This is a genomic window from Agrobacterium sp. CFBP 3001 (assembly GCF_027871605.1).
GTDB lineage: Bacteria > Pseudomonadota > Alphaproteobacteria > Rhizobiales > Rhizobiaceae > Agrobacterium > Agrobacterium leguminum.
Map to the genome: position 1 here is coordinate 168,660 of NZ_JAQAHD010000006.1, position 55,869 is coordinate 224,528.

At 60.9% G+C, this 55,869-nt stretch carries 57 protein-coding genes (2 of these 57 running past the window's edge); 32 read left to right on the forward strand and 25 right to left on the reverse strand.

Annotated elements, in window-relative coordinates:
- Both PH605_RS10690 and PH605_RS10695 read right to left on the reverse strand, forming a co-directional pair.
- On the reverse strand, nt 1-870 hold the 5' portion of the coding sequence (locus PH605_RS10690; protein ID WP_142844932.1) for a hypothetical protein. The gene continues 360 nt to the left of window position 1, outside the view; 870 of the gene's 1,230 nt are visible here — the first part of the coding sequence; its start codon is at nt 868-870; its stop codon lies off the left edge, out of view.
- A gap of 273 nt (nt 871-1,143) precedes the next feature.
- Complete coding sequence (locus PH605_RS10695) at nt 1,144-1,740, reverse strand: DUF1134 domain-containing protein (protein ID WP_003522931.1); 597 nt, start codon at nt 1,738-1,740, stop codon at nt 1,144-1,146.
- Nucleotides 1,741-1,991: 251 nt separating this feature from the next.
- Here PH605_RS10695 and chpT point away from each other — a divergent pair, with 251 nt between their 5' ends.
- The 3 genes from chpT to PH605_RS10710 all read left to right on the forward strand — a co-directional run bounded on the left by chpT (nt 1,992) and on the right by PH605_RS10710 (nt 4,438).
- Nucleotides 1,992-2,639, forward strand: a complete 648-nt coding sequence (gene chpT, locus PH605_RS10700) for a histidine phosphotransferase ChpT (protein ID WP_003522930.1) — start codon at nt 1,992-1,994, stop codon at nt 2,637-2,639.
- Nucleotides 2,640-2,724: 85 nt separating this feature from the next.
- Nucleotides 2,725-3,252, forward strand: coding sequence for a GNAT family N-acetyltransferase (locus PH605_RS10705; RefSeq protein WP_142844931.1), 528 nt, complete (start codon nt 2,725-2,727; stop codon nt 3,250-3,252).
- 139 nt (nt 3,253-3,391) lie between these two features.
- A complete protein-coding gene (locus PH605_RS10710) occupies nt 3,392-4,438 on the forward strand; it encodes an alpha/beta hydrolase family protein (protein ID WP_161987852.1) in 1,047 nt (348 codons plus the stop codon).
- Here the strand turns inward: PH605_RS10710 and PH605_RS10715 are convergent.
- Nucleotides 4,435-4,965, reverse strand: coding sequence for a GNAT family N-acetyltransferase (locus tag PH605_RS10715; protein WP_142844930.1), 531 nt, complete (start codon nt 4,963-4,965; stop codon nt 4,435-4,437). The two genes, PH605_RS10710 and PH605_RS10715, sit on opposite strands and share 4 nt — an antisense overlap.
- Before the next feature lie 235 nt (nt 4,966-5,200).
- Nucleotides 5,201-5,905, reverse strand: a complete 705-nt coding sequence (gene ctrA / locus PH605_RS10720) for a response regulator transcription factor CtrA (protein WP_003522926.1) — start codon at nt 5,903-5,905, stop codon at nt 5,201-5,203.
- 480 nt (nt 5,906-6,385) lie between these two features.
- On the opposite strand from ctrA, the gene PH605_RS10725 reads away from it, so the two are divergent.
- Entirely contained in the window at nt 6,386-6,736 is a 351-nt protein-coding gene (locus tag PH605_RS10725) for a flagellar export protein FliJ (RefSeq protein ID WP_080824430.1), read from the forward strand.
- Between the two features lie 287 nt (nt 6,737-7,023).
- On the forward strand, nt 7,024-7,227 hold the full coding sequence (locus PH605_RS10730) for a DUF1059 domain-containing protein (RefSeq protein WP_003522925.1): 204 nt from the start codon (nt 7,024-7,026) through the stop codon (nt 7,225-7,227).
- Nucleotides 7,228-7,348: 121 nt separating this feature from the next.
- Here the strand turns inward: PH605_RS10730 and PH605_RS10735 are convergent, their stop codons facing one another.
- The 4 genes from PH605_RS10735 to cysQ form a co-directional block, all read right to left on the reverse strand.
- Entirely contained in the window at nt 7,349-7,630 is a 282-nt protein-coding gene (locus tag PH605_RS10735; RefSeq protein WP_003522924.1) for a GNAT family N-acetyltransferase, read from the reverse strand.
- A 224-nt stretch (nt 7,631-7,854) separates the two neighbouring features.
- Nucleotides 7,855-8,130 (reverse strand): CtrA inhibitor SciP, encoded by a 276-nt coding sequence (gene sciP, locus PH605_RS10740; RefSeq protein WP_003491799.1) that lies wholly within the window; start codon nt 8,128-8,130, stop codon nt 7,855-7,857.
- Between the two features lie 191 nt (nt 8,131-8,321).
- Entirely contained in the window at nt 8,322-9,362 is a 1,041-nt protein-coding gene (locus PH605_RS10745; RefSeq protein ID WP_142844929.1) for a DUF2793 domain-containing protein, read from the reverse strand.
- 371 nt (nt 9,363-9,733) lie between these two features.
- On the reverse strand, nt 9,734-10,522 hold the full coding sequence (gene cysQ, locus PH605_RS10750) for a 3'(2'),5'-bisphosphate nucleotidase CysQ (protein ID WP_080856717.1): 789 nt from the start codon (nt 10,520-10,522) through the stop codon (nt 9,734-9,736).
- Between the two features lie 334 nt (nt 10,523-10,856).
- Between cysQ and PH605_RS10755 the strand changes: the two genes are divergently transcribed.
- From PH605_RS10755 to PH605_RS10780, 6 genes are all read left to right on the forward strand, one after another.
- Nucleotides 10,857-11,759 carry a branched-chain amino acid ABC transporter permease gene (locus tag PH605_RS10755; RefSeq protein ID WP_004430050.1) on the forward strand — a complete coding sequence of 301 codons (903 nt, stop codon included), beginning with the start codon at nt 10,857-10,859 and terminating at the stop codon, nt 11,757-11,759.
- Between the two features lie 49 nt (nt 11,760-11,808).
- Nucleotides 11,809-13,161, forward strand: coding sequence for a high-affinity branched-chain amino acid ABC transporter permease LivM (gene livM, locus PH605_RS10760; RefSeq protein WP_371259707.1), 1,353 nt, complete (start codon nt 11,809-11,811; stop codon nt 13,159-13,161).
- The gene (locus PH605_RS10765) at nt 13,161-14,039 is read left to right on the forward strand and encodes an ABC transporter ATP-binding protein (protein WP_003522919.1); all 879 of its coding nucleotides are present in this window, start codon (nt 13,161-13,163) and stop codon (nt 14,037-14,039) included. The genes livM and PH605_RS10765 overlap by 1 nt, the downstream gene beginning before the upstream one ends.
- Nucleotides 14,039-14,767 carry an ABC transporter ATP-binding protein gene (locus PH605_RS10770; RefSeq protein ID WP_065656761.1) on the forward strand — a complete coding sequence of 243 codons (729 nt, stop codon included), beginning with the start codon at nt 14,039-14,041 and terminating at the stop codon, nt 14,765-14,767. Before PH605_RS10765 ends, PH605_RS10770 begins: the two co-directional genes overlap by 1 nt.
- 182 nt (nt 14,768-14,949) lie before the next feature.
- Entirely contained in the window at nt 14,950-15,303 is a 354-nt protein-coding gene (locus tag PH605_RS10775; RefSeq protein ID WP_003522917.1) for a DUF6867 family protein, read from the forward strand.
- Between the two features lie 119 nt (nt 15,304-15,422).
- Nucleotides 15,423-16,541 carry a branched-chain amino acid ABC transporter substrate-binding protein gene (locus tag PH605_RS10780; protein ID WP_004430064.1) on the forward strand — a complete coding sequence of 373 codons (1,119 nt, stop codon included), beginning with the start codon at nt 15,423-15,425 and terminating at the stop codon, nt 16,539-16,541.
- 135 nt (nt 16,542-16,676) lie between these two features.
- On the opposite strand, the gene PH605_RS10785 is transcribed toward PH605_RS10780, so the two are convergent.
- The 5 genes from PH605_RS10785 to PH605_RS10805 all read right to left on the reverse strand — a co-directional run bounded on the left by PH605_RS10785 (nt 16,677) and on the right by PH605_RS10805 (nt 23,799).
- Nucleotides 16,677-17,201, reverse strand: coding sequence for an AAA family ATPase (locus PH605_RS10785; RefSeq protein WP_142844928.1), 525 nt, complete (start codon nt 17,199-17,201; stop codon nt 16,677-16,679).
- A gap of 282 nt (nt 17,202-17,483) precedes the next feature.
- Entirely contained in the window at nt 17,484-18,413 is a 930-nt protein-coding gene (locus tag PH605_RS10790; protein WP_065656763.1) for a response regulator, read from the reverse strand.
- Nucleotides 18,410-21,805, reverse strand: a complete 3,396-nt coding sequence (locus PH605_RS10795; RefSeq protein ID WP_142844927.1) for a hybrid sensor histidine kinase/response regulator — start codon at nt 21,803-21,805, stop codon at nt 18,410-18,412. The genes PH605_RS10790 and PH605_RS10795 overlap by 4 nt, the downstream gene beginning before the upstream one ends.
- Nucleotides 21,806-21,836: 31 nt before the next feature.
- A complete protein-coding gene (locus PH605_RS10800; RefSeq protein WP_142844926.1) occupies nt 21,837-22,607 on the reverse strand; it encodes an SDR family oxidoreductase in 771 nt (256 codons plus the stop codon).
- Between the two features lie 157 nt (nt 22,608-22,764).
- Entirely contained in the window at nt 22,765-23,799 is a 1,035-nt protein-coding gene (locus tag PH605_RS10805; RefSeq protein WP_065656766.1) for a glutamine synthetase beta-grasp domain-containing protein, read from the reverse strand.
- Nucleotides 23,800-24,279: 480 nt separating this feature from the next.
- Here PH605_RS10805 and PH605_RS10810 point away from each other — a divergent pair, with 480 nt between their 5' ends.
- The 15 genes from PH605_RS10810 to ureC all read left to right on the forward strand — a co-directional run bounded on the left by PH605_RS10810 (nt 24,280) and on the right by ureC (nt 37,270).
- The gene (locus PH605_RS10810; protein ID WP_161987851.1) at nt 24,280-24,486 is read left to right on the forward strand and encodes a DUF2735 domain-containing protein; all 207 of its coding nucleotides are present in this window, start codon (nt 24,280-24,282) and stop codon (nt 24,484-24,486) included.
- A 339-nt stretch (nt 24,487-24,825) separates the two neighbouring features.
- Complete coding sequence (urtA, locus tag PH605_RS10815; protein ID WP_142844924.1) at nt 24,826-26,115, forward strand: urea ABC transporter substrate-binding protein; 1,290 nt, start codon at nt 24,826-24,828, stop codon at nt 26,113-26,115.
- Nucleotides 26,116-26,408: 293 nt separating this feature from the next.
- Nucleotides 26,409-28,022: an urea ABC transporter permease subunit UrtB gene (urtB, locus tag PH605_RS10820; RefSeq protein WP_142844923.1), complete on the forward strand. Its 1,614-nt coding sequence runs from the start codon at nt 26,409-26,411 to the stop codon at nt 28,020-28,022.
- Nucleotides 28,019-29,194: an urea ABC transporter permease subunit UrtC gene (gene urtC, locus PH605_RS10825; protein WP_142844922.1), complete on the forward strand. Its 1,176-nt coding sequence runs from the start codon at nt 28,019-28,021 to the stop codon at nt 29,192-29,194. The genes urtB and urtC overlap by 4 nt, the downstream gene beginning before the upstream one ends.
- Before the next feature lie 7 nt (nt 29,195-29,201).
- Complete coding sequence (urtD, locus tag PH605_RS10830) at nt 29,202-29,963, forward strand: urea ABC transporter ATP-binding protein UrtD (RefSeq protein ID WP_080856710.1); 762 nt, start codon at nt 29,202-29,204, stop codon at nt 29,961-29,963.
- Nucleotides 29,964-30,159: 196 nt separating this feature from the next.
- A complete protein-coding gene (gene urtE, locus PH605_RS10835) occupies nt 30,160-30,855 on the forward strand; it encodes an urea ABC transporter ATP-binding subunit UrtE (protein ID WP_142844920.1) in 696 nt (231 codons plus the stop codon).
- Between the two features lie 255 nt (nt 30,856-31,110).
- On the forward strand, nt 31,111-32,364 hold the full coding sequence (locus PH605_RS10840) for an alpha/beta hydrolase family esterase (protein WP_142779661.1): 1,254 nt from the start codon (nt 31,111-31,113) through the stop codon (nt 32,362-32,364).
- Nucleotides 32,271-33,122, forward strand: a complete 852-nt coding sequence (locus PH605_RS10845; protein ID WP_161987850.1) for an urease accessory protein UreD — start codon at nt 32,271-32,273, stop codon at nt 33,120-33,122. Before PH605_RS10840 ends, PH605_RS10845 begins: the two co-directional genes overlap by 94 nt.
- Before the next feature lie 105 nt (nt 33,123-33,227).
- On the forward strand, nt 33,228-33,530 hold the full coding sequence (locus tag PH605_RS10850) for an urease subunit gamma (protein WP_003520609.1): 303 nt from the start codon (nt 33,228-33,230) through the stop codon (nt 33,528-33,530).
- An 11-nt stretch (nt 33,531-33,541) separates the two neighbouring features.
- Nucleotides 33,542-33,799 (forward strand): DUF1272 domain-containing protein, encoded by a 258-nt coding sequence (locus PH605_RS10855; protein ID WP_078051690.1) that lies wholly within the window; start codon nt 33,542-33,544, stop codon nt 33,797-33,799.
- 18 nt (nt 33,800-33,817) lie between these two features.
- Entirely contained in the window at nt 33,818-34,123 is a 306-nt protein-coding gene (locus tag PH605_RS10860; RefSeq protein ID WP_020808767.1) for an urease subunit beta, read from the forward strand.
- Between the two features lies 1 nt (nt 34,124).
- Nucleotides 34,125-34,481, forward strand: coding sequence for a GFA family protein (locus PH605_RS10865; RefSeq protein WP_065655122.1), 357 nt, complete (start codon nt 34,125-34,127; stop codon nt 34,479-34,481).
- A 9-nt stretch (nt 34,482-34,490) separates the two neighbouring features.
- Nucleotides 34,491-34,907: a lysozyme inhibitor LprI family protein gene (locus PH605_RS10870; protein WP_065655136.1), complete on the forward strand. Its 417-nt coding sequence runs from the start codon at nt 34,491-34,493 to the stop codon at nt 34,905-34,907.
- Between the two features lie 4 nt (nt 34,908-34,911).
- Entirely contained in the window at nt 34,912-35,556 is a 645-nt protein-coding gene (locus PH605_RS10875; protein WP_142844919.1) for a Urease operon accessory protein, read from the forward strand.
- Nucleotides 35,557-35,560: 4 nt separating this feature from the next.
- Complete coding sequence (gene ureC, locus PH605_RS10880; protein ID WP_142844918.1) at nt 35,561-37,270, forward strand: urease subunit alpha; 1,710 nt, start codon at nt 35,561-35,563, stop codon at nt 37,268-37,270.
- 18 nt (nt 37,271-37,288) lie between these two features.
- On the opposite strand, the gene PH605_RS10885 is transcribed toward ureC, so the two are convergent.
- Nucleotides 37,289-37,615, reverse strand: a complete 327-nt coding sequence (locus PH605_RS10885; RefSeq protein WP_078051692.1) for a hypothetical protein — start codon at nt 37,613-37,615, stop codon at nt 37,289-37,291.
- Entirely contained in the window at nt 37,612-38,115 is a 504-nt protein-coding gene (locus tag PH605_RS10890; protein WP_142844917.1) for a hypothetical protein, read from the reverse strand. The genes PH605_RS10885 and PH605_RS10890 overlap by 4 nt, the downstream gene beginning before the upstream one ends.
- A 223-nt stretch (nt 38,116-38,338) precedes the next feature.
- Between PH605_RS10890 and PH605_RS10895 the strand changes: the two genes are divergently transcribed.
- The 5 genes from PH605_RS10895 (at nt 38,339) to aidB (ending at nt 41,920) form a co-directional block, all read left to right on the forward strand.
- Complete coding sequence (locus tag PH605_RS10895) at nt 38,339-38,875, forward strand: peroxiredoxin (RefSeq protein WP_003520599.1); 537 nt, start codon at nt 38,339-38,341, stop codon at nt 38,873-38,875.
- Nucleotides 38,876-39,230: 355 nt separating this feature from the next.
- Nucleotides 39,231-39,716 (forward strand): urease accessory protein UreE, encoded by a 486-nt coding sequence (gene ureE, locus PH605_RS10900; protein ID WP_003520598.1) that lies wholly within the window; start codon nt 39,231-39,233, stop codon nt 39,714-39,716.
- 3 nt (nt 39,717-39,719) lie between these two features.
- Nucleotides 39,720-40,391 (forward strand): urease accessory protein UreF, encoded by a 672-nt coding sequence (locus tag PH605_RS10905; RefSeq protein ID WP_161987848.1) that lies wholly within the window; start codon nt 39,720-39,722, stop codon nt 40,389-40,391.
- An 89-nt stretch (nt 40,392-40,480) separates the two neighbouring features.
- Nucleotides 40,481-41,092, forward strand: coding sequence for an urease accessory protein UreG (ureG, locus tag PH605_RS10910; protein WP_003520595.1), 612 nt, complete (start codon nt 40,481-40,483; stop codon nt 41,090-41,092).
- 3 nt (nt 41,093-41,095) lie between these two features.
- Nucleotides 41,096-41,920 carry an AidB family quorum-quenching N-acyl homoserine lactonase gene (gene aidB / locus PH605_RS10915; protein WP_142844916.1) on the forward strand — a complete coding sequence of 275 codons (825 nt, stop codon included), beginning with the start codon at nt 41,096-41,098 and terminating at the stop codon, nt 41,918-41,920.
- 72 nt (nt 41,921-41,992) lie between these two features.
- On the opposite strand, the gene PH605_RS10920 is transcribed toward aidB, so the two are convergent.
- The 10 genes from PH605_RS10920 to PH605_RS10965 form a co-directional block, all read right to left on the reverse strand.
- Nucleotides 41,993-42,682, reverse strand: a complete 690-nt coding sequence (locus PH605_RS10920) for a Crp/Fnr family transcriptional regulator (protein ID WP_078051694.1) — start codon at nt 42,680-42,682, stop codon at nt 41,993-41,995.
- Between the two features lie 468 nt (nt 42,683-43,150).
- A complete protein-coding gene (locus PH605_RS10925; RefSeq protein ID WP_065655114.1) occupies nt 43,151-46,471 on the reverse strand; it encodes an efflux RND transporter permease subunit in 3,321 nt (1,106 codons plus the stop codon).
- Nucleotides 46,472-46,484: 13 nt separating this feature from the next.
- Complete coding sequence (locus PH605_RS10930) at nt 46,485-47,678, reverse strand: efflux RND transporter periplasmic adaptor subunit (protein WP_003520590.1); 1,194 nt, start codon at nt 47,676-47,678, stop codon at nt 46,485-46,487.
- Between the two features lie 556 nt (nt 47,679-48,234).
- Nucleotides 48,235-49,227 carry an ABC transporter substrate-binding protein gene (locus PH605_RS10935; protein WP_020813653.1) on the reverse strand — a complete coding sequence of 331 codons (993 nt, stop codon included), beginning with the start codon at nt 49,225-49,227 and terminating at the stop codon, nt 48,235-48,237.
- A 20-nt stretch (nt 49,228-49,247) separates the two neighbouring features.
- Entirely contained in the window at nt 49,248-50,120 is an 873-nt protein-coding gene (locus PH605_RS10940; RefSeq protein ID WP_142844914.1) for an ABC transporter permease, read from the reverse strand.
- Nucleotides 50,117-50,992 carry an ABC transporter permease gene (locus tag PH605_RS10945; protein WP_078051698.1) on the reverse strand — a complete coding sequence of 292 codons (876 nt, stop codon included), beginning with the start codon at nt 50,990-50,992 and terminating at the stop codon, nt 50,117-50,119. The genes PH605_RS10940 and PH605_RS10945 overlap by 4 nt, the downstream gene beginning before the upstream one ends.
- A 234-nt stretch (nt 50,993-51,226) precedes the next feature.
- A complete protein-coding gene (locus PH605_RS10950) occupies nt 51,227-52,021 on the reverse strand; it encodes an ABC transporter ATP-binding protein (RefSeq protein WP_142844913.1) in 795 nt (264 codons plus the stop codon).
- Nucleotides 52,018-52,461 (reverse strand): NUDIX hydrolase, encoded by a 444-nt coding sequence (locus PH605_RS10955; protein ID WP_161987847.1) that lies wholly within the window; start codon nt 52,459-52,461, stop codon nt 52,018-52,020. Before PH605_RS10955 ends, PH605_RS10950 begins: the two co-directional genes overlap by 4 nt.
- Nucleotides 52,458-53,915, reverse strand: a complete 1,458-nt coding sequence (hydA, locus tag PH605_RS10960) for a dihydropyrimidinase (RefSeq protein ID WP_142844912.1) — start codon at nt 53,913-53,915, stop codon at nt 52,458-52,460. The genes PH605_RS10955 and hydA overlap by 4 nt, the downstream gene beginning before the upstream one ends.
- Complete coding sequence (locus tag PH605_RS10965) at nt 53,912-55,159, reverse strand: Zn-dependent hydrolase (RefSeq protein ID WP_142844911.1); 1,248 nt, start codon at nt 55,157-55,159, stop codon at nt 53,912-53,914. The genes hydA and PH605_RS10965 overlap by 4 nt, the downstream gene beginning before the upstream one ends.
- Before the next feature lie 259 nt (nt 55,160-55,418).
- Here PH605_RS10965 and rutR point away from each other — a divergent pair, with 259 nt between their 5' ends.
- Nucleotides 55,419-55,869, forward strand: the 5' portion of a protein-coding gene (gene rutR / locus PH605_RS10970) for an HTH-type transcriptional regulator RutR (protein WP_003520582.1). Its footprint extends 191 nt past the window's final position; only the first 451 of its 642 coding nucleotides appear in the window; it begins with the start codon at nt 55,419-55,421; the stop codon falls past the right edge of the window.

Sequence of the window (55,869 nt, forward strand, 5' to 3'; positions counted from 1 at the left end):
GGCGGCTGGGGCAGGGGCCGCGGGTTGCGAAGGGCTAACCGTTTTTTCGACCGGCACGGCAGGGTTCGGCAGGCGAATGATCATGTCGTTGGCGCGGCCGCCGGTTGCGGCAAGCTGTTCCTTGAGGCGGGCGACTTCCTGGTTGCGCAGCGTCAGCATCGTGTCGAGATCGGCATTTTTCGCCATGAGCGTAGCGACCTGTTCCTCCAGCCGGGTGACCTTGCGGCTTTCGCGCGCAACCGCCGTCATCGCTTCCTTGTTGCGGGCGGCCACATCCTGCAATTCGCGGGTGGCGGTCTCGCCTTCCTTGCGGAAACGCGTGGCGCTCTGCTTGGCCTGCTCGGCTTCCAGATCGCGGGTGGCGGCGAGGATTTTCGAATCATCCAGCTCGCGCGTCAGGTTGGTGAGGCGGGCGGTGAGATCGGACATCTGGCTGGCGCGCTCGTTGGCGGCCTGCTCCTGCTGTGCGAGGTTCGCCTGTATGATGCCGGCGTGTTCTTCGGCGGCATCAAGCGCTGCGCGCAATTCGCCGATTTCCAGCGTCAGCTCTTCGATTTTCAGGGAGAAGCTGCGATTCTGCTCGCCAAGGCGATAGGCATCGCTGGAAGCGGCTTCGTTGGCGAGGCGCAGCGAGGTGTTCTTTTCCCGTTCGGTATCCAGTTCCTGGCGGACCTTGGCGTTTTCGGCGGCGTAGAGCGCACGCGCCATGTCCTTCTGGGCGCGCACTTCCTGCGGGCTGATGGGCATCGTCGCGCGTATGCGGTTTTCCGTATAGGCGACGATGCGGCGGTGGATCGCGGGTGCGATCAACAGGGCCAGCAGGGTTGCGGTGAGAAAACCCAATCCGAAGAGAATGGCATATTCGATCACGCGGGACAGTCTCCGAAACTCAGATGCGCGCGCATTCGGAAAGAGGGGCGCGAAAGCACGTTACGCTATTATTGCAACCGTGGGGAGGGGGCTCCCGGCAATTGCACAGGCGGTGTCGGCGCCACTTGTTTCTTCTCCCCGAGGGGGAGAAGTCCGCGGCAGCGGGATGAGGGGGCAAGGGTGGTGAGATACGGCAACGTTGCCCCCTCATCCGACCCTTCGGGCCACCTTCTCCCCGGCGGGGAGAAGAAAGATGCCGCACGTCCCGTCTTATCAGAAGGGGTTCCAGGTCGGCTGCTGGGTGAGCTTCAGGTAACCGACATTGATGCCGAGGCGCGCGCCGATGCCGGTGCGGATGGGGGCAAGCGTTACGTCGCTGCTCTTCAGATAGGTCATGCCGACGCCGGCGACGATGAAGGCGGAGCCGCTCACACCACCGTAACGGCGGTAAAGCGCATCGACGGAGGGCAGGTTGTAGACCAGCATCATGGCGCGGGTGCCCTGGCCGCCATAATCGAGGCCGAGGGAGGGGCCCTGCCAGAAGACGGGGTGCTGGCCGGCATTCTTGGTGTAAAGCGTGCCTTCGCCATAGGTGAGGCCCGCGACGAAGGCGCCGGAGCCTTCCTGGCCCAGAATGTAACCGTTCGGAAGGCCGTATTGCTGGAAGGCGCGCTCCACCACCTTGGCAAGGCCGCCGGTGGTTTCACCGAAGAATCCGTGGCCTGCATCCACGACTTCCTGGAAAGAATATTGATCGCTGTTCTGGGCCGCGGCCGGTGCGACCCATATCAGCAGGCTCGCAAGGAGCGCGACAATCTTTCCCAGTCCGAGGCGTGCAATGGTGCGGGTTTTCGTAAGGCGCATCGTCATGTCCGTCCGTCTGTTTCGTTAGCGCATCGGTTCGAAAATCCGAATCGGTTTTCGAAAGGGCCGATGCCCAGAGTCAAAGTTCTACAGCATGTTTCGCGCATCCTTGCGGATACACGGGGCTCCAGTGTGGCCTGTTAAGGCATTTGGCATTTTGAAACCATCCTATTAACAATCGGTTTACCAAATATGGTGTCATTATGGCTTAACAATTTCCACACCGTCCGCGCCTCCCTTGCGCAGGAGAGAATTTTATGACCAGCAAACTCAATATCACGCTGTCCGGTCCCGATCTGGCGGCTCTTCTGTGCAGCCGTGTGTGCCATGATGTGATTTCTCCTGTCGGCGCCATCAATAACGGCCTCGAACTCCTGGACGAGGGCGGCACGGATGACGACGCGCTCGATCTCATCCGCACGTCAGCCCTTAACGCATCCGTGCGGCTGAAGTTCGCCCGCCTTGCTTTCGGCGCTTCCGGCTCCGCCGGCGCGTCCATCGACACCGGCGAGGCCGAAAAAGCCGCCCAGGATTTCGCCGCTGCTGAAAAGAAGGCGGAGGTGAGCTGGAACGGCCCGCGCGCCATCGTTGCGAAGAATCGTGTCAAACTTCTGCTCAATCTCTTCCTCGTGGCTTATGGCGCCATTCCGCGCGGCGGCAATGTGGATGTGCTGCTGGAAAGCCCCGACGGCGACGCCAGGTTCGAAATCACCGTCAAGGGCCGGATGATGCGCGTGCCGGCCAAGTTCGTGGAAATTTACGAGGGCAGGCTGGAAGAGGCGGTGGACGCCCATTCCGTTCAGCCCTATTACACGCTGCTTCTGGCCGAGGAGGCCAATATGGCGGTGGAATACAAGGTGCATGACGACCGCATCGTGTTTACCGCCAAGACGGTTGCCGAGTGACCGTTCAATCGCCGATCTGAATTTGCGAAAGGGCCGGGGCTGCGTCTGCCGACGCGCCGGCCTTTTTCGTTTGGGGAGCATGTTCATGACACGTCTGACAACCGCTCGCCTTGTCCTGCGGCCGCATGCCATCGCGGATGAAGCGCTCTATCGCGCCTTCTGGGGCGCGGATGTTCCGCAGATCGAAGGGGTCGTATCGATTGCGCCGCTGGACCCGGAACTCGCCTTCGCCCGGCTTTTGCGTTTTCTGGGCCATTGGTCCGCGTTCGGCTTCGGCCCCTTTGTGGTGGAAGAGCTTGCCACGGGGCGCATCGTGGGCGAGGTGGGCTTTGCCCATATGCGCCGTGGTAACGGTGAGGATTTCGACGGCGTGCCCGAGGCGATGTGGAAAATCGACGGGGCGCTGGTGGGCAAGGGTGTCGCGACAGAGGCGGTGGAGGCGGCGCTGCGATGGTTCGATGGTCGCGGGATTTCCCAGCGGACCGTCTGCATGATCAATCCGCTCAACAGCCCGTCGCTGGCCATAGCCGCCCGATTCGGTTTCCGGCCATTTCGCGATACGACGTTCCGCGACAGTCCCGTTCGGCTTTTCGAGCGGATCGCGGATATCTAGAGCATTTCTGAACGCGGCTTTCTCAAGCACACGGTGTTGCTGTCTCCAATCGCGTTTCAGGACGACCTGAAACCTGTTCGAGGTCTCGGCGGGCGGCGGATTGAACCAGGAGTTGGTCATGTCAACTCCGGAGCATCCCATGCGCTATCTTCTTGCGGCGGTCATCGTCATTTTTTCCACTATCCAGTCCTCAGCGGCGGAAAGCGGCATCGGTTTTAAACAGATCGAATTGCCGGATGAGGCCGGTTCGAGAACGCTAGCCGTTTCATTGTGGTACCCGGCCGCACCGTCGGGCAAAAGCGAGATCGTCGGCGAAAATGCCGCCTTTTACGGCCTTGAGGTTCAACCGGGCGCTTCCCTTCCTGACGGTTCACGTCCTCTCATATTGCTGTCGCACGGTTTCGGCGGAAGCTGGCGCAATCTGAACTGGATTGCCGGTGAGCTTGTTCGGGAAGGTTATGTCGTGGCCGCCCCGGATCACGGCGGCGAATCGTTCACCGAAGAAAATGCGACCGAGATCGTTCCATTGTGGGAACGGCCGCGCGACATAAGCAGAACGCTGACCGCATTGCTCGGCAATGACCGATTCGCCGGCAGGATCGACACGACGCGCATCGCCGTAATCGGCCATTCCCTCGGCGGCTGGACCGCAATGGAGCTGGTTGGCGCGCGATACAGCGCCGATCTTGCGCTGAAGGATTGCAGCGGGGAGAAGCGCCCGCCGCAATGCAAGGCTCCGCGGCTGCTCGCCAAAGTCGGGGTAGTCGGTGACGGCAGGGCCGATCCGCGTCTTTCGATGGATTTGAAGGATACCCGCATCCGCGCTGTCATCGCGTTGGATCTCGGGCCGGCCGCCGGTTTCCTGCCGGAGACGCTGCAAGCCGTCGGCGTGCCGGTTCTCATTCTGGCCGCGGGTGTGGAAACACCGGAGATCGCCGCCATCAAGGCCGATTCCGACTATATCGCCCGGCATCTGCCAAAGGCGACGACCGTTTATCGGGAGATACCGGATGCCAGCCATTTCAGCTTCATGCAGATTTGCAGGCCGAACGGCGAAAAGATCGCGGAGGAGCTTTCACCGGGCGAAGGTTTCGTCTGCCGGGATGGCGGCGGTAGGGACCGCGCGGCCATCCATGCGCAGATCGCGCAGGCAATCCTCGGCTTTCTGAAAGCGGAGATGCGCTAGGTCGGGTTTTCCGGAAGCCTCGTGGCCGGATGGTGCCGATAAACGAGGTCTTCGGGATCGGAACGGGGTGCCGCCGGGTCGAGCCTGCCGCCGATTCGTTCGGCGACGGCCGCGGATTTGCGGTTCTGCGGCGAGACGTAGCTGACAAGCGTGGGCAGGTTCAGGGTCTTGAAGGCCCAGTCGCGCAGCGCCGAGGCGGCTTCCGCCGCATAACCGCGCCCTTCATGGCCTTCGTAAAGCAGCCAGCCCAGTTCCTTTTCCGGAAACAGCGGACCGTGATTGATGCCGACCTGGCCGACGCATTGTCCCGTTTCGCCAAGCTCGATCATCAGTGCGCCATGGCCGAAAAAGTACCAGTTAGCCTGATCGTGGCAGAACACGCCCCATGTCGAGGGCAGGTCGTAGGGACCGCCGACACCGATGGAGCGCAGTGACGTCATGAAATCCCGATAGGCGGGGAAATCCGTGATCGCCAACGGGCGCAGCGTCAGGCGTTCGGTTCTGAGAGTGGGGATGAGGTGGTTCATCTGCCGTTGTCCCTTGGCGGTGCGTGGCCAGGTTTTCTCCCCTCATTCCTGTGCCTGTCACAGGAATCCAGTCGACGCGCGTCTGCGCGGCGGGAGAGTCCTTTCAGCCCAAGGACTTGGGCTGGCTGGATTCCTGTGACAAGCACAGGAATGAGGGAGAATAAATCTTCAAATCGCAACAAAAAACCCGCCGTTTCCAGCGGGTCTTTTAAAAACTGTCCTGTTCCGGAATGGATCAGGCGGTTTCGAGGAATTCCGTCGCGCCATCCGGCTCGCGCAGAACATAGCCGCGGCCCCAGACGGTTTCGATGTAGTTTGCGCCGCCGGCGGCGTTTGCGAGCTTCTTGCGCAGCTTGCAGATGAAGACGTCGATGATCTTCAGTTCCGGCTCGTCCATGCCGCCATAGAGGTGGTTCAGGAACATTTCCTTGGTCAGCGTCGTGCCCTTGCGCAGCGAAAGCAACTCGAGCATCTGATATTCCTTGCCGGTCAGGTGAACGCGCTGGCCGCCCACTTCAACCGTCTTGGCATCGAGATTGACGATCAGCTCGCCGGTGGCGATGACCGACTGTGCATGGCCCTTGGAACGGCGGACGATAGCGTGAATGCGGGCAACAAGCTCGTCCTTGTGGAACGGCTTGGTCATGTAATCGTCTGCGCCGAAGCCCAGGCCGCGAACCTTGTCCTCGATGCCGGCCATGCCGGACAGGATGAGGATCGGCGTCTTGACCTTGGAGAGGCGAAGCGTTCTCAGAACCTCGTAACCCGACATGTCGGGCAGGTTGAGGTCGAGAAGAATAATGTCGTAATCATAGAGCTTGCCGAGGTCCACGCCTTCCTCACCGAGGTCGGTCGTGTAGACGTTAAAGCTCTCCGACTTGAGCATCAGTTCAATGCTCTGCGCTGTCGCGCTGTCGTCTTCAATAAGTAGAACCCGCATAATTATCCCCTTTGCCGCCCGCGAACCGGTAAATCATTGCCTCGCGCGATGCGGATCCAGACGTTGCCTGATTTGCAGGCTGCCACCAAATGGTTAACAAATTCTAATTGCCTTTGGCAAGGTGTATCGAATTTATTAAGCAAAGTAGGCATTTCGCTGTTTTTGCACGTGAATCCACCATCGCCAAAATTGAAGCTTAACGTGAGGAAATCCCGTTAAGTGATTCAATCGACTCTTACATCGTCGGGTCCATTTTTTTGGACCTGGCATTTACCGACCCTTAAATGATCGTCGTTATCATTAACGATGCCCGTAAACGAAAGGTTAACGACGGCGGTTTTTTATTAACGTCGGGTAACTTTTGGGAATCATTCCGGGACAGGGGGCAACCCTTGCGGAAAAACGGGCGGGTTAAACGGGCCGATCAGGGTGGCATAGTGCCTTTTTGATCCGGGTCTCGCTATCCATGGAGTATTGCGTATGAAGTCGCGTGACAGCCTGGTTCGCCTGAAGGAATTTCAGGTCAATGAAAAACGCCGGCAGCTTAGCCAGCTGCAGCAGATGATGTCCGAGTTCGAGCGGATGGCAAAGGAACTGGTGCATCAGATATCTCTGGAAGAAAGCAAGTCGGGCATTACCGATCCGACGCATTTCGCCTATCCGACCTTCGCCAAGGCCGCGCGCCAGCGGGCGGATAATCTTCAGGTCTCGATCCGTGAGCTGAAGGCCCAGCAGGAAGCGGCCGAAGCTTCGCTGGAAGAAGTGCAGGCCGAATATGAAAAGGCCGCCGCACTGGAAAACCGCGACGGAGCCATCCGCGCCCGCGCCTGACCTATAGGCGCAGGAAATTACGAAGATCGTCCTCATTGACGGCTGCCGGTGGATCAGGAGGCGGCTTTCAATGACGGGACGCCATGCATTTTTTCGAAAGGCCGCTCCTTCAGGGCGGCCTTTTGTTTTGCCGCGTCGCCGGTGTTTCCCGCCGGGACGGTCAGGCCTGATTTCGATTGTCCGGACGTGGGGAAAGGCGTATTTTACGGAGGTTCCGACCGTGAGCCGGAGGCTTTTACGCGCACGCGCCCCGTGCGGGTGCGGGCGGCACTTGCAGGGAGGAAAAAATGGCCCGCCAATATATCGATTGCCGCGAATTCCCCAGTGACAGCAGATGCACCGTCGCCATCTCCGCCGATTCTCCGGAGGAACTTATGGAAGCGGCCGTGCAACACGCCGTGGCCGTGCACGGCGCAAAGGATACGCTTGAATTCCGTGAAGAAGTCCGCCGGAGCATGCATGCCGGGACGCCGCCATTGAAGGTGGCGTGAAAAACCGGATTGACCTGTTTTACGATTTGGAACGGTTGCATGTTTCTTCTCCCCGGCGGGGAGAAGAAACATGCCGCGACGCTTGCGATTATTCTGCCCTCAGACAGAAGATAAAGCGCCCTTACCCCTGAATTACATCCGCCCATTCGGCATGGCGTAATGTCTGGGCCTTGAAGAACGGGCAGAGCGGAATGATTTTCCAGCCGCCCTTGCGGGCTTCATCGATCGCATGCGCGGCGAGCGCCTGGCCGACGCCTTTGCCGCGCAGCGCATCGGGCACGCCGGTATGATCGATGATGATGAGGGAAGGGGAGGTGCGCGAATAGGTCATCTCCGCCTTGTGGCCGTCGATGGTCGCCGAATATTCGCCGTGCGATCCGGTTTCGGTTGTCTTGATGTCCATGATGAGCGCCTTCCGCATTGCTGTTGGTTGTCGCCACTGTAACGGCTTGCATCCGAATTGAAACAGCGGGATAGCGAACGCAGCGGACACAAACCGGCGACAATCGCCGGTTTTGTGGGGCAGTTCTCAGGGGGGATCCGAAATCGAACCGAAAACCCCGTCGATAATCCGGCGGGGCGTTCTGGAAACTCGGTCTGGGCGCGTTTTTGCGCCGGCGCACTGTTTTAGTGGCGATATTGCTGAATGCGCGTGGTGCGCAGGCCGGCAAGGCCGTGATCGGCAATCGAGGACTGCCAGGACAGGAATTCTTCGACGGTGAGCGTATAACGCTCGCAGGCTTCCTCGAGGCTCAACAGTCCACCGCGTACCGCTGCAACCACCTCCGCCTTTCTGCGAATGACCCAGCGACGGGTATTGGCAGGCGGAAGATCCGCAATCGTCAGAGGGCTGCCATCGGGGCCGATGACATATTTAACTCGTGGGCGTATCATTTCGGTCATTGGACACTCTATACAAACTCAAGACCATATGACGGGAACTCTATCCCGGTACCTTTAAAAATTGCCTAAGCAGCTCGTGACAATTTATTAAGAATTTGAACGGTTTCGCCTGATTTGTTCGAGTCGCCTTATTTTGCCGGGAAAAAATTTTTCCAAAAATCGCAATTTTTCTCTCTCCCCGGTTGTTTCCGTCAGAGTGCCGCAAGCGAAAGGCACGTTTTCCCGCTGCCCTGGGTAAATTCCGCCGTTCCCTCATGCTGCAGCCGCAGGCGGTCGCCGGCATCGAGGGAAAGGATGGAGGTTGCCGACTGCGATGTGCCTGATGTCGATGCATTGCCGGCGATGCCGAAGCTGGCCGCCGCGCCATTGATGAAAAGCGTCACCCGGTGGCCGGAAGAGGAGACCACGGCTAGCATCAGGGCCGCCAGATAAGGGCCCTTTGCCGGCACCACGAGTTCACGCCCACCGCCGCTCACCGCATCGCCGAGCGCAAAGCCGCCCTCGGCGATGGAGAGCAGGGAAAAACCTGCCGCCGCGCCATTGGCGGGTTTCGTCGTGCCCGCCGGCAGGCCGGCAACGGCGAGCGGGCGGTTCGGCATCGAGACCCGGCCGTCGCCGCTGCACAGAAGTGCGGTGTGCCATGAGGCGCCATCCTTGCTGGTCTTGATCGAAAACCCGTCAGTGCCGGCAAGGCCCATTTCCGCCCGGCCGCTCCAGCCGGACTGGAACAGCAGCGAGGCGGTATCGCCCTTGCCCGCCTTGTTGATCGTCATGCGGTGGCTGCCGCCTTCTTCGGTGTGGGTGAAGAGGCTGGCGGGGGAGGTGAGCGCCAGCCGATTGGTGGCGTCGGCCTCCGTGCCGATGCCCAGCCTTTCCAGCCGACCGGCGGCCGGCAGCGGCATGTCGCGCCAGTTGCCGTCGCGCAGGATGCGATATCTGCTCTCGGCCGCAAACCACGCCGTCCAGCCCGGCTGCGGCGCGATCGAGAGCCAGGCGCCATCCTGCCGGAAAGCGAGCCTGCCGCCCTTGCCGGCCCAGTCGCCCGCAGCATCGGCGGAGAGGAGGAAACAATCCCCTTCCTCAGCGTTATCGGGCGGTGTGGTGATGATGGCCTTGATGACCAGTTGCACGATCGCATCCAGCCTTTGCAGGGCTTCGTTATGGGTGACGTGTTTCTGTGCCTGCGAGGGGAGGATATAGGGAAGCCGAAGTCTCGCCGTCTGTTCCGTCATGATGTGCCTTCCGCGCTGCAGTGTTTCGTTGCGGGGCATTGTGTGGCGGTGGCGTGGGGTGGGGATGAGTGGGGAAGAAATTTGTCTGCGTTGATCGGTATGAGGATGTTTTTAGGGGCTTCGGCGTATGCTGTTTACCCCCCTCTGTCCTGCCGGACATCTCCCCCTCAAGGGGGGAGATCGACTCGTGGATAGGTCTCGCCTATCACGACGTTTGCGAATGAAGCGGTGGTAGCGCCTCCTGCCGATCTCCCCCCTTGAGGGGGAGATGCCCGGCAGGGCAGAGGGGGGTGAGGCGGCATACGCCGAAGCTCACCAAGGCAGAAATCCGATCCACCCGTTGCAGTAGCCGCAGAAGACGGAAAGCGGCGTTACCCCGCGCGTTCCACCGCCATCGCCCCTTCGGCAATGAAATCCGGATTGGCCAGCGCATCCTCGCCATCGCCCCTCACCGCATATGCAAGCGGCCTGCCCTCGCAATCGAGCGTCCTGCCGCCCGCAGCGCGCAGCACGGCGTCGCCGGCGGCCGTGTCCCACATCATGGTGCGGCTGAAGCGGGGGTAGATATCGGCGGCGCCCTCTGCCAGCATGCAGAATTTCAGGGAAGAGCCGACGGAGATGCAGTCCTTCAGCCCGTGTTCCGCCACGAAGGCTTCCGTTTTCGCCGTGCAATGCGAGCGGCTGATCAGCGCCACGGGGGAAGCGCCGCGCTGGCGCGCGCGGATGGGGTGGCGCGACAGGATGGCGCCTTCGCCGGAAATGGCGAGCTTTTCGGCGGCATTGTCCTCGCCCGTCCAAGCCTGTCCGCGGCAGGGGGCGTAAACCACGCCGGCCACCGGAACGCCGTTGCGGATGAGCGCGATGTTGACGGTGAAATCGTCCTTGCCCGAAATGAATTCCTTGGTGCCATCCAGCGGGTCGACGAGGAAGAATTCCGCACCGGTTTCCGGCAGGATGCCGCTCGATACCGCCTCTTCGGCAACCACGGGGATGTCGGGAAAATGGGCGGCCAGCGCCGCAAGAATGATCGCCTCGGCGCGCTGATCGGCCTCGGTCACCGGCGAACAGTCGTCCTTATACGACACATGCGGGCCGGCACGGTGGACCGCCATGATGGCCTGCCCGGCGTCCAGCGCCGCTTTCGTCAATATGTCGATCATCTCTTTGCCAATTGATCCCGTCTGCGGGATATCGCCGTTCTGATCTTCGCTACTCCTTTGCCCGCTGCCGGTCAAATAATGGCGTCGGACAATGCTGAAATAAGCATCCGGCCGTCATTTTTTCAGCACTTCCTGCCAAAATCATGGCTCTTTTGACCGGGAAAGCGGCAGTCCATGTGGAAATTCCAAATTTTGTGCAGGATCGCCCGTTTTTGACTTCACATTTTTAACGAACACGATATGCATTTTGAGGGTGGGGGTCTGCCTGCAAGGGCGCCCCTATAATTAACATAACGAGGCGTGGCCCATTCGAGGTCGTGCCCGGGGGAAAGACATGGAGTATTTTATCCAGCAGCTCATCAACGGGCTGACTCTTGGATCGATCTACGGCCTCATCGCTATCGGCTATACGATGGTTTACGGCATCATCGGCATGATCAACTTCGCCCACGGCGATATTTTCATGCTCGGCGGCTTTGCCGCGCTGATCGTTTTCCTGATCGTGACATCCTTTGTCGCCGGCATTCCGGTGGCGCTTCTTCTGCTTCTGATGATGGTCGTCGCCATGCTGATGACCGGCCTGTGGAACTGGGTGATCGAACGCGTCGCCTATCGCCCGCTCAGAGGCTCCTTCCGTCTTGCACCGCTGATCACGGCCATCGGCATGTCGATCGCGCTGTCCAACTTCATCCAGGTGACGCAGGGTCCGCGCAACAAGCCGATCCCGTCGATGGTGACGGAAAGCTATCATTTCGGCGCCATTACCGTGTCGCTGAAGCAGCTCATCATCATGGTCGTTACCTCGGTGCTGCTCTTCGCCTTCTGGTATATCGTCAACAAGACCCCGCTCGGCCGGGCGCAGCGCGCCACCGAACAGGACCGCAAGATGGCCGCACTGCTTGGCGTCGATGTCGACAAGACGATCTCCATCACCTTCATCATGGGTGCAGCACTCGCCGCTGTCGCGGGCACCATGTATCTGATGTATTACGGCGTTGCTTCCTTCAGCGATGGCTTCATTCCCGGCGTCAAGGCGTTTACGGCGGCCGTTCTCGGCGGCATCGGCTCGCTTCCGGGCGCTGTTCTCGGCGGTCTGCTGATCGGCCTCATCGAATCGCTGTGGTCGGCCTATTTCTCCATCGCCTACAAGGATGTCGCGGCATTCGGCATCCTGGCTTTCGTGCTGATCTTCAAGCCGACCGGCATTCTCGGTCGTCCGGAAGTCGAGAAGGTGTGATCCCATGACCAATATCGCTTCCGACAACGCTGCTTCCAGCCCGAGCCTGATGGCGGCGGCTGTGAAGGAGGGCCTGATTGCGGGCCTCATCTCGTTCGGCATGTTCATTCTTTATGTGGGCATCGTCACCTATCAGGATATCAACAACCAGCTGATCTGGGGCACCCGCTGGGGGCTTCTGGCGGTCTTCGTCGGCATTGCCGCTGTCGGCCGTTTCCTCGTCGTCGGCTTCATCAAGCCGTCGCTCGATCGTCGCAAGCTGGCCAAGGCCAAGAGCGGCGTGCTGGAGATTTCCGAAGAGAAGGGCTTTTTCCACAAGCACTTCCTGAAGCTGGCGCTGGTCCTGCTGCTGCTTTATCCCGTTATCGCCGTGCAATTGTTCGGCTTTCAGGGTTCGCTGAAATTCGTCGACAATTTCGGCATCCAGATCCTGATCTATGTGATGCTGGCCTGGGGCCTCAACATCGTCGTCGGGCTGGCCGGCCTGCTCGATCTCGGTTACGTGGCCTTTTATGCGGTCGGCGCCTATTCCTATGCGCTGCTCTCCAGCCATTTCGGCCTGTCCTTCTGGGTGCTCCTGCCGGTCGCCGGCATTCTCGCGGGCTTCTGGGGCATCATTCTCGGTTTCCCGGTTCTTCGTCTTCGCGGCGACTATCTGGCGATCGTGACGCTCGCCTTCGGTGAAATCATCCGCCTCGTGCTTTTGAACTGGACGGATGTGACCAAGGGCACCTTCGGTATTTCGGGCATCGCCAAGGCGTCCGTCTTCGGCATCTGGTCCTTCGATGTCGGCGCGTCGAACAATTTCGCCAAGGCCTTCGGCCTGTCGATGTCGTCGGCCTATTACAAGATCTTCCTGTTCTACGTGATCCTGCTGCTTTGCATGCTGACGGCCTATGTGACCATCCGCCTGCGCCGCATGCCGATCGGCCGTGCCTGGGAAGCGCTGCGCGAGGACGAGATCGCCTGCCGTTCGCTCGGCATCGATACCGTCATCACCAAGCTCACCGCCTTTGCGACGGGTGCGATGTTCGGCGGTTTCGCCGGTTCCTTCTTCGCCGCGCGTCAGGGTTTCGTGTCGCCGGAAAGCTTCGTGTTCCTCGAATCCGCCGTCATTCTCGCCATCGTCGTTCTTGGCGGCATGGGCTCGCTGACGGGTATCGCCATTGCGGCGCTGGTCATGGTCGGCGGCACCGAGCTTCTGCGTGAAATGGAGTTCCTGAAGCATGTCTTCGGGCCCGACTTCACGCCTGAACTTTACCGTATGCTGCTCTTCGGCCTTGCCATGGTCATCGTCATGCTGTTCAAGCCGCGCGGCTTCGTCGGCTCGCGTGAACCCACGGCCTTCCTTAAGGAACGCAAGGCCGTCTCCGGCAGCTTTACCAAGGAAGGTCACGGTTGATGGCTTCCGGAACGGCAACAATGACACCCAATACGACTGGCGATACGATCCTCAAGGTCGAACATCTCTCGATGCGCTTCGGCGGCCTGATGGCCATCAACGACTTCTCCTTCGAGGCGAAGCGCGGCGAGATCACGGCGTTGATCGGCCCCAACGGTGCCGGCAAGACCACGGTTTTCAACTGCATCACCGGCTTCTACAAGCCGACCATGGGCATGATCACCATGCGCCAGCAAAGCGGCGAGGCGCATCTTCTCGAGCGCCTGCCGGATTTCGAAATCACCAAGAAGGCCAAGGTGGCGCGCACCTTCCAGAACATCCGCCTGTTTTCGGGGTTGACGGTTCTGGAAAACCTGCTGGTGGCGCAGCACAATGCGCTGATGAAGGCCTCGGGTTACACGATCCTCGGTCTTCTCGGCCTGCCCGCTTACCGGCGGGCGGTGGATGCCTCTATCGAAAAGGCCAAATACTGGCTGGAAAAGGCCGATCTGATCGACCGCGCCGACGATCCGGCCGGCGATTTGCCCTATGGTGCGCAGCGCCGTCTGGAAATCGCCCGCGCCATGTGCACGGGGCCGGAGCTTCTGTGCCTCGACGAGCCGGCCGCCGGCCTTAACCCGAAGGAATCGCTGGCGCTCAACGCGCTCCTGCGCGGCATTCGCGACGAGGGCACGTCGCTGCTCCTCATCGAGCACGACATGTCCGTGGTGATGCAGATTTCCGACCATGTGGTGGTTCTGGAATATGGCCAGAAGATTTCCGACGGCACGCCGGACCATGTGAAGAACGACCCGAAGGTCATCGCCGCCTATCTGGGTGTCGAGGATGATGAAGTGGAAGACGTGATTGCGGAAGAACTCGACGGAGGAGCGGCCTGATGTCCGGTGAACCGCTTCTGAAAGTCCAGGGTGTCGAAACCTATTACGGCAATATCCGGGCTCTGGCCGGTGTCGATGTCGAAGTGAAGAGGGGCGAAATCGTCAGTCTGATCGGCGCCAACGGCGCCGGCAAGTCGACGCTGATGATGACCATCTGCGGCAGCCCGCAGGCGCGCGCCGGCCAGGTGATCTTCGACGGCGAGGACATTACGCACTTGCCGACCCATCTGATCGCCCGCAAGCGCATTGCCCAGTCGCCCGAAGGCCGCCGGATTTTCCCGCGCATGACGGTGCTGGAAAACCTGCAGATGGGCGCCAATCTCGATAACCTGAAATATTTCAAGGAAGACGTCGAGAAGATCTTCGTGATGTTCCCGCGCCTGAAGGAGCGCCAGAGCCAGCGGGGCGGCACGCTTTCCGGCGGTGAGCAGCAGATGCTATCCATCGGCCGCGCGCTGATGGCACGGCCGAAGCTCCTGCTGCTGGACGAGCCGTCGCTCGGTCTCGCACCCTTGATCGTCAAGGGCATTTTCGAGGCGATCAAGAAACTCAACCAGGAAGAGGGGCTGACCGTCTTCCTCGTGGAGCAGAACGCCTTTGCCGCGCTCAAGCTTTCCGACCGCGCTTATGTGATGGTCAACGGCAAGGTGACGATGAGCGGTTCGGGCAGGGAACTGCTCGCCGATCCGCAGGTGCGGGCCGCCTATCTCGAAGGCGGACGGCACTGAAAGATTTTACTTGCGCCGGAAATTTTGCGGCGCAAGACTGCAAACGGCGGCCTGTCGTCCTTTCGGCCAAACCTTAAGGATCCATGGCGGGGTGCAAACAATAAAATGCCCGGCGGAAAAACGACGGGACGACAGACAAGGCAGGGTCAGGGCGTTTCTGCCCGGCACTGATGGGGAAAGAGATGCAGGGCCTTTTTTTCGAAACGGATAACGGCGTGCGGTATGTTCTGCGCGCTCTGGTTGTTCTTCTGGGTTTCTGGACGGCATGGCGCACGGGCAAGTCCGTGGCCGATGGCTGGGGCGGTTATACGCGGGTGGTTATCTATACGCTCGCTCTGGGTGTGGTGATGCGGTTTCTGCATCACGCGCTGTTCAATGGGCCGTTCATCAACGGCTTCTATTACGTGTTTGACGTCGTTCTTCTTCTGGTTTTTTCCAGCGTCGGTTTCCGCACGCGCCGGACAAGCCAGATGGTCAATAACTACTATTGGCTTTACGACCGGACATCGGCATTTTCCTACAAGAAGAAAGATTGACAGGCGGATTTTTCCGGCTGCACAATGCTCGTCAGAGTGGAACAGTTTCCTGTTCAGTGAAGGTGGGTACTGAACAGGCCCTTGCAATCAACCCATCCAAAGGAACTGGGAGTAAAGTAATGAAGAAGTCTCTTCTTTCCGCTGTTGCGCTGACCGCCATGGTCGCGTTTGGCGGTTCGGCCTGGGCCGATGTCGTGATCGCTGTCGGCGCACCGCTGACCGGCCCGAACGCTGCTTTCGGCGCTCAGATCCAGAAGGGTGCCGAACAGGCCGCGAAAGACATCAATGCCGCCGGCGGTATCAATGGCGAGCAGATCAAGATCGTGCTGGGCGACGACGTATCCGACCCCAAGCAGGGTATTTCGGTTGCCAACAAGTTCGTCGCTGACGGCGTGAAATTCGTTGTCGGTCACTTCAACTCCGGCGTTTCCATTCCGGCTTCTGAAGTTTACGCCGAAAACGGCATTCTCGAAATCACACCCGCCGCAACCAACCCGGTCTTCACCGAGCGTGGCCTTTGGAACACGTTCCGTACCTGCGGCCGTGACGACCAGCAGGGCGGCATTGCCGGCAAGTACCTGGCCGATCATTTCAAGGACGCCAAGGTCGCCATCATTCACGACAAGACGCCTTACGGTCAGGGCCTTGCCGATGAAACCAAGAAGGCTGCCAATGCCGCCGGCGTGACGGAAGTCATGTATGAAGGCGTCAACGTCGGCGACAAGGACTTCTCCGCGCTGATCTCCAAGATGAAGGAAGCCGGCGTTTCCATCATCTACTGGGGCGGCCTGCACACCGAAGCCGGCCTCATCATCCGTCAGGCGGCTGACCAGGGCCTGAAGGCCAAGCTCGTTTCGGGCGACGGTATCGTCTCGAACGAACTTGCTTCCATCGCCGGCGACGCCGTCGAAGGCACGCTCAACACCTTCGGCCCCGATCCGACGCTGCGCCCGGAAAACAAGGAACTGGTAGAGAAGTTCAAGGCCGCCGGCTTCAACCCGGAAGCCTACACGCTCTACTCCTATGCCGCGATGCAGGCGATTGCCGGTGCGGCGAAGGCCGCCGGTTCCGTGGAGCCGGAAAAGGTTGCCGAGGCCCTGAAGTCCGGCACCTTCCCGACCGCGCTCGGCGACATCTCCTTCGACGAGAAGGGCGACCCGAAGCTTCCCGGCTACGTCATGTACGAATGGAAGAAGGGTCCGGACGGCAAGTTCACCTACATCCAGCAGGGCAGCTAAGCCCTTCTGCGACACCCTATCGAAGCCCGGCAGCGATGCCGGGCTTTTTGTTTGCGGTCTCGACGCGGGTTTGAGTTTGTCACCGTCTCGCAACTGCTCGAAAACCGCTGAAGCTCATTCTCTTGCCAGAGCGCCTCAGTCGATCCGCGTCAGAATAAAGTCCGCACGTTCCCCTATGCCGGATTTCGGAAGCACGGAAATATCGTAACCAAGCTCGTCATAGTCGCGGAGCAAACGCTCATATTCCGCGACCGCCGCATCGAAGCCATGCTTGCGCTCGCTGTCGCCCCTGTAGATTTCCGGCCATGGCGGGGTGAGGAAGACCAGACGGTTATAGCGGTGTGCAACCCCCAGCGTCTCGATGAAGGCATCGCCATTTATATGACGAAGCGCCGAGGCGGCGTCGATCAGGCCGCGATCGAAGAAGACCGGGCCTTCGGGCGGGGCCTTTTGCCGGTCTTCGAGCGCCATGGCGATGGCGCGGCGGGCAAAGGCTTCGAGGTCGATCCACGGCAGGGCCGTGCCGCCATTGCGGGTTTCTTCGATAACGATGCGGCGGCCGGGCTCTTCCACGGTGGCGAAACCGCGCCGGGCAAGCTCGGCGAGAAGCGTCGATTTTCCGCCGCCGGAGCAGCCGGAAAGGATGATGAAACGGTCCATTGGATTTCTATCCTGTGACAGGGTTCAGGTGGTTCGAGCGGTGATTTTTGGGTGGGGGGTGCCACTTGTTTCTTCTCCCAGAGGGAGAGAAGGTGGCCAGGAGGGTCGGATGAGGGGGCAACGTTGCCGGATTTCGGAGAGCTTGCCCCCTCATCCCGCTGCCGCGGACTTCTCCCCCTCGGGGAGAAGAAACAAGCCGCAACCGCCCGGCCAATAAGCGGGTGGTGTGTACTCAAGCGGACAATATATGCTGGACGAACCTTAGCATATTAACGGCAATCGTCACCCCTGATGCAATATATGCGCCGCCTTCACGGCCGCCGATGCCCGGTTTTCCACCCCGAGCTTCACATAGATCTGCTCCAGATGCTTGTTCACGGTTCTCGCGGAAAGGCCGAGGATATCGCCGATATCGCGATTGGATTTGCCCTTCGCGATCCACAGCAGCACTTCCGATTCCCGGGCAGTGAGGGAAAAATGCTCGCGCAGCAGGTGGTCGCCGGATTTCTCATTGGCGGCGGTGAGGCGGAAAAGGAATTCATCCGGCCCCATGGCGCCGAGGAAGGACAGCTGCAGGGCGGGCCGCCCGGCCTCGGTGATCGTCAGCGGCACGTCGCGGCCGGTTTCCGCCGCCGCCCGTTCTGCGAGCCAGCGGCCAATATGGCTGGTGACGATCTCCATGCCGTCGTCGCGGCCGGTGGCGGCGTTGACGAGGCGCGTCGCCTGCGGTGTCGACCAGTGGATGGCACCGTTGGCGCGCACGGCAAGCAGGTGGCGGCCGGCGGCATCGAGCGCGACGCGGGCGCTCTGTGCCGAGCGGGCATTGGAGAGATGGACGCGGATGCGGGCGCGCAGCTCGTCGATGTTGATCGGCTTGGTCAGATAATCGACGCCGCCGGATTCGAGCGCCCGCACCACATGTTCGGTCTCCGTCAGCCCGGTCATGAAGATGACGGGCACCTGCGCCACCGCCGCATTGGCCTTCAGGCGGCGGCAGGTCTCGAAACCGTCCATGGCCGGCATGACGGCGTCGAGCAGGATGATATCGGGCGTGATGCGTTCGGCGATGTTGAGCGCGGCCTGGCCGGAGGTGGCGATGAGGGCGGAAAAGCCTGACTGTTCCAGTGCATCGGTGAGGAACCCCAGTGCTTCCGGGCTGTCATCCACCAGCAATACGATGTCTCTCGGGGCTGCCGCCGCCTGACCGCTCATGCCTTGCCGTCTCCCGTGTCGCTATCCGTAAACCGTTTGAGAAAATGCGCGTAACCGGCCAGATCGAAGGCCTGCACATAGGTGCCGAGCTCCTGCGTGAAGGGCAGGTTTTCCGTGTTGCGGGCAAGATCGGCGAGTTTCGCTTCGATGCCGCGTATGTAGCCTATTTCGCCGAGCCGCTGCAAATCCTGAATGTGAATTGCGCCGGGATGGACGATCTGCGCCACGGGCGGCGGCGATGGCGGGGGCGGAATATCCGCCTCGTAGATCCATTTCAGGCCGAGATGCACGGCAAGCCTGTCGCAAAGCTGGCGTATATCGACAGGCTTGGCGATGGCGTCATTGTGGTTGTCCTCGCCCGCGCCCGCCACGGTTCCGTCGCCGATATTGGCCGAGAGCATGATGAGCGGGGCGGTCTGCCCGGCTTCACGCAGTTTGGTCACAAGCTGCCAGCCGGTCATGCCGGGCATGGAAATATCGATAAGGAAGAGGTCGGGCTTCACGCCTTCGATGAGCGTCAGGCATTCCGGCCCGCTTTGGGCGGTCAGCACCACGAAATCGAGCGGCACCAGCACCTGCCGCATCAGCTCGCGATGATCCTCATTGTCATCGACCACGACGATGGTGCGGCGCGGCCCGGAATAGGAGCGGATGGTCTTTTCCGCCGCCGGCGCCGTGCTTGGCCGGTGCACGGCAGAGAGCATGAGGCGCACGCGGAAAGTGGAGCCTTCATCCTTTGCACTGGAAACGGAAATTTCGCCGCCGAGTGTATTGGTGAGGAGCCTTGTGATGGTCAGGCCGAGGCCGAGGCCGGGCATCGGGCGCACGCTGTCTGCCTCGCCGCGCTGGAAGGGTTCGTAGATGCGGGCGAGGTCCTTTTCGGCAATGCCGCGGCCGGTATCGGAAACGGTGAAACTCGCCACCTGGCTGCGGTAACCGACATCGAAGGTGACCGCGCCCTCATCGGTGAATTTGATGGCGTTGGAGATGAGGTTGACGAGGATCTGGCGCAGCCGCTTTTCATCGGTGCGGACATATTGTGGCAGGGCCCGCGACCGGTCGTGGCGGAACTCCAGCCCCTTGGCCTGCGCCTGCGGGCGGAACATGTCGACGATCTGGTCGAGGAAATCCTGAATATTGATCTCGTTGGAATAGACCTGCAGACGGCCGGCCTCGATCTTGGAAATATCGAGAAGCCCGTCGATCAGGCCGGACAGGTGATCGGCCGAGCGGCGGATGACCTTGATCGCCGATTGCCGGGGCGGGGGGATGGTGTCGTCGCGCTCGAGAATCTGGGCATAACCAAGAACCGCATTGAGCGGGGTGCGCAATTCATGGCTGAGGCCCACCACATAACGGCTCTTGGCGCGGTTGGCGGCCTCAGCCGTTTCCTTGGCGTCCTGAAGGGCGGCATCGGTCTTCTTGTGGGCGGCGATTTCCTTGAGCAGCAGCGTGTTCTGGCGGGAAGATTCCTCTTCCGCCACCACACGGCTGTCATGGGCAAGCACGAGGAACCAGCAGACGATGCCGGCAATGACGGCGAAGACGAAAAACACGATGAGGATGGTGCGGTTCACCACATCGGCCGTTTCCGGCGAGGCGGTGCCGACCTGATGGGCGATCATTGCCAATATGCCGCCGATGGCGGTGACGGCAATCGCCGCGGCCATGCCGTAACGTCCGAGCCGGGTGGCGAGTTTGGCGACCAGTTGATCCGGCAGGAAAGATTTCGCGACGGTCGCGACCTGATAGTTCAGCTTCGCCTTCGGCTTGCACATGTCATGGCAGCGGCTGTCAAGCGAGCAGCAGAGCGAACAGATCGGCGCGGCATAGGCGGGACACCAGGCCATGTCTTCCGGCTCGAAAGGGTGTTCGCAGATCGAGCAGGTGATGCTGCTTTCCTCACGCCATTTCTGGCGCGGCTTGCGGGCGAGATAAAATTTGCCCTTCGTGCCCCAGGCAATCAGCGGCGAGGCGATGAAAGCGACGATCAGTGTGAGATAGGGCGCGAGCGATGCGGCGAGCGGCCCGAAGGCGCCGAAATGCGCCATCAGCGCGATGGTCGCCGAAAGCGCCATGGAGCCGACGCCGACGGGGTTGATATCGTAAAGATGGGCACGCTTGAATTCGATGCCGGGCGGGGCAAGGCCAAGCGGCTTGTTGATGAAAAGATCGGCCGAGATGGTGCAGAGCCACGCCATGGCGATGATCGAAAAGATGCCGAGCGTTTCTTCCAGCAGCCGGTAAATGCCGAGTTCCATCAGAAGCAGTGCGATCGCCACGTTGAAGACCAGCCAGACGACGCGGCCGGGGTGGCTGTGGGTGAGGCGCGAGAAGAAGTTCGACCAGGCGAGCGAACCCGCATAGGCGTTCATGACGTTGATCTTCAGCTGCGAGACGACCACGAAGGCGACCATCAGCAGCATGGCGGCGGTTTCGTTGGGGATCATGTAACCGAAGGCGGTGAGATACATCTGCGCCGGATCGGCGGCGCGATCCACCGAGACGCCGGAGCTGAAGGTGAGCACCACGAGGAAGGAGCCGGCGAGCAGCTTCGGCACGCCGACGACGACCCAGCCGGAGCCCGCCAGGAACACCGCGATGCGGTGGCGCAGGCGGCTCTGGCCTTCGGCCGGCAGGAAGCGCAGGAAGTCCACCTGTTCGCCGATCTGCGACATCAGCGCCAGGATGACGGCGGAGGCCGCGCCGAATTCCACCAGATTGAAATCTGCCACCGTGCCGGGCGGCCCCGAGGCGTGGTGTATGCCGGCAAAGGCCCGCCACAGATCGTATTTTTCCCAGTCCATCAAAGCGATGAACACGAAGGGCAAAATGTTCAGCACGATCCAGAAGGGCTGGGTGACGATCTGGAAACGGCTGATGAGGCGCACGCCATGGGTGACGAGCGGAATGACCATGACGGCCGAGATGATATAGCCGATCCACAAGGGAATGCCGAGCGCCAGTTCCAGCGCGCCGGACATGATCGACGCCTCGATGGCGAAGAGCATGAAGGTGAAGGCGGCATAGATGAGCGAGGTTATGGTGGAGCCGATGTAACCGAAGCTTGCGCCGCGCGTCAGAAGATCGATATCGACACCGTGGCGGATGGCGTAACGGCTGATCGGCAGGCCGACGGCGAGCATGGCGATGGCGGCGACGAGAATGGCGTAAAAGGCGTTGGTGGTGCCGTAGGAGAGCGTGATGGCGCCGCCGATGGCTTCCAGCGCCAGAAAGGAAATCGCGCCGATGGCGGTGTGGGAAATGCGGTTGGAGGAAAATTGCCGGGCGCTTTTGGCGGTAAAACGCAGCGCATAATCTTCCAGCGTCTGGTTGGCGACCCAGCGGTTATATTCGCGCCTGACAGGGATGATGCGTTGCCGTGCCGCCATGCCTATCTAGCGCCTTTCCGCAACGGGCCTCTCACAGCCGCACCGACATGCCGCCATCCACCGTCAGCACATGGCCGTTGACGAAGGAGGCCGCGTCGCTGGCCAGAAACAGGGCAGCACCGGCGATTTCATCCGGCCGGCCCCAGCGCTCCAGCGGCACCCGCAGTTTGGCGAAGGCCACCATCTCAGGATTTTCGGCAAGGGCGGCATTAGTTTCGGTGGCGAACATGCCGGGTGCGATGGCGTTGCTGGTAATGCCGCGTGCGCCATATTCCACGGCAATCGCCCGCATCAGCCCGGTCAGACCCTGTTTGGCGACAGGATAGATCGCATCCCCCGGCCGGACGATATGGCCGAGAATGGAGGTGATGGTGATGATGCGGCCGTAACCATTGGTGTTCATGGCCTCCGCCGCATCGCGCGACAGAGAGATGGAGGAGGTGAGATCGGTGCGGATCAGTTCCAGCACGTCCTCGTCGCTGAATTCAGCAAGCGGGCGGCGGTCGCGCGCGCCGACATTGTTGACGAGGATATCGAGGTGGCCGAACTCGTCCATTATGCGGCGGACAAGGGCGCTGCCGGCTGCCGTATCGGCAATATCGAAGGCAGCGTAATCGGCCTTGCCGCCGGCCTTGCGCAGCGTTTCGACCGCCTGTTCCAGCGTTTCGGTATTGCGGCCGGTCAGCCACACATGGGCGCCCGCTTCGGCGAAGGCGCTGGCGATTTCGAAGCCAAGGCCGCGGCCGCTGCCGGTAATGACGGCGGTGCGGTTTTCGAGAGAGAATTTCTGGAGAATGCCCATCGCTCACCTTCTTGCTTGACGTGCCGAAACTTCTTGGAGTTCGCGAAGGAAGAATATGCCGCGTGGGGCAGAGAGCGAAAGGTCGCCCGTCCGGCCCGGCTGTTCGGTGGACAGAAAAATGGCGTCGCCCGGTTCGGGCGACGCCATCAGTTCGATATCAGGCAGCAGCCGACTTTGCGAGCGGCACTTCTGCGATCGTCTTCAGAACGACGGAAGCGATCTGGTAAGGGCAGCCTTGAGAGTTCGGACGACGGTCTTCGAGGTAACCCTTGTAACCGTTGTTGACGAAGGAATGCGGAACGCGGATCGAAGCGCCACGGTCAGCAACGCCGTAGGAGAACTTGTTCCACGGAGCGGTTTCGTGCTTGCCGGTCAGACGCAGGTGGTTGTCCGGGCCGTAAACGTCGATGTGCTCTTTCCAGTTCTTGGCGAAAGCGGCCATGAGGGCTTCGAAATATTCCTTGCCGCCAACTTCGCGCATGAACTTGGTGGAGAAGTTGCAATGCATGCCCGAACCGTTCCAGTCGGTGTCGCCGAGCGGCTTGCAATGGAATTCGACGTCGATGCCGTACTGTTCGCAAAGGCGCAGCAGCAGGTAACGGGCGATCCAGATCTGGTCGGCGGCGCGCTTGGAGCCCTTGCCGAATACCTGGAATTCCCACTGGCCCTTGGCCACTTCGGCATTGATGCCTTCGTGGTTGATGCCGGCTTCGAGGCAGAGATCGAGGTGCTCTTCAACGATTTCGCGGGCAACCGAACCGACATTCTTGAAGCCGACGCCGGTGTAATAAGGACCCTGCGGAGCCGGGTAACCCTGTTCCGGGAAGCCGAGCGGGCGGCCGTCCTGGTAGAAGAAGTATTCCTGTTCGAAGCCGAACCATGCATCTTCGTCGTCGAGGATGGTTGCGCGGCTGTTCGACGGATGCGGGGTGACGCCATCGGGCATCATGACTTCGCACATGACGAGTGCACCATTGGAGCGGGCCGGGTCGGGATAGATCGCGACGGGCTTCAGCACGCAATCCGACGAGTGGCCTTCGGCCTGCTGCGTGGACGAGCCATCAAAGCCCCAAAGCGGCAGCTGCTCGAGTGTGGGGAATTCGTCGAATTCCTTGATCTGGGTCTTGCCGCGCAGGTTGGGGACCGGCTTGTATCCGTCCAGCCAGATGTACTCGAGTTTGAACTTAGTCATTACGAACCTCTCATAGGTAACAATGCGAAGCCTTGAGGCCTCCCGTGGCTTTGGCCACCGAAGCGCATTCGCGTTCAAGGGCTGACCCCTTAGATGCATGCCGCGTGCCAGATTGGCGATATCGGGCGATTTTTTCGAAAAATCTTTCAGGCCCCCTGTCGCGCAGGAGCCTGGATATCGCGCGTGGCTGGTTCTGCTGCACTGCGGCAGGCAAATTCACCCCTCATGTTTCATCATTGAATCCTGATAGATAGCCGGCGTCTCCCGGTGGAATGCCCTGCTGCGGTGCAATGATTTCGGTTGCGCGCGAGGGATTGGCATTTGCCCCAAAAACCGGCGCTTTCGAAATGGTTTTTCTTGTAGATGAGACGATTAATGCCTATATTTTTCGCAAGGTGATTTTTTTTTAATCAAACGGAGCGAATCTGGGCTCTAAGGGTTTGCTCCATACATAAAGTGCTTCGATGCAAACAGAGTGAGATGACCGAAATGGCGACTGGCTTTCATCGTGAGACGGCAACGATCTATCAATTCCCGATTGGCGGGCGCGCGGGCGTGTCCAAATTCCGCGACAGCGGGCTGAGTGACCTCGAGCGCGAGGCGCGCGAGCCGCATGTGGATTTCGGTTCGTGGTATCACGACGAGGCGATCCGCGACGAAGAGCGGAACGACAAGCCGCATTCCTGATGTGAGACCGTGCCGTGCATTTCTTCTCCCCGCCGGGGAGAAGGTGGCTCGAAGGGTCGGATGAGGGGCAACCCCTCCGTATATCGCGGCGCTCGCCCCCTCATCCCGCTGCCGCGGGCCTCCCCCTCGGGGAGAAGAAACAGGTTGGAGCCTCCTGCTTCACATAGGAGCGCCCTGGCGGTTTAGCTCTCTTCAACCCCTCATGCATCTTTCGCCACCTCGCCTACGTCAATTGACGTATACGGTTTCGCTCTCACGAGATCGATAGTCCCTCCCAGCAGCGGCCGCAGATGCCGCTGAGCCTCCACGAGAGGCCAAACAAGGAGAGGGGTTCTTCCGATGATATTCCGCAAGACGCTTAGTGCTGCGCTGCTTGGCGCGATCCTGTCCACCACCGCCTTCCATGGCGCCTTTGCCGCTGACGACACCATCAAGGTCGGCGTGCTGCATTCGCTGTCCGGCACCATGGCCATTTCAGAGACCACGCTGAAGGACGCCATGCTGATGCTCATCGACGAGCAGAACAAGAAGGGCGGCGTGCTCGGCAAGAAACTCGAAGCCGTGGTGGTCGATCCGGCTTCCGACTGGCCGCTTTTCGCTGAAAAGGCCCGCCAGCTGATTTCGCAGGACAAGGTCGCCGCCGTTTTCGGCTGCTGGACGTCTTCCTCGCGCAAATCCGTTCTGCCGGTCTTCGAGGAACTGAACTCGATCCTGTTCTATCCGGTTCAGTATGAGGGTGAAGAATCCTCGCGCAACATCTTCTACACGGGTGCAGCACCCAACCAGCAGGCCATTCCGGCCGTCGATTACCTTGCCAATACCGAAGGCGTCGAGCGCTGGGTTCTGGCCGGCACGGACTATGTCTATCCGCAGACCACAAACAAGATCCTGAAGGCCTACCTGATGTCGAAGGGCGTCAAGGAAGAGGACATCATGATCAACTACACGCCGTTCGGTCATTCCGACTGGCAGACGATCGTGTCCGACATCAAGAAATTCGGCTCGGCCGGCAAGAAGACCGCCGTTGTCTCCACCATCAATGGTGACGCCAACGTGCCCTTCTACAAGGAACTGGCGAACCAGGGCATCAAAGCGGAAGACATTCCGGTCGTCGCCTTCTCGGTTGGTGAAGAAGAGCTTGCCGGTCTCGATACCGCGCCGCTGGTCGGCCACCTTGCCGCTTGGAACTACTTCCAGTCCGTTGATGCTCCTGTGAATGCCGAGTTCATCAAGACCTGGCACGCCTTCACCAAGAACGACAAGCGCGTGACCAACGACCCGATGGAAGCCGCCTATATCGGCTTCAACGCCTGGGTAAAGGCCGTCGAATCCGCCGGCACGACGGATACGGACAAGGTTCTCGACTCGATTATCGGCGTTTCCGTGCCGAACCTTTCGGGCGGTTACTCCACCGTCATGCCGAACCACCACATCACCAAGCCGGTGCTGATCGGCGAAATCCAGGCCGACGGCCAGTTTGAAATCGTGCAGCAGACGCCGCAGGTCGTGGGTGACGAGTGGTCGGATTATCTGCCGGACAGCAAGAATCTGATCTCGGATTGGAGGAAGCCGATGTCCTGCGGCAACTTCAACGTGGCCAGTGGGAAGTGCGGCGGCAAGGGTAGCTGATTAGCCCCGGGGGATGGTGCCGCTCCCTCTTCGTTGGGGGCGGTTTTCTCATTGGAAACTGAACAAGAATTACCCCCCTCTGCCCTGCCGGGCATCTCCCCCTCAAGGGGGGAGATCGGCAAGATGCTTTTTCGCCGCTTCATTCTCAAACATCGAGATGGGCGAGACCTCGCCACAGGTCGATCTCCCCCCTTGAGGGGGAGATGCCCGGCAGGGCAGAGGGGGGTGAAGCCGCATATTCAGGTCGTGCCACACGCAACCGCAGAGTCGCAAACCGCTCCAAGGAACCCGACATGACGATCCGATCTTTTCTCGGAGCCATCTTCCTCTGGCTCACCCTGGGGATCGCCGCCCAATCCTTCGCGCAAAGCGAGCCGAAGGCGCTGATCGACCAGCTCGGCACGGCGGATTTCAAGCAGGCCGAAGTGCTGATCGGGCAGATTGCCGCCACGGGCGATGCGCGTGTCGTGCCGGCGCTCGAGGCTTTTGCGGCGGGCGATCTTTATGTGCGCAAGGCCGACAATCTGGTGTTCATGACAAAGCCGGCAGGTTCCAATTTTACGCTGATCGACCCGCTGACGGGCGAAAGTGCGGGTGAAGCGCCGAAGGCGGCCGTCAGCAAGATCAAGGTCAACAATAATCTGCGCCGCGTCATCCGCGCCGCGCTTGGCGGACTAACCCTGCTCAGCCCGGAAAAATCCGTGCGGCTTTCCGCGGCAGACGCCGTTCTGAAAGCGCCGAGCGCCGAAAATCTCGAATTGCTGGAAGCGGCCATCGCCAGGGAGGCCGATACTGAGGTGCGGACCCGGATGGAGGAGGCGCGGGCTGTCTCGCTGCTCTCCTCCGAACGGTCGCTCGAACAGAAGAAAGAGGCAATCGCCACCATCAAGAGCCTTGGCGGGCGCGATGCCATCGGCATTCTCATGGCGGCTTCCTCGTCGGTGGATCAGAGCCTGAAACCGGATATCGACAGCGCCATATCGAGCATCGAAAGCTCCCTTGCCTTCTGGGACTATGCGCAGAATGTCTGGTACGGCCTGTCGCTCGGTTCCGTGCTTTTGCTCGCCGCCATCGGCCTTGCCATCACCTTCGGCGTCATGGGCATCATCAACATGGCGCATGGCGAGATGGTGATGATCGGCGCCTATTCCACCTTCATGGTGCAGGAGGTGATCCGCACGCATTTCCCCGGCCTGTTCGACTGGTCGCTCGCGATTGCCCTGCCCGCCGCCTTTCTGGTGACGGCCTTGGTCGGCCTCGTGATGGAGCGCGGTGTCATCCGCTTTCTTTACGGGCGGCCGCTGGAAACGCTTCTCGCCACCTGGGGCATCTCGCTCATCCTGCAACAGGGCGTGCGCTCCATCTTCGGCCCCACCAATCGGGAAGTCGGCAGCCCGAGCTGGATGTCCGGCTCCTTCAGCGTCGGTTATCTCAATTTCACCTGGAACCGGGTGTGGATCGTCTGCTTCTCGCTGTCGGTATTCTTCGCGCTGCTGGTTCTCCTGAAGCGCTCCGCCTTCGGGTTGCAGATGCGCGCCGTGACGCAGAACCGCCGCATGGCCTCTTCCATGGGCATCCGCACGCCGTGGGTGGATGCCTTCACCTTCGCGCTTGGTTCGGGCGTTGCCGGTCTTGCCGGCGTGGCGCTGTCGCAGATTGACAATGTCTCGCCCAATCTCGGCCAGAGCTACATCATCGACAGTTTCATGGTCGTGGTGTTCGGCGGTGTCGGCAATCTTTGGGGAACGTTGGTCGGCGCCCTGTCTCTCGGCGTGCTCAACAAGTTCCTGGAGCCGACGGTGGGCGCCGTACTTGGCAAGATCCTCGTGCTCGTCCTCATCATCCTGTTCATCCAGAAGCGGCCGCGCGGTCTCTTCGCACTCAAGGGAAGGGCGATCGAAGCATGATTACCGGCTTCCTCCTGCGCGCGCTCGACCGCCGCATTTCCATCGCCATCGGCATTATTCTCGCCATCGCCGTGCTGGTGCCAGCCTCCAACCTGCTGCTGCCGGCCGACAGCGCGTTCCGCATCCCGACCTACATCATGTCGATGCTCGGCAAATATCTGGCCTATGCGCTGCTGGCGCTCGCGCTCGATCTTGTCTGGGGTTATTGCGGCATTCTCTCGCTCGGCCATGCCGCCTTCTTCGCGCTCGGCGGTTATGCCATGGGCATGTATCTGATGCGGCAGATCGGCACGCGCGGGGTTTATGGCCATCCGGTGCTGCCCGATTTCATGGTGTTCCTCAACTGGAAGGAACTGCCGTGGTTCTGGCAGGGCTTCGACATGTTCTGGTTTGCGGCGCTGATGGTGCTTGTCGTGCCGGGGCTGCTCGCCTTCGTGTTCGGCTGGTTCGCCTTCCGCTCGCGCGTCAACGGCGTATATCTCTCCATCATCACCCAGGCCATGACCTATGCGCTGCTGCTCGCCTTCTTCCGCAACGACATGGGTTTCGGCGGCAATAATGGCCTGACCGATTTCAAGGATATTCTCGGCTTTTCCGTGCAGGCGGATGGCACGCGGGCCGTGCTGTTCGCCATGACGGCGGTAATGCTTGCGATCTCGCTTTTGATCGCGTCCGGCATCGTCAATTCCAAGTTCGGCAAGGTGCTGGTGGGCGTGCGGGATGCCGAAAGCCGGGTGCGCTTCCTCGGTTTCCGGGTGGAAAACATCAAGCTTTTCACCTTTGTCGTGTCGGCCATGATGGCGGGCATTGCCGGGGCGCTGTTCGTACCGCAGGTGGGCATCATCAATCCCGGCGAATTTTCGCCCGCCAACTCCATCGAAGTGGTGGTGTGGACGGCGGTGGGCGGGCGCGGCACGCTGATCGGGCCGATCATCGGGGCGCTGCTGGTCAACGGCGGGAAAAGCTATTTCACCGGCGCTTTCCCGGAATTCTGGCTGTTTGCGCTGGGTGGGCTGTTCATCGCGGTGACGCTGTTCTTCCCCAAGGGCATCGTCGGCACGCTGCAACACTATCTGGCCCGGCGGCGCGAAAAGCGGGTCGCGCTTACGGCAGCCGACGCCCAGCCGGGCAATGACAGCGGCTCGACAGTGGCGCAACAGGCGGCGGAGTGAGGCGGACATGAACACAGTTTCCGAAAACAGAACGAAAAGCCTGCTTTATCTCGACGGCGTCTCGGTGTCGTTCGATGGTTTCAGGGCGCTCAATTCCCTCTCCTTCGTGGTGGAACCCGGTGAGCTGCGCGCCATTATCGGCCCGAATGGGGCTGGCAAGACGACGATGATGGATATCATCACCGGCAAGACAAGGCCGGATACGGGCACGGTGCTGTTCGAAGACAGTATCGACCTCACCAAAAAGGACGAGGCGGATATCGCCCAGCTCGGCATCGGCCGGAAGTTCCAGAAGCCGACGGTGTTCGAAAGCCATACCGTCTGGGACAATCTGGAACTGGCGCTCAACCGCAAGCGCGGCGTGTTCGCGACGCTGTTTTACCGGCTGACGGAGCAAGACAAAGCCCGCATCGAGGAAATCCTCGCCACCGTGCGCCTCGGTCACCGCCGCGGCGATCTCGCCGCCAACCTCTCGCACGGCCAGAAACAATGGCTGGAAATCGGCATGCTCCTGGCGCAGGAGCCGAAGCTGCTGCTGGTGGATGAGCCGGTGGCCGGCATGACGGATGCGGAAACCGCCGAAACCGCCGTGCTTTTGAAGGAAATCGCCAAGACCCGTTCGGTGGTGGTGGTGGAACACGACATGGGTTTCATCCGCGAGTTGGGGGTGAAGGTGACGTGCCTTGCCGAAGGCTCGGTGCTGGCTGAAGGGTCGATTGATTTCGTGTCGAACGATCCGAAGGTGATCGAGAATTATCTGGGGCGGTGATGGAAGCGTCTGCGTTGGCCATACCCCCCTCTGCCCTGCCGGGCATCTCCCCCTCAAGGGGGGAGATCGGCAAGCGGCGAAAACTCTGCCCATGGAACGGGCGGGTGCGGCATCTGATCTCCCCCCTTGAGGGGGAGATGCCCGGCAGGGCAGAGGGGGGTAACGCCGCCCACCATACCGCCAATGGAGTTTCATCATGCTGAACGTCGAAAACGTCAACCTCCATTACGGCGCAGCCCAAGCGCTCCGCGGCGTTTCGCTGACGGCGGAGATGGGCAAGGTCACCTGTGTCCTCGGCCGCAACGGGGTGGGCAAAAGCTCGCTGCTGCGGGCCGTTACCGGCCAGCACGCCATCAGTGCCGGGACGATCAGCTTTGAAGGGGCGGCATTGGATGGGCTGGCGCCTTACCACCGGGCCAAGCGCGGTGTCGGCTACGTGCCGCAGGGGCGGGAGATTTTTCCGCTGCTCAGCGTGCAGGAGAATCTCGAAAGCGGCTATGCGCCGCTGCCGCGTAAGGAACGGTTCATTCCCGACGATATTTTCAGCTTGTTTCCGGTGCTGCAATCCATGCTGGGAAGACGCGGCGGCGATCTCTCCGGCGGCCAGCAGCAGCAGCTTGCCATCGGCCGTGCGCTGGTGACTCGGCCGAAAATCCTCGTTCTCGACGAACCGACCGAGGGCATTCAGCCGTCGATCATCAAGGATATCGGCCGGGCGATCAAATATCTGCGCGATTCCACCGGCATGGCGATCCTGCTGGTCGAGCAATATCTGGATTTCTGCCGCGAGCTTGCCGATTACGTCTATATCATGGACCGGGGTGAAATCGTGCATCAGGGGCTGGCCGAAACGCTGGATGCGCCGGAAGCGCGGCGTCACCTGACAGTATAAATCGAGACTAAAAATGCCGCACGCCGATCACGGCGTGCAAACGGCCGATTAATATTTTGAAAGCCTATGCGTCTCGACATGGCTTTCATGCGCAATTTTAGCATTTCATTGAATAAAAGCCTGTGATATTGGCAGCGAAAATGCTGCATGCGAGACACAGGAAAAGTCTATTCGCACGCTGCGACAGTTGATCCCTTACATTCCACGCACGTCCGACGTATCGTCGGGAAAACCGTGCCCAATAAAGGCGTGTCAATGAATCAAGACTTTGCCATTGGCCGGGCCGCCCGGCTGTTCCGCTCCGCCCGCACCCTTTTTCTGGGTCTTGCGATGTGCGCGAGCGCCGGTGTCGCAGCGTCGGCATCGACCTGCGGTCAGTTGCCCGGACCCGGCATGGAGCCGGGCAGGCATGATTTTTCCATTCTCTCCAACGGTGAAAAACGCGACGGCGTCTATTTTGTTCCCTCGGCCTATGACGGAAAAAAGCCGCTGCCCGTGGTGTTCGATTTCCACGGCTCCAACAGCAATCCGCATGGCCAGCTGAACCGCAGCGGCTGGGACAAGCTGGCCGAACGTGACGGTCTGGTGGTGGTGGCGCTGGCCGGCAGCCTGAACGGCGAATTGCCCGGCACCCATGCCTGGAATGTTCCCGGTGTTACCAAGCGTCCGGGCGGGCTGGACGAGGTCGGTTTCATTCGCGATGCCATCACCATGGTGAAGGGTAAGTTCTGTGTGGATGAGGAGCGTTTTTACGGTTCCGGTTATTCCGGCGGCGGGCGCATGCTCTCGCAATTCATCTGCAATGGCAGCGCGGATTTCACCGCTGCCGGTTTCGTCGCCTCGCTGCGCGCGGGTTATCCGCTGGAGACCGAGGGCAAATGGGGACCGGATGCGGCAAGCTGCACGCCGGCGCGGCCGATGTCCATCATCGCCTTTGCCGGGCTGAAGGATCCCGCCAACCCCTATCAGGGCGGCGGCAAGTCCTATTGGCAATATGGCGGCGAGACGGCGCTGAAGCGCTGGGCCGAGATGGACGGCTGCAAGGGCGCCGCCAAAAGCAAGGTGGGCGAAAGTTTCACCGTCAATTCCTACGACGTCTGCAAGGCCGGCGCACGCATTCAGTCCTATGTCATCAACGATTGGGACCACGCCTGGCCGCGCGCTACGATGAAGGCGGAAGTGCTGGCGGCAAGTGCCGTCGTCACCCGCAAACCGGGCGGCGAACAGACGCCGAAGGCGGAACCGGCCGTGGAGCGCAAGATGCCCACAGGCGAAGTAACGCGCACGGTTGATGCGGCGGAAAGAATGTGGGATTTCTTCCGCAATACGGAAGGGCAGCTGGTCGTGGATGCCGTCGTCAAGAAGGATTGCGGCGCAAAGGCCTCATCCGCTTCCGCAACCGCTTCGGAGACCGCGTGCAGCCAGAACAGCAAGCCATCGGCCCTTCCGGTCGCCAAGACGCTCAACCTGTCCGGCAGCAGCGCGCCCGTGGCAGAGGACGCATTGTAACCAAAGCGGTTGAAGGGCGCAGCCGGCTGGAGGAACTGTTCCAGGAAGGCTGCGCCAAAATCCGCCTGCCGGAAACCTTTTCGAACGAAGCCGAAGCCATTCTCATCAATTCCTCCGGCGGCCTGACCGGCGGAGACGAACTTGAATGGCAGGCGGTTGCCGGCGCCGGCACCTCGCTGGTCGTGACCACGCAGGCCTGCGAGAAGGTCTACAAGGCATCCTCCGACACAGCCACCGTTACCGCCCGGGTTTCCGCCGGGCCGGGCGCCAGATTGCACTGGCTGCCGCAGGAAACCATTCTTTTCGACCGCGCCTCGCTGACCCGCCGGCTGGAAGCCGATCTCGACCAGTCTTCCGAATTCATCGCCGTCGAAGCCGTGCTGCTCGGTCGCCAGGCCATGGGCGAGGCGATGGCGCACGGTCTTTTCCGCGACCGCTGGCGCATTCGCCATGGCGGCAGGCTGGTGCATGCCGAAGAGCTTCTGCTGGAAGGCGAGGTATCGGCGCTGACCGCGAAACCGGCGGTTCTGGCCGGTCAGGTCGCCTTTGCGACGCTGCTTTATATCGGGCCTCTCTCCGAGGCGCTTCTGCCTAAAATCCGGGCTATTGCCGGGGAAAGCGGCGGCGCCAGCGAATGGCAGGGCAAGCTTGTCGTTCGCGTCTCTGCCGCCGATGGTTTCTCCTTGAGAAAATTGCTTTTTCCGATCATTTCGCTCTTGCGAAACGGCGCGCCAGTGCCGAAAGTCTGGAATCTGTAAACCCTTCGGATCGTCGGCAACCGGCGGCCTTCGGGGTCTGTCAACATGTCGGATCTGCTTGCCGCAACCATGCTTGCGGAACAGGTTCCAAGCTGCGGGACCACGATGAACCTTAGCCCAAGAGAAAAAGACAAGCTGCTGATTTCCATGGCCGCCATGGTGGCGCGCCGCCGGCTGGAACGCGGCGTGAAGCTGAACTATCCCGAAGCGATTGCGCTGATTACCGATTTCGTGGTCGAGGGCGCCCGCGACGGCCGTGCCGTGGCGGAGCTTATGGAAGCGGGCGCGCATGTCATTTCCCGTGATCAGGTGATGGATGGCATTGCCGAGATGATTCACGATGTGCAGGTGGAAGCGACGTTTCCCGATGGCACCAAGCTGGTGACCGTTCACGAACCGATACGGTAAGGGGAGCGAATATGGCGCTGGAGCTTCGGCCCAATTGCGAATGCTGCGACCGCGATCTTGCTCCCGACAGCCGGGATGCGATGATCTGCTCGTTCGAATGCACCTTCTGCGTCGATTGCGTGACGGATGTGCTTCACGGCGCCTGCCCGAATTGCGGCGGTGAGCTGGTTCGCAGGCCCGTTCGCCCGGCGGCGAAACTCGTCAATAATCCCGCGTCGACACGGCGCGTCCTGAAGGCCGAAGGCTGCACGGCGGCCAAAGTTGCTTGAGACAAAAGGGGAAATACCATGAAACCCGGCGAAATCATTGCCGCAGAGGGCAGCATCGAACTCAATGCCGGCCAGCCGACCGTGACCATCGAAGTCGCCAATTCGGGCGACCGGCCGGTGCAGGTGGGCAGCCACTATCATTTCTTCGAGACCAATGCGGGTCTTCTCTTTGACCGCGACAAGGCGCGCGGCATGCGCCTTGATATTCCCGCCGGCACGGCGGTTCGTTTCGAACCCGGCCAGAAGCGGGAAGTGACGCTGGTGCCGCTTTCCGGCAAGCGCGAGGTTTACGGTTTCCGTCAACAGGTCATGGGGAGGTTATGAAATGGCGACGGCGCATTATCATGGAAGCTGCCAGTGCGGCGATGTGAGCTTCGAGGTCGACGCCGATCTCGATCATACCATCATCTGCAATTGTTCGCGCTGCAAGCGCCTGGGTTCCACACTGGCCTTCGCGCCGCGTGAGAGATTCACGCTGCTTTCCGGCGAGGACAAGCTGGCGGAATATCTCTTCAACAAACACAAGATCCATCATCTTTTCTGCTCCACCTGCGGCATCGAGAGCTTTGCTTATGCCGATGGTCCGGATGGAACGCCGATGGTGGCGGTAAACGCCAATTGTCTCGATGGTGTCGATCCCCGGGCGCTAAAGCCGCAGGCTTTCGATGGCGCGGCGGCCTGAGCGATGGAGATGAGCCGAAAAAACGTCCTTCTGGCGACCGTGCTTCTCTGCGCGACCGCCGGCCTGTCCATGCCGGCCGCCGCACAGGGCGAGCCGGATTGCAAGGCCCCGCAGACGCAGGCGGACATGACCATCTGCGCCGGCAAGGATTACGAAAAGGCCGACAAGCAGTTGAACGTCGAATATCAGAAGCTGCGCAAGCTGCTCACCGAGCGCGACAAGACGGCGGATGCAGACGGTAAGGGTGCGACCGACGCGCTGGTGACCGCCCAGCGTGCCTGGGTAGCGTTTCGTGACGCCAATTGCGCGCTTTCAGGCTTTCAGGCCCGCGGCGGCTCGATGGAACCGATGCTGATTTCCTCCTGCCTCGCCGAAATGAGCGGCAAGCGGGCGGAAGAATTGCGTCAGTTGTCGGAAGGTTTCTGAACGCATGGGGCGGCGCATCACGATCGTCGGAAATGGGGAGCTGCCGCCGGGCGCAGCCCGGCTTATCGACCGTTCGGACATCGTCATCCGCTTCAACGATTGCCGGTCGCTGGGGCTGGGCGGCACGCGCACCGATGTTGTGGCTGTGTGTAACACCGGGCGGCCGGGTCTCGAGATGACCGAGGGAACCGAATGGCGCGAGAGTGACGGTGTGCGGCAGGCCGCCGTCATCTGGTCCGTGCGTGATCCCGCGAAATTTTCCGAAATGGAACCGGACATACGCGCATGCTGGCCGGAGCTGACCGATTTCTGCGCCGATTACACCGAAGGCTTTGCCGCCATCGCCCGGGAAACCGGCAAGGGCCACATCGTCATTCCGCGCGGTGTGCATGAAAGGCTCGATGCCGCGCTCGAAGCCTATGCGCCCGGGCCCTATGTCTGCCCCAGCACCGGTCTTTTTGCCATCGCCCATGTTCTTGAGAGCGTGAGCGACGATGGCGACGAGGTGGCGATTGCCGGTTTCGGCCATCAGGGCTGGAGTGGCCATCCATTCGCTGCCGAACAACAGCTGGTCGAAGCCCTTGCGGGCGCGGGCCGGCTGACACGAATTTCTCCCACATCGATTTTCTCCGCGTCCGAAGGAGCCTGAGCCCATGCCCTACAAGGTTTCCCGCGCCGCCTATGCCGGCATGTTCGGCCCGACCGTTGGCGACAAGGTGCGTCTTGCCGATACCGAACTCTTCATCGAGATCGAGAAGGACCACACGATCTATGGCGAGGAAGTGAAATTCGGCGGCGGCAAGGTCATTCGCGACGGCATGGGCCAAAGCCAGGCGACGCGGGCCGAAGGCGCGGTTGATACCGTCATCACCAATGTGGTGATCGTTGACCATAGCGGCATCTACAAGGCGGATGTGGGCCTGAAGAACGGCCGCATCCACGCCATCGGCAAGGCGGGCAACCCGGATACGCAGCCCGGCGTGACGATCATCGTCGGCCCGTCGACCGAGGCGATTGCCGGCGAAGGCAAAATTCTGACGGCTGGCGGCATGGACGCGCATATCCACTACATCTGCCCGCAGCAGATCGAAGAAGCGCTGATGAGCGGTGTGACCTGCATGTTGGGCGGCGGTTCCGGCCCTGCGCATGGCACGCTCGCCACCACCTGCACCGGCGCATGGCACATCGAGCGGATGATCGAAAGCTTCGATGCCTTCCCGATGAATCTGGCGCTGGCGGGCAAGGGCAATGCCTCGCTGCCTGCCCCTCTGGAAGAGATGATCCTTGCCGGCGCGTCGTCGCTGAAGCTGCATGAGGACTGGGGCACGACACCGGCCGCCATCGACAATTGCCTGACGGTGGCCGATCAATACGATGTGCAGGTGATGATCCACACCGACACGCTGAACGAAAGCGGTTTCGTGGAAGATACGGTCGCCGCCATCCGTGGCCGTACCATCCACGCCTTCCACACCGAAGGGGCGGGCGGCGGGCACGCGCCCGATATCATCAAGGTCTGCGGCAATCCCAACGTCATTCCGTCTTCCACCAACCCGACACGGCCCTATACCGTCAATACGCTCGCCGAACATCTCGACATGCTGATGGTGTGCCACCACCTGTCGCCGTCCATCCCTGAAGATATCGCCTTTGCCGAAAGCCGCATCCGCAAGGAAACCATCGCGGCGGAGGATATTCTTCACGATATCGGCGCGTTTTCGATCATCTCTTCCGACAGCCAGGCCATGGGCCGTGTCGGCGAAGTGGCGATCCGCACCTGGCAGACGGCTGACAAGATGAAGCGCCAGCGCGGCCGCCTGAAGGAAGAGACCGGCGAAAACGACAATTTCCGTGTCCGCCGCTATATCGCCAAATATACCATCAACCCGGCCATCGCCCAGGGTGTCAGCCACGAGATCGGCTCCATCGAAGTCGGCAAGCGCGCCGATCTGGTGTTGTGGAACCCGGCCTTTTTCGGCGTGAAGCCGGAGATGGTGCTGCTTGGCGGCTCGATTGCCGCCGCCCCGATGGGCGATCCGAACGCCTCCATTCCCACACCGCAGCCGATGCATTACCGGCCGATGTTCGCCGCCTATGGCAAGCTGCGCACCAATTCCTCGGTCACTTTCGTGTCGCAGGCGTCGCTGGATGCGGGGCTTGCGGGGCGCCTCGGGGTCGCCAAGAAGCTGTTGCCGGTGAAGAATGTGCGCGGTGGTATTTCCAAGGCGTCGATGATCCACAATTCGCTCACCCCACATATCGAGGTCGATCCGGAAACATATGAGGTGCGGGCGGATGGCGAGCTTTTGACCTGCGAACCGGCAACCGTGCTGCCGATGGCGCAGCGTTATTTCCTGTTTTGAGGAACGGCTGCTCCGCGCTCAGATGCACATGAGCGCGGTCAGCAGGCTTGCAACGCCGGCCATGAACAGCCCCATGGCCGCCATTGCGGGGACCTTTATCCTCGGCTGATCGATGATTGCGTCCGCTTCGCCCGCAAGCAGGGTTATGGCTTGCAGAAACAGGTAGAGGCAGAACAGCAAAGAGGCGCTGAAAAACAGGGCGGCTGGGTAAACCAGCCAATTGGAAAGGTCCGGCGTCCTGTTCTTGAAAGTGGCCAGAAGGAGGATCAGCGAAAGCCCGGCGCTGGCGATGATGCGGAAAACCGCCAGCATTTCCTTGGTCGATTCCTTGTTGCCGTCGTTCATTTGGACCGCTTGCGCCACCAGGACAGCCCCAGGATATCTTTCATCAGGTACGGCGGCTCGGTGTGGCTGTTGCGCTTGTCCTGAAATTTTTTCGATGAAGGCAGCTTTTTCTTCTCCGCTTGCCGCTTTGCATAGGTCTCCTCCCAGCAGGCGATGAATTCATCCGCGTGTCTGTAGCCAAGCTCGCAGGGCACTTTTCCGCTGCGCGCCGAGGCGCTGAGCGTTTCCACGTCAATGATGCGATGGGCGAATGCGCCCACCGCACTGGCCTGCAGAGTGACGACTTCATCGATGTACCATGACCGCCATTCGGCGAAACTCTTGCCGTCTACCTTTTCCGCGACCTTCCGCAGCAAGTCTCCATCCATCTTTTCGCAGACATCCGTGACCAGCCCTGCGACGAAGCCACGCAAATTGGAGCATTGCGGGCCGTCGCTATAGTCGAAATAGGCTCTGAGGGTACTGTCGAGATGATTGAGTACGCGATCTTTCAAAATCAATTTCAGTGTCTCCCGTTGGGTGGCGGAATATTACTTAAAAGTGTATTTATGTAAACTGTTCCTTATAGTTGTATCAGGTAGTATCGGGACTGTTTGAATCTCCTTTGAAATCGGGATTTTTATGTTGCACCGCAGCGCGTCTTGCGCTATGGAAACGGCAAAAGAATTCCGCGCGGATCGATCCCAAGCGATCCCCGTAAAACGCCAGAACAGGAGACAAGACATGCTCGGCAAAAAAGTGCCTGCCGTAACCTTCCGCACGCGCGTTCGCGATGAGGCCGTCGGTGGCCCCAACCCGTTCCGTTGGCAGGACATGACCTCCGACGATTATTTCAAGGGCAAGAAGGTCGTTCTGTTTTCGCTGCCCGGCGCCTTTACGCCGACCTGCTCGACCTACCAGCTTCCCGATTTCGAAAAGCTGGCGGGCGAGTTCCGCGCGCTCGGCGTCGATGATATCTATTGCCTGTCGGTCAATGACGCCTTTGTCATGAATGCCTGGGCAAAGGGCCAGAACCTCGAAAATGTCAAGGTCATTCCGGATGGTTCGGGTGAGTTCACCCGCAAGATGGGCATGCTGGTCGCCAAGGACAATCTCGGCTTCGGCATGCGCTCCTGGCGTTACGCCGCCGTCGTCAACGATGGCGTCGTTGAGCAGTGGTTCGAGGAAGAGGGCTATTCGGACAATTGCGAATCTGACCCTTACGGCGTTTCCGCGCCGCAGAACATTCTGGAAAACCTGAAGGCACGCGCTGCGGCCTGATTTGGGTTTTAAGATTTTTGCGAAAGCCCGGCCGCAATGCCGGGCTTTTTTCGTTTTCTGGGACGTGATTGTCTTTCGCGGTGCCGCATCATCCGCACACCGTCACCCCGGATTAGATCCGGGGTCCAGTGCGATCAAGTCCTTGATCGCGAAAGACTCCTCTCACGGCGCAGACGCGCCGTGGCTGGATGCCGGATCCAGTCCGGCATGACGGAGGAGAAGTTGCCGGACGCCTCAAGTCTTTCTGTCTGCAATGCCGGCCTTTTTCACGCCTTGCATTGTATCCACCTTGAAATCACCCCGCCTATCCGGCAAAAATCAGACCCCCAAGACTGTTTCTGAAACGGATCATCCCATGCTGCGCGTCACCTCCTATCATCCGGCCGGAACCCCTGCCGACGAAGCTTCCGGTTATGTCACCCTGGCGCATGACCAGCGGCATCTGCGCCGCAAGCTTCTGCATCTGCAAAATGATGAGATGGTGATGCTGGACCTGAAGGAAGCCGTGCTGTTTGCCCATGGCGATCTTCTGGTGGTGGAAAACGGCGACCTGATCGAGGTCCGGGCGGCGGATGAAAAGCTGTTCGAAATTAAGGCGAAGGATCGGCTTCACCTGATCGAGCTCGCCTGGCATCTGGGCAACCGGCATCTTTCCGCGCAGATTGAGGAAGAGCGTATTCTCATCCTGCGCGACCATGTCATTCGCGCCATGCTGGAAGGTCTGGGCGCCACCGTGCGTGAGGTGGAAGAGCCATTCCAGCCGGCGCGCGGCGCTTACCACGCCCATGGCGGCCATTCCCATGGGCATGACCACGGGCACCACCATCACGATCACGGCTGAGCCGTGAGTGAAGATCACGGCGTTGCCGCGTTGCTGCGGCTCATGGCCTGGATGTCGCCTGCCTTTCCCGTCGGCGGTTTTTCCTATTCCGGCGGGCTTGAAAAGGCGGTGGAGGATCGTCGCATCGGCGATGCGGCGGCCTTGCGCGACTGGCTCGAAACGCTGCTGCGCCACGGCAGCCTGTGGAACGATGCGGTGTTTCTGGCGCATGCCTGGCGCAGCGCCGGGGATGCGGCCATCTTGAGCGAAACGGCCGATCTGGCGCGGGCGCTGGCCGGTTCGGCGGAGCGATACCGCGAGACGGTGCTTCTGGGCGATGCCTTCGTTGCCGCCGCCGGCGCATGGCCGCATGCGGTTCTTGAGTTGTTGCCGAAAGACGTTCCTTATCCCATCGCCGTCGGCGCGGTCGCCGCCGGTCATGCGGTGCCGCTCAGGGAAACGATTGCCGCCTTTTTGCATGCCGGCGCCTCGCAGATCGTTTCAGCGGGCATCCGCCTCGGGGTCGCGGGACAGAAGGATGGCGTTGCCATTCTGGCCGCAAGCGAGGCGATCATCGCAGAGATGGCGGCGCGGGCGATGCAATCCACGCTCGACGATCTCGGCAGCGCGACGATCATCGCCGATACGGCAGCCATGCGCCATGAAACGCAGGGCACCCGGCTTTTCCGGTCCTGAAAGGGCGGCACGATCCTTGCATATATTGAAGCGTCCCGTTGAGGGACTATGGTGAAACAAGACCAAAGCATATCGAAGGGAACAGAGTGATGAAATCGGGTAATGGGCCGCTGCGCGTCGGCATTGGCGGGCCGGTCGGTTCTGGCAAGACGGCGCTGACGGAAAAGCTCTGCAAGGCGATGAGCGCCGATTATTCGGTCGCGGTCGTCACCAACGATATCTACACCAAGGAAGATGCCGAGGCGCTGGTGCGCATGCAGGCGCTGCCGTCCGAGCGTATCGTCGGGGTCGAGACGGGCGGTTGCCCGCATACGGCCATTCGTGAGGATGCGACGATCAATCTGCAGGCGATTGCCGGGCTCAATGCGCGGTTTCCCGATCTCGATGTGGTCTTCATCGAATCCGGCGGCGACAATCTCGCCGCGACCTTTTCGCCTGACCTCGCCGACATTACCATCTATGTGATCTCCGTCTGCCAGGGTGAGGAAATTCCGCGCAAGGGCGGGCCGGGCATCACCCGCTCTGACCTGCTGGTCATCAACAAGAAGGACCTTGCGCCCTATGTCGGTGCTGACCTCACCGTCATGGACAGCGATGCGACGCGCATGCGCAACGCCATGCCCTTCGTTTTCACCGATATGAAACGCGGCGACGGCGTGGATCGCATCGTCGGTTTTCTGAAAGAGCAGGGCGGTCTCTGAAATATGGCTATCGCCCGCCGTTTCGGTGCTTACGAGGTTTCCCGTTTTGTCGACGGTGTCTACAAGGCGCCGGTCGGCCATCTCATCCATCGTCAGGGCGCCGAAGCGCTGGCTGCGGCCCTTGCCGGCCATCGGGGCGAAACGGTGGATATGGACGTCAACTGCTTTGCGCTGTCCGGGCCTGACGGCATCTGGCTGATCGATGCCGGTTGCGGCACGGCCTGGGGTGCGGCCTATGGCCATGCCCGCGCGGCGATGATCGCCGCCGGGATTCAGCCGGCCGATGTGACGCGTGTCATCCTCACCCATATTCATGGCGACCATGCGCTTGGCCTCATCGACGGCGACCGGCCTTATTTTCCCAATGCTGACATATGGGTTCCCGAGGCCGATCTTGGCTTTTTCAGCAGCGCGGAGGCGCGCAAGAGCCTGCCGCCGGCCCGGCAGGGCGGGTTCGACCTTGCCGCGCGGCTGCTCGACATTTGTGGCCCGATGCTGCGGCCGATCCCCATGGGCGTGGTTGCCGAGGGTATCGAGGCAGTCGCCATGCCCGGCCATACACCGGGGCATACCGGTTATCTGATCGGCAATGGCGACGAGCGGCTGTTATTATGGGGCGATGTGCTACATGTCAGCGCGTTGCAGGTGAGAGATCCCGGCGTCGGTTTCGTCTATGATATCGATTCCGCGCTTGCTTACGAAACACGCCTCAAGGCGCTGGCCGAGGCAGCCGATCATGGCTGGCTGGTTTCCGGCGGTCATCTCGGCGGATTTTTCCGTGTCGAGCGGCAGGGCGACAGCTTCCGTTTTGTGCCGCAGCCGGACTGATTTTCCGATTTCGGGCATGCAGAAGGGCGGAATGCCTGATGGCATCCCGCCCTTCGTCCTCTCCCGGTATTTTCAGATCTGCTTCAATGCGGCGACGTCATTGACCTGCACGATGCGTCCGCGCACGGTAACGCCAGCCTTTTTCAGCGCCGAAAAGGCCCTCGACAGCGCTTCCGGCGCGAGGCCGAGCTTGCCGGCGAGCAGGCTTTTCTGGAACGGCAGCCGCAGCGAAAAGGATGTCGCGTCGCGCGGGCCCTGATTGATGAGGTAATGGGCGACGCGTTGCGGCGCCGTCTGCAGCCGGTCATTGGCGATGCAATCCATCGTGGCCAGCAGGCTGTTGGACAGGCAGCGCATGACGGCCTTGGCGATGGCCGGCTCCTGATCGATCAGACTGCGGATTCTCGCAAGTTCGAACCGCGCCACGGTGCAGCTTTCCGCCGCCTGCGCGCTGTAGCGATAGGTATCGCTGCCGAAAATCAGGCATTCGTTGAAGGTATCGCCGGGGCCGCTGACGCGCACATCCGCCTCGCGTCCATGCCGGTCCAGCCGGTAAAGCCTGACGTAACCCGACAGTACGCAGTAGAAATGCTGCGCCGCTTCGCCTTCCTTGAAGAGCACATGGCGGGCGTTCACATTGGTGATGGTCGCCGCCTCCATCAGCTTCAACGCCGCCGCATCATCCGCTATCCCGATCAAGGGTGCACGCAGCAGAATGTTCCTGTCCCTGTTGCTCAGCTTCACGGTCTTGTTCACGTCCATCCGGCTCCCGCTCATACCTTTTGCCGGGCTGTCCGAAGCGAGACGAAACCGGGGATGTTCGTGTTCCCGCACGCCTATCTGAAAAGAGCTCATCGCATTATCCTTCGACCGGCAATTCCCGATGCGAGGGAGATTAGCAGTTCACCTGGAAAGCGAATTGATTTCGATCAAACAGGATTGCAGTCGTTACGGGAGGAAATGGTTCGTCCATTCGGGCTTAGAAGCACAGCGGGAATATGGAGCGGGCGAGCGCCGCATATTTCTTCTCCCCGAGGGGGAGAAGGTCGCGGCAGCGGGATGAGGGGGCAAGGCCAGAGATAGATCGAGCGCTAGCCCCCTCATCCGACCCTTCGGGCCACCTTCTCCCCCTCGGGGAGAAGAAACAGGTGGCGACGTTTTGCCCCTTAAACACCCCCAAAAGAAACGCCGGGCACAGGGCCCGGCGTCTCAATCGTTATTCTGCAAGCTTCACTCCGCAGCGAGCGGCGGTAGCCGCAATATGTTGCTGCCCTTATCCGCGGCCTTGTCGCCGGTGCCCTTTTCCATGCTGGCGACGCGTGCCTCCAGCGAGGAGAGCGCCAGGCTGTTTTCGCGGGCGATCTCCGAGAGTTTCTCGTTGGAGAGGGCCTCTTCCTCCTCTTCCTTCTTGCCGACGAAGCGGCCGAAGAGGTGGGCGAGCAGGCGCGACAGGTCGTCCATGATGAGGAAGAAGGCCGGCACCACGATGAGGGACAGCACCGTCGAGACGATGATGCCGCCGATCACCGCAATCGCCATTGGCGCGCGGAACGAGCCGCCTTCGCCGACGCCGAGTGCGGATGGCAACATGCCCGCCGACATGGCGATGGAGGTCATGATGATCGGGCGGGCGCGCTTGCGGCCGGCCTCCACCATGGCATGCACCCGTTCCATGCCGTGGCGGCGCATTTCGATGGCGAAATCCACCAGCAGGATGGCGTTCTTCGTCACGATGCCCATCAGCATCAGGATGCCGATGAGAACGGGCATGGACAGCGCGTTCTGCGTGATGATGAGCGCGACCGCCACGCCGCCGATGGCAAGCGGCAGCGAGAACAGGATGGTGAAGGGCTGGATGACATCCTTGAACAGCAGGATGAGCACGACCAGCACCAGCATCAGGCCGAGCAGCATGGCGTTGACGAAGCCCTGCTGCATTTCGCCCTGCACCTTGGCGTCGCCGCTTTCGGCGAGGCGCACGCTCGCCGGCAGGTCGGTTTCCGACACGATGCGCTTGAACTCGGCCGTCGATGTATCGAGCGCCGTGCCGAAGGGCACGTCGGAGCCGATGGAGACGACGCGGTTGCGGTCGTTGCGCTTGATCGAGCTTGGGCCTTCCGAATAGTCGATATCGGCAACGCTATAGAGCGGCACCAGCGACCCGGAGGCGGTCTTGATCTTCAGCGCGCGGATGGTGGCGAGATCGCGGCGGGTATCGAGCGAGGCCTGCACGCGGATCGGAATCTGCCGGTCATCCAGCGAAATCTTCGTCAGCTGCGCATCGATATCGCCGATGGTGGCGACACGCACGGTCTGAGAAATCTGCTGTGGCGTGATGCCGAGACGGGCGATTTCATCCTTGCGCGGGCGAATCTGCAGTTCGGGGCGGGGCAACGCACCTTCCGAACTGACATTGGCAAGGATGGGCGAGGCGCGCAGGCGGCTTTCGAGAATACCGACGGCGTCGTTGAGGTCCTTCTCGTTCGTCGAGAGGAAGTTGAAGGAGAGCTCGCGTTCCGCACGGTCGTTCAGCTTGATGATGCGGACATCCGGGATGCCGCGCACCTGCGCGAAAATATCCCGTTCCACATCCCATTGCGGACGTGTGCGGCCCTTTTCCTCCACCTTCGGCAAGTATGGGCCGATGAGCGGGATGGAGCCGAGGCCCTTGTTGACCACCAGCTTGAGCAGCGAATGGTCGATGTGCTGGAGGATGACGTTGACGGTGGCGCGGCGAAGCTCCAGATCGCCCTTGGGCGAAGCGCCGCCAAGGATGAAGACGCTTTCAACGCCGTTGATGTCACGCAGGGCATGATAAATCTGCGTCGTCGTGCGGTCGGTTTCGTCGAGCGTCGCATTGGGCGGCAGTTCCACCGAAAGCGTCACGCGTGAGGCGTCGTCCGGCGGCAGGAAGCTGCCCGGAACGCCGGCAAGCAGAATGACGGAAGCGACGAGGAAGCCGATGGCGCCGAGCAGCGTCAGATAGCGCGCCCACCACTTGCGGGTGGTGGCGGTTACCATGCGCGTATAGGCCTTCATCAACCGGCTGTCATTGTCGTGGTGATCGTCCATCGCATCTTCGGCGCGCATCAGATAGGCCGCCATCAACGGTGTGATGAGGCGGGCCACGGCGAGCGAGAAGAACACCGAGAAGGCGACGGTGAGGCCGAACTGGATGAAGTACTGGCCGGGAATGCCGGGCATGAACGACACCGGCACGAAAACCGCGATGATGGTGAAGCTGGTGGCGATGACGGCGAGGCCGATTTCATCCGCCGCTTCGAGTGCCGCCCGATAGGGCGTCTTGCCCATCTTGATATGGCGGGCGATGTTCTCGATTTCCACGATGGCGTCGTCGACGAGAATACCCGTGGCGAGCGTGAGCGCCAGGAAGCTGACGAGATTGAGCGAGAAGCCCATGATATCCATGATCCAGAAGGTCGGGATCGCGGAAAGCGGCAGGGCCACGGCGGCAATCAGGGTTGCGCGCCAGTTGCGCAGGAAGAGCAGGACGACGATGACGGCGAGGATCGCGCCTTCGATCAGCGTGTCGAGTGCGGCCTTGTAGTTGCCATAGGTGAAATAAACGGCGTCATCGACCATTTCGATCGACACGTCCGGATGATTCTTGCGCACCTCATCGAGGCTTGCCGCCACGGTTTCGGCGACCGAGACCTCGCTTGCGCCCTTGGAGCGGAACACCGCGAAGGTGACGGCGGGATTGCCGTTGAAGCGCGAGAAGGATTTCTGCTCCTCATAGGTGTCGGTGACCGTGCCGAGTTCGGAAAGCTTGACGAAACGACCGTTGGAAAGCGCAATCGTGGTATTGGCAAGCTGGCTCACATCGCGCGTATCGCCGAGCGTGCGGATGGTCTGTTCGTTGCCGCCCACCTGGCCTCGGCCCGAGCCGAGATCGACGTTCGTACCGCGCAGCTGGCTGTTCACCTCGGTGGCGGTGATGCCATAGGCGTCGAGCTTTTCGGGGCTCAGCGACACGCGAACTTCGCGGTCGGCGCCGCCGTAACGGTCGACCTTGCCGATGCCGGACTGGCCCTGGAGCGAACGCTTGATCGTGTCATCCACGAACCAGGACAGTTCTTCCAGCGTCATGTTGGGCGAAGAGACGGCGAAGGTCTGGATCGCCTGTCCCTCGACGTCGATCTTGCTGACGACGGGCACTTCGATATCGGCGGGCAGATCGCTGCGGATCTTGTCGATGGCGTCCTTGGTGTCCTGAACCGCTTCTTCCGTCGGCTTTTCGATGCGGAAGACAACCGTTGTCGTCGACTGGCCGTCGACCACGGTGGACTGGATTTCGTCGACACCGCTGATGGCGGCGACGGCGTCCTCGATCTCCTTCGTCACCTGCATTTCCAGTTCGGACGGCGAAGCGCCGCTCTGGGTCACGGTAACGGCCACGACGGGAACGTCGATATTCGGAAAACGGGTGATGGGCAGGGTGTTGAACGCCTGCATGCCGAGGATCATCAAAAGCGCGAAGCCGAGCAGCGGCGCAATCGGGTTACGGATTGACCATGCGGAAAAGTTCATCTCATTCCCTCAGTCAGTTGGACGCAGCCGTCTGGGCTTCCACCGGTCTTATCCGGTCACCATCACGCACGAATGCTCCAGCTTTCTCGACAACCTTGTCTCCAGCGGCAAGACCGCTGACAATCTCGATAAAACCGCCGTCTTCGATGCCGGTCTCGATCTTCACCTGCTTGACGACGTCGCCTTCCACCTTGCGGGTGGTCGAGCCTTCACGCCCGGAGGTGACGGCCGACAGCGGCAAAGCGAGCGCATTCGTCTCCTCGACGATGATCGCCGCGCTGGCATACATGCCGGAACGCGCCGGGCTGTCGGTCGGCAGAACCACATGCACGGAGCCGAGGCGCGTCGTCGGGTCGACGGTGGGTGAAACGAGGCGCACCTTGCCTTCTATTTTCTCAGCTCCGCCGGCAACCGTCAAATAGGCTTTCTGGCCTGCCTTGACCTTCTGGATATCGGTCTCGGAGAGATCGGCGACGAGTTCTATCGCGCCATCCTTGATGACGGTGAACAGCGGATTGCCAGCACCGCTGGCGATTGCGCCAACCTTGGCGTTCTTGGCGGATACGATGCCGGCGACCGGGGTTTTCACGCCGGTGCGCGTCAGCTTCAGATCGATGTCGTCGATCTGCGCGTCGACGACCTTGATGTCGGCCTCGCCGGCGGAAACGGCCTGTTTGGCCGCATCGAGGCGAGCCTGCGCCACCTGCGCGGCCGCTTCGGTCTTTTCCGTCTCGGAGACGGAGCCGGAGCCGCTCTGGCCGAGCTTTGCAGCGCGGTCGCGCTGGCGAAGGGCGTCATTGAGATTGGCCTGCGCTTCCAGCACCTGGGCTTTCGACTGGGTGACGGAGGCTTCGGCCTTGGCCTTGTTGGCCTCAAGCTGGCTCTTTTGCAGCACGAGGCTGTCGGAGGACAGCACGGCCAGAACCGCATTCGCTTCCACCCGGTCGCCGATATCGGCATTCAGCGTGTCGATCGACAGGCCGTCGACCAGCGGCTGGACGTAAATCTCGTCCACGGGGCGGATCGTGCCGGTGGCGATGATGCGGTCCACGAGATCGCGTTTTGCCGCATGGGCGACGATGATGGAAGGCAGGTTCTGCTGTTTGACCGGCGCCTGCGCCTCTCCCTCGGCGGCTGCGGAGAGGGGAAGCGCCGTTGCGGAAAGAAGAAGGAATACAAAGCGGTTAAACGTGACTTTATGCTGCATGTGTCTTGGCTCGCGCAATATCCGATCACATGTCCTGCAGCCCCAGGGCTCAATTAGAAGGTCATGCGATAGCGAATGTGAAACAAGGGATCACAATACTTCCTTTTCGATCCTCCCGATTCAAACGCCCCTCAACGCGAATCTTAAGCACCTTTGCCCTGTGCTTATTTTACAAGATCAAATTTGGCAGTCTTGTGGGCGGGACTGTAATTCTTGTTGTCGTACAAATCAATCCGCATAGCCGCGATGGTTGATATACATTTTTGTATAGGTCGGGATATTGTAATTCGTCAAATGGGTTACCAGCGAAATGGGCGCATTTCGGCAAAGCCTCCAAAAGAAGATCGACGCCAGATGGGAAATCGAGTTAAGCGATTCTCACCGACGTCATCTTCGGCCTTGTGCCGAGGATCTGCAACGTTTTGATTTTGTTGACGTGGTTAGATCCTTGGGACAAGCCCAAGGATGACGTCGAGAGAGTTGTCGCCCTGGTACCAATCATAAATCAGGACGCGCGGACCTCCCGCGCGCTCCATTATCTAGGCGTCACTTCGAATTATTTCAGCGCCGCATCGGTGATTTCGGTGGTGTAGGCGCCTGTCGGTTCCTTGGTGATGACCGGGTCGGAACCGCCGCCAAGCAGCGTCTTGACGGTACGGTCATAGTCCGCCTTGTCGAGTGCGCCCTTCGAGCCGGCGGTGAGTTTTGCCACTTCGCCCATCATGCGCTTCTGGTGTTTTTCGGTCTGGGCGCCGGAGGCGTCGTTTTCGAGAACGATATCGGCGGCGTCGTCAGGGTTTTCTTCGGCCCATTTCCAGCCCTTCATGGAAGCGCGGACGAATTTGACCATGTCTTCCTTGAACTTGGCGTCCTTCAGCTTGTCTTCCAGAACGTAAAGCCCGTCTTCCAGCGTCGCCACGCCTTCCGCCTCGTATTTGAAGGTGACGAGTTCCTCCGGCTTGATGCCGGCATCGATGACCTGCCAATATTCATTATAGGTCATGGTGGAAATGCAGGCGGCCTGCTTTTGCAGCAGCGGATCGACATTGAAGCCCTGTTTGAGAACAGTCACGCCATCGGCGCCGCCGGTTGTCGGGATTTTCAGATGCGCCATCCACGACAGGAACGGGTATTCATTGCCGAAGAACCAGACGCCCAGCGTCTTGCCCTTGAAATCCTCCGGCTTGGTGATGCCGGTTTCTTTCAGGCAGGTCAGCATCATGCCTGACGATTTGAACGGCTGGGCGATATTGACCAGCGGCACGCCCTTTTCGCGGGTGGCGAGTGCGGATGGCATCCAGTCGACGATGACGTCCGCACCGCCGCCGGCCAGAACCTGCGCGGGTGCAATGTCCGGGCCGCCGGGCTTGATGTCGACATCGAGGCCTTCGGCTTCGTAAAAACCCTTGTCCTTTGCGACGTAATATCCCGCGAACTGCGCCTGGGTGACCCATTTCAGCTGCAGGGTAATCTTGTCGGCGGCCTGCGCTCCGAATGCGGTCAGGAGTGACGCGCCGGCAAGAAGCATGGATGCAAGTTTCATTTTCATCGCTGTTCCCTTTTTCGTTATTACGTTCGTCCCCCACGGACGGACGGATGCCAGAAGGTGACGGCCCGCTCCGCGAGCGCCACGAGACCATAAAAGCCGGAGCCGGCGAGCGCGGCGACCGCGATTTCGGCCCAGACCATATCGACATTGCTGCGGCCCATTTCCGCCGAAATGCGGAAACCCATGCCGACGATGGGCGTGCCGAAGAATTCCGCGACGATGGCGCCGATCAGCGCCAGCGTGGAATTGATCTTCAGCGCGTTGAAGATGAAGGGCCAGGCGGCGGGCAGGCGCAGTTTCACCAATGTCTGCCACCAGCCGGCGGCATAGGTGCGCATCAGGTCGCGTTCCATGTGGCTGGAAGCGGCAAGCCCCTGAACCGTGTTCACCAGCATGGGGAAGAAGGTCATGATGACAACGACGGCGACTTTCGACTGCCAGTCGAAGCCGAACCACATGACCATGATGGGTGCTACGCCGACGACCGGCAGAGCCGAGACGAAATTGCCGATGGGCAGCAGCCCGCGCTGGAGGAAAGGCGAGCGGTCGATGAGGATGGCGACGGCAAAGCCGAGGCCGCAGCCCAGCACATAACCCGTCAGTACCGATTTGATGAAGGTCTGGCGGAAATCGGCCCAGAGGATCGGCAGGGAGCCGGCGAGCCGTACGAGGATGGCGCTTGGGGCGGGCAGCAGAATGGGCGGCACGGAAAAACCGCGCACCACGCCTTCCCACAGCGCGAGGATGGCCAGCCCGAAGAGGAGCGGCACGGCGATGCGGCTGATGCGCTTTGCAGCTGGCGTGGAGACGTGGCGGCGCACCAGCCATTCGTTGAAGGCCCAGGCGGCAAACCAGAACAGGATCGCGCCGAAAAACCAGCCGGGATGGGTCATGGCCGGGCTCCCATTCTCTTGAGGACGGCGGCATGGGCGATGCCGATGATGGATACGAGCAGCGCAGCCACACCGGCGGCCATGAACAGCGCCGCCCATATCTGCACCGTCTGGCCGTAATAGGAACCGGAAAGCAGACGCGCGCCAAGCCCGGCAACAGCGCCTGTCGGCAATTCACCGACGATGGCGCCGACCAGCGCAATGGCGACGGCGATCTTCAGCGAGGTGAAGAGATAGGGCAGCGCCGCGGGCCAGCGCAGCTTCCAGAATATCTGGCCGGGTGAGGCATTATAGGTGTGCATCAGGTCGAGCTGGATCGTCTCCGGGCTTCGGAGACCCTTCACCATGCCGACGACGATGGGAAAGAAGGAAAGATAGGTGGAGATCAGCGCCTTCGGCAGCAGCCCGGAAATGCCGATGGAGTTCAGGACGACGATGATCATCGGCGCGACGGCAAGGATGGGGATGGTCTGGCTGGCGATGATCCACGGCATGACGGAGCGGTCCATGGCGCGGTTATGCACGATGGCGACGGCAAGCAGGATGCCGAGTACCGCACCGATGGCGAAACCGAGCAGCGTGGCCGAGAGCGTAACGCCGGCGTGGTAAATGAGGCTGCGCTTGGAGGTGATGGCCTTGTTGACCGTGGTGTCCCACAGTTCGGCGGCAATCTGGTGCGGGGCGGGGAGAACCGGGCGCTCCTGGGCGAAGGTTTGCGGCAGGAGCTCGAAGAAGCCCGGCGTTTGACCGGCGCGGGTGGCCTGATCGCGGGCGAAGGGCATGTTGAGGTAGATGACGGCGAGGTGCCAGAGGATGAGGATGGCGAGGAGGACGGTTAGGATGGGGAGGATGCGGTGGCGGAGGAGGGTCATGGGTTTTCGCTCCGCCGCTTTTGCCGCGGGTGGGGCTTAGCGGTGCCTTCTGGGTGTGGCTTACCCCCCTCTGTCCTGCCGGACATCTCCCCCTCAAGGGGGGAGATCGACTCGTGGTGAGGTCTCGCACGTCTTAACCTTTGCGAATGAAGCGGTGGTCGCGCCTCTTGCTGATCTCCCCCCTTGAGGGGGAGATGCCCGGCAGGGCAGAGGGGGGTAATGCTGGCGCTGACCTCACCCCTCATAGCTATGCCCCGCCTTCAGCCCCTCACGCACCCGATGCGCAATCGCCAGAAACTCCGGCGTCTCCCTGATGTCCAGCGGCCTTTCCCGTGGCAGCGTCGATGTGATCACATCCGTCACTCTGCCCGGCCGCGGCGACATCACGACGATCTTGGTCGAAAGATAGACCGCTTCGGGGATGGAATGGGTGACGAAGCAAATGGTCTTGCCGGTCGTATCCCAGAGTTTCAGCAGTTGTTCGTTGAGGTGATCCCGCACTATCTCATCCAGTGCGCCGAAGGGCTCGTCCATCAACAGCAGGTCGGCATCGAAGGCGAGAGCGCGGGCAATGGAGGCGCGCTGCTGCATGCCGCCGGAAAGCTGCCAGGGATATTTCTTGCCGAAACCGTTGAGGTTGACGAGATCGAGCGTGCGCTCGACGCGCTCGCGCTGCTCGGCCTTGGTATAGCCCATGATTTCGAGCGGCAGCGCAATGTTCTTTTCGATGCTGCGCCACGGATAAAGGGCGGCGGCCTGAAAAACGTAACCGTAAGAGCGGTCCCGGCGGGCGTTTTCCGGCGTCGTGCCGTTGACGGTGATGTCGCCGGATGTGTGTTTTTCCAGATCGGCGATGACCCGCAGAAAGGTGGTCTTGCCGCAGCCGGAAGGGCCGATGAAGGAGACGAAATCGCCTTTGCCAACCTCCAGGTCGACATTGGAGAGTGCGTGCACCGGGCCATCGCCCGTTTCGAAAGTAAGGCCGAGATTTCTGGCGGAAACGACGGAATAGGGGGAGGCCTGGTTCATCTGGGCTTGGTTTCGCTTTCCGTCAGGGCCGCGCGCGCCAGCGGCAGTATTTGGGTTTCCGTAAGCCTTGCGATCGTTACGCCGGTGTGGCCGTCGAGATCGAGCCAGCGCACTTCCTCTATTTCCGCCTGCGGGGCCACATCGGCATGAAGCCTCGCGATGAATGTATGGGCGACGACGTCCGCCCCCGTCTCATTGGCGGCCTCCTCGCGAAAGACGCCTTCATAACGGGCGGCATTTTCGGGCAGCGTCAGGCCGATTTCCTCGGCAAGTTCGCGGTGAAGCGCCTGTTCCGGCGTTTCGCCTGGATCGATCTTGCCGCCCGGCTGCATGAATTGCGTGGTGCCGCGCTTGCGCACGACAAGCATCTGCCGCCGCTCATTGAGGAGAACGGCGGCGGCGATGACGATTTCGCGTTTCGGCCCGGTGCTCACGGTCATACACCCGATGCCGGAATGCCGCTGCGCTCCACCTTGCGCGGCGCGACGAGTTCCTTCCAGGTGGAAAGCGCCCGGCTGACGGCTGGATACGCATCGCGGGCGATGAACTGGCCGTGGCCCGGCTGCGTTTCGATGGTAGCCTCCTCGATGCTGACGAGACCGCGCGACAGGGTGTAGCGCGGCAGGCCTTTGACCTTCTGGCCTTCGAACACGTTGTAATCGATGGCCGATTGCTGGCTCGCCGCGCTGATGGTCTTTTCCAGCGCCGGATCCCAGACGACGATATCGGCATCGCTGCCGACGAGGATCGCGCCTTTTCTCGGATAGATGTTGAGGATCTTGGCGATGTTGGTGGAGGTGACGGCGACGAATTCGTTCATCGTCAGCCGGCCGGTCGCCACGCCATGGGTCCAGAGCAGCGGCATGCGATCTTCCAGCCCGCCGGTGCCGTTCGGTATCCTGCGGAAATCGCCAAGGCCGAAGCGTTTCTGTTCGGTGGTGAAGGCGCAATGGTCGGTCGCCACACATTGCAGCGAGCCTGATGCCAGACCCGCCCAGAGGCTGTCCTGATGTTGCCGGTTGCGGAAGGGCGGCGACATGACCCGGCGGGCGGCGTGATCCCAATCGGGATTGGCATATTCGCTTTCATCGAGGATCAGGTGCTGGATCAGCGGTTCGCCATAGACCCGCATGCCGTTTTGCCGGGCGCGGCGGATGGCTTCATGGGCCTGCTCGCAGGAGGTGTGGACGACATAAAGCGGCGCACCGGCCATATCGGCGATGATGATGGCGCGGTTGGTGGCCTCGCCTTCCACGGCGGGCGGACGGGAATAGGCATGCGCCTCCGGCCCGACATTGCCCTGCGCCATCAGCTTTTCCTGCATCTGCGCGACGATATCGCCGTTTTCCGCATGCACGAAGGGAATGGCGCCCAGTTCGGCGCAGCGCGAGAAGGAGGCGAACATCTCGTCGTCATTCACCATCAAAGCGCCCTTATAGGCCATGAAGTGCTTGAAGGAGTTGATGCCTTTTTCCCGCACCAGCGTCTTCATCTCGTTGAAGACCTGCTCGCCCCACCAGGTGACGGCCATGTGGAAGGAATAATCGCAATTGGCGCGGGTCGCCTTGTTGTCCCATCGCTGCAGGGCATCAAGAAGCGATTGCCCCGGCTCCGGCAGGCAGAAATCCACCACCATGGTCGTGCCGCCGGCAAGCGCCGCGCGCGTGCCGCTCTCAAAATCATCGGCGGAATAGGTGCCCATGAAGGGCATTTCCAGATGCACATGCGGATCGATGCCGCCGGGCATGACATAACATCCGGTGGCATCGAGTACCGTGCCGCCGGTCAGATCAGGCCCGATCTCGGTGATCCTGCCGCCTTCGATCTTCACATCGGCCTTGTAGGTGAGGTCGGCGGTGACGATGGTGCCGTTCTTAATGATGGTGGCGGTCATTCCGCGATCTCCGCAGTCTCCAGCACTGCATGCAGCAGCACATCGCAGCCGGCGGCTGCCCATTCCGGCGAAATTTCTTCGGCCTCGTTGTGGGAAAGCCCGTCTACGCAAGGGCAGAAGATCATGGTGGAGGGGGCGACCCTTGCCGTCCAGCAGGCATCGTGGCCGGCGCCGGAGATGATATCCATGTGGCTGTAGCCGAGTTTTTCGGCGGCGGAGCGCACGCGGCCGACCAAAACGGGGTCGAAGGTGACGGGATCGAAATGGCCGATGGCCTCGATTGAGCAGCCCACGCCGAGTTCTTCGGCGATCTGCGGCACCTCGCGTTCGAAGATGGCGCGCATGCTGTCGAGTTTCGCCTGTGAGGGGGTTCTGAGGTCGATGGTGAAGACCACCTTGCCGGGCAGCACATTGCGGGAATTGGGCGTGAAGATCATCTGGCCAACGCCGGCGACGGCGCCCGGCTGGTGGGCCATGGACACCTCCTGCACCTTTTCGAGAATGCGGGCGGCGGCAAGGCCGGCATTGACGCGCATGGCCATCGGGGTGGAGCCGGTGTGGGCTTCCTTGCCGGTCAGCGTCACTTCCAGCCACCACAGGCCCTGGCAATGGGTGACCACGCCGATTTGTTTGCTTTCCGCTTCCAGGATCGGCCCCTGTTCGATGTGATATTCGAAATAAGCGTGCATTTTGCGCGCGCCCACCTCTTCCTCGCCCAGCCAGCCGATGCGCTTCAGCTCTTCGCCATAGGTCTGGCCGTCGGTATCGGTGCGGCCATAGGCATAATTGAGATCGTGAATGCCGGCGAAGACGCCGGAGGCCAGCATGGCCGGGGCAAAGCGCGCGCCTTCCTCGTTTGACCAGTTGGTGACCGTGATCGGGTGTTTGGTTTTGATGTTCAAGTCATTCAGGCTGCGCACCACCTCCAGCCCTGCCAGCACGCCGAGCACGCCATCGAACTTGCCGCCAGTCGGCTGGGTGTCGAGGTGGCTGCCGATATAAACGGGAAGCGCGTCCGGATCCTCGCCGGGGCGGGTGGCGAACATGGTGCCCATGCGGTCGACGCCCATCGTCAGCCCGGCCGCTTCGCACCAGCGCTGGAACAGGCGGCGGCCTTCCGCATCCTCATCCGTCAGCGTGCGGCGATTATTGCCGCCGGCAATGCCGGGGCCAATCTTCGCCATATCCATCAGACTGTCCCACAGACGGTCGCCATTGACCGTCAAGTTCTTACCCGCCGCCATGAAGTGTCGTCCTCACCTGTTTTGTTTTTATCGAAGCAAAGCTTGTGCCGTTCCCTTTTTTGCCGGTTAAGATAACAGCCATTGCCTTGTGGTGGCGATGGGGGATAAATTGACCGGCTGGTAAACATTGCAAATTCGCGGTGGCGTCAGCAAGGGATTTTGTGACGAATCGCAGTAATTTTGCCTAAACTGTACGCGGAGATTATTTTTTAAGCATACTGTAACGGCAATTGCATGGAAAAGAAACAGAGAGCTGAGAATGGCCATACCGCGCGCAGCGAAAACACAGAAGCGGACCCGCATTCAGGAAGAAAAGCAGGAAGCGATTCTTGAAGCCGCGCTCAGTGTTTTTTCCACAAACGGGTTTCGCGGCTCCACCATCGATCAGATTGCCGAGGCGGCCGGCATGTCGAAACCGAACGTGCTTTATTATTTCCGCACCAAGGAGGCGATGCATCGCGCGCTGATCGAGCGGGTGCTGGACACATGGCTCGACCCGCTGCGCGCTTTCGATGCCGAGGGCAATCCTGAAAGCGAGATTCGCTCCTATATTCGTCGCAAGCTGGAAATGTCGCGCGATTTCCCGCGTGAAAGCCGCCTGTTCGCCAATGAAATCCTACAGGGCGCGCCGCATATCGAGGATGAGCTGAAGGGGCCGCTGAAACAACTGGTGGATGAAAAGGCCGAGGTGATCCGCGCCTGGGTGAAGG

Bases quoted from the DNA above. Each gene is read 5' to 3' on its own strand.
- PH605_RS10695 (WP_003522931.1), bottom strand. From the start codon at position 1,740: ATGACGATGCGCCTTACGAAAACCCGCACCATTGCACGCCTCGGACTG.
- chpT (WP_003522930.1), top strand. From the start codon at position 1,992: ATGACCAGCAAACTCAATATCACGCTGTCCGGTCCCGATCTGGCGGCT.
- PH605_RS10705 (WP_142844931.1), top strand. From the start codon at position 2,725: ATGACACGTCTGACAACCGCTCGCCTTGTCCTGCGGCCGCATGCCATC.
- PH605_RS10710 (WP_161987852.1), top strand. From the start codon at position 3,392: ATGCGCTATCTTCTTGCGGCGGTCATCGTCATTTTTTCCACTATCCAG.
- PH605_RS10715 (WP_142844930.1), bottom strand. From the start codon at position 4,965: ATGAACCACCTCATCCCCACTCTCAGAACCGAACGCCTGACGCTGCGC.
- ctrA (WP_003522926.1), bottom strand. From the start codon at position 5,905: ATGCGGGTTCTACTTATTGAAGACGACAGCGCGACAGCGCAGAGCATT.
- PH605_RS10725 (WP_080824430.1), top strand. From the start codon at position 6,386: ATGAAGTCGCGTGACAGCCTGGTTCGCCTGAAGGAATTTCAGGTCAAT.
- PH605_RS10730 (WP_003522925.1), top strand. From the start codon at position 7,024: ATGGCCCGCCAATATATCGATTGCCGCGAATTCCCCAGTGACAGCAGA.
- PH605_RS10735 (WP_003522924.1), bottom strand. From the start codon at position 7,630: ATGGACATCAAGACAACCGAAACCGGATCGCACGGCGAATATTCGGCG.
- sciP (WP_003491799.1), bottom strand. From the start codon at position 8,130: ATGACCGAAATGATACGCCCACGAGTTAAATATGTCATCGGCCCCGAT.
- PH605_RS10745 (WP_142844929.1), bottom strand. From the start codon at position 9,362: ATGACGGAACAGACGGCGAGACTTCGGCTTCCCTATATCCTCCCCTCG.
- cysQ (WP_080856717.1), bottom strand. From the start codon at position 10,522: ATGATCGACATATTGACGAAAGCGGCGCTGGACGCCGGGCAGGCCATC.
- PH605_RS10755 (WP_004430050.1), top strand. From the start codon at position 10,857: ATGGAGTATTTTATCCAGCAGCTCATCAACGGGCTGACTCTTGGATCG.
- livM (WP_371259707.1), top strand. From the start codon at position 11,809: ATGGCGGCGGCTGTGAAGGAGGGCCTGATTGCGGGCCTCATCTCGTTC.
- PH605_RS10765 (WP_003522919.1), top strand. From the start codon at position 13,161: ATGGCTTCCGGAACGGCAACAATGACACCCAATACGACTGGCGATACG.
- PH605_RS10770 (WP_065656761.1), top strand. From the start codon at position 14,039: ATGTCCGGTGAACCGCTTCTGAAAGTCCAGGGTGTCGAAACCTATTAC.
- PH605_RS10775 (WP_003522917.1), top strand. From the start codon at position 14,950: ATGCAGGGCCTTTTTTTCGAAACGGATAACGGCGTGCGGTATGTTCTG.
- PH605_RS10780 (WP_004430064.1), top strand. From the start codon at position 15,423: ATGAAGAAGTCTCTTCTTTCCGCTGTTGCGCTGACCGCCATGGTCGCG.
- PH605_RS10785 (WP_142844928.1), bottom strand. From the start codon at position 17,201: ATGGACCGTTTCATCATCCTTTCCGGCTGCTCCGGCGGCGGAAAATCG.
- PH605_RS10790 (WP_065656763.1), bottom strand. From the start codon at position 18,413: ATGAGCGGTCAGGCGGCGGCAGCCCCGAGAGACATCGTATTGCTGGTG.
- PH605_RS10795 (WP_142844927.1), bottom strand. From the start codon at position 21,805: ATGGCGGCACGGCAACGCATCATCCCTGTCAGGCGCGAATATAACCGC.
- PH605_RS10800 (WP_142844926.1), bottom strand. From the start codon at position 22,607: ATGGGCATTCTCCAGAAATTCTCTCTCGAAAACCGCACCGCCGTCATT.
- PH605_RS10805 (WP_065656766.1), bottom strand. From the start codon at position 23,799: ATGACTAAGTTCAAACTCGAGTACATCTGGCTGGACGGATACAAGCCG.
- PH605_RS10810 (WP_161987851.1), top strand. From the start codon at position 24,280: ATGACCGAAATGGCGACTGGCTTTCATCGTGAGACGGCAACGATCTAT.
- urtA (WP_142844924.1), top strand. From the start codon at position 24,826: ATGATATTCCGCAAGACGCTTAGTGCTGCGCTGCTTGGCGCGATCCTG.
- urtB (WP_142844923.1), top strand. From the start codon at position 26,409: ATGACGATCCGATCTTTTCTCGGAGCCATCTTCCTCTGGCTCACCCTG.
- urtC (WP_142844922.1), top strand. From the start codon at position 28,019: ATGATTACCGGCTTCCTCCTGCGCGCGCTCGACCGCCGCATTTCCATC.
- urtD (WP_080856710.1), top strand. From the start codon at position 29,202: ATGAACACAGTTTCCGAAAACAGAACGAAAAGCCTGCTTTATCTCGAC.
- urtE (WP_142844920.1), top strand. From the start codon at position 30,160: ATGCTGAACGTCGAAAACGTCAACCTCCATTACGGCGCAGCCCAAGCG.
- PH605_RS10840 (WP_142779661.1), top strand. From the start codon at position 31,111: ATGAATCAAGACTTTGCCATTGGCCGGGCCGCCCGGCTGTTCCGCTCC.
- PH605_RS10850 (WP_003520609.1), top strand. From the start codon at position 33,228: ATGAACCTTAGCCCAAGAGAAAAAGACAAGCTGCTGATTTCCATGGCC.
- PH605_RS10855 (WP_078051690.1), top strand. From the start codon at position 33,542: ATGGCGCTGGAGCTTCGGCCCAATTGCGAATGCTGCGACCGCGATCTT.
- PH605_RS10860 (WP_020808767.1), top strand. From the start codon at position 33,818: ATGAAACCCGGCGAAATCATTGCCGCAGAGGGCAGCATCGAACTCAAT.
- PH605_RS10865 (WP_065655122.1), top strand. From the start codon at position 34,125: ATGGCGACGGCGCATTATCATGGAAGCTGCCAGTGCGGCGATGTGAGC.
- PH605_RS10870 (WP_065655136.1), top strand. From the start codon at position 34,491: ATGAGCCGAAAAAACGTCCTTCTGGCGACCGTGCTTCTCTGCGCGACC.
- PH605_RS10875 (WP_142844919.1), top strand. From the start codon at position 34,912: ATGGGGCGGCGCATCACGATCGTCGGAAATGGGGAGCTGCCGCCGGGC.
- ureC (WP_142844918.1), top strand. From the start codon at position 35,561: ATGCCCTACAAGGTTTCCCGCGCCGCCTATGCCGGCATGTTCGGCCCG.
- PH605_RS10885 (WP_078051692.1), bottom strand. From the start codon at position 37,615: ATGAACGACGGCAACAAGGAATCGACCAAGGAAATGCTGGCGGTTTTC.
- PH605_RS10895 (WP_003520599.1), top strand. From the start codon at position 38,339: ATGCTCGGCAAAAAAGTGCCTGCCGTAACCTTCCGCACGCGCGTTCGC.
- ureE (WP_003520598.1), top strand. From the start codon at position 39,231: ATGCTGCGCGTCACCTCCTATCATCCGGCCGGAACCCCTGCCGACGAA.
- ureG (WP_003520595.1), top strand. From the start codon at position 40,481: ATGAAATCGGGTAATGGGCCGCTGCGCGTCGGCATTGGCGGGCCGGTC.
- aidB (WP_142844916.1), top strand. From the start codon at position 41,096: ATGGCTATCGCCCGCCGTTTCGGTGCTTACGAGGTTTCCCGTTTTGTC.
- PH605_RS10920 (WP_078051694.1), bottom strand. From the start codon at position 42,682: ATGGACGTGAACAAGACCGTGAAGCTGAGCAACAGGGACAGGAACATT.
- PH605_RS10925 (WP_065655114.1), bottom strand. From the start codon at position 46,471: ATGAACTTTTCCGCATGGTCAATCCGTAACCCGATTGCGCCGCTGCTC.
- PH605_RS10930 (WP_003520590.1), bottom strand. From the start codon at position 47,678: ATGCAGCATAAAGTCACGTTTAACCGCTTTGTATTCCTTCTTCTTTCC.
- PH605_RS10935 (WP_020813653.1), bottom strand. From the start codon at position 49,227: ATGAAAATGAAACTTGCATCCATGCTTCTTGCCGGCGCGTCACTCCTG.
- PH605_RS10940 (WP_142844914.1), bottom strand. From the start codon at position 50,120: ATGACCCATCCCGGCTGGTTTTTCGGCGCGATCCTGTTCTGGTTTGCC.
- PH605_RS10945 (WP_078051698.1), bottom strand. From the start codon at position 50,992: ATGACCCTCCTCCGCCACCGCATCCTCCCCATCCTAACCGTCCTCCTC.
- PH605_RS10950 (WP_142844913.1), bottom strand. From the start codon at position 52,021: ATGAACCAGGCCTCCCCCTATTCCGTCGTTTCCGCCAGAAATCTCGGC.
- PH605_RS10955 (WP_161987847.1), bottom strand. From the start codon at position 52,461: ATGACCGTGAGCACCGGGCCGAAACGCGAAATCGTCATCGCCGCCGCC.
- hydA (WP_142844912.1), bottom strand. From the start codon at position 53,915: ATGACCGCCACCATCATTAAGAACGGCACCATCGTCACCGCCGACCTC.
- PH605_RS10965 (WP_142844911.1), bottom strand. From the start codon at position 55,159: ATGGCGGCGGGTAAGAACTTGACGGTCAATGGCGACCGTCTGTGGGAC.